45 protein-coding genes (1 of these 45 cut by a window edge) are annotated in these 57,671 nt (G+C 45.8%); 2 read left to right on the top strand and 43 right to left on the bottom strand.

From position 1 onward, the window contains the following. From rlmKL to wecB, 4 genes are all read right to left on the bottom strand, one after another. Positions 1-1,208, bottom strand: the 5' portion of a protein-coding gene (gene rlmKL / locus R2940_11040) for a bifunctional 23S rRNA (guanine(2069)-N(7))-methyltransferase RlmK/23S rRNA (guanine(2445)-N(2))-methyltransferase RlmL (protein ID MEZ4600310.1). The gene continues 979 nt to the left of window position 1, outside the view; the window shows 1,208 of its 2,187 coding nt (coding positions 1-1,208); it begins with the start codon at positions 1,206-1,208; the stop codon falls past the left edge of the window. 231 nt (positions 1,209-1,439) lie between these two features. Beyond that, entirely contained in the window at positions 1,440-2,966 is a 1,527-nt protein-coding gene (locus tag R2940_11035; GenBank protein ID MEZ4600309.1) for a DASS family sodium-coupled anion symporter, read from the bottom strand. Between the two features lie 141 nt (positions 2,967-3,107). Continuing rightward, on the bottom strand, positions 3,108-3,656 hold the full coding sequence (gene mog, locus R2940_11030) for a molybdopterin adenylyltransferase (protein MEZ4600308.1): 549 nt from the start codon (positions 3,654-3,656) through the stop codon (positions 3,108-3,110). A gap of 67 nt (positions 3,657-3,723) precedes the next feature. Then, positions 3,724-4,827 (bottom strand): UDP-N-acetylglucosamine 2-epimerase (non-hydrolyzing), encoded by a 1,104-nt coding sequence (wecB, locus tag R2940_11025; protein MEZ4600307.1) that lies wholly within the window; start codon positions 4,825-4,827, stop codon positions 3,724-3,726. A 399-nt stretch (positions 4,828-5,226) separates the two neighbouring features. On the opposite strand from wecB, the gene R2940_11020 reads away from it, so the two are divergent. Beyond that, on the top strand, positions 5,227-6,105 hold the full coding sequence (locus tag R2940_11020) for a fibronectin type III domain-containing protein (protein ID MEZ4600306.1): 879 nt from the start codon (positions 5,227-5,229) through the stop codon (positions 6,103-6,105). A 161-nt stretch (positions 6,106-6,266) separates the two neighbouring features. Here the strand turns inward: R2940_11020 and prsR are convergent, their stop codons facing one another. The 8 genes from prsR to R2940_10980 all read right to left on the bottom strand — a co-directional run bounded on the left by prsR (position 6,267) and on the right by R2940_10980 (position 19,784). Further along, the gene (prsR, locus tag R2940_11015) at positions 6,267-7,682 is read right to left on the bottom strand and encodes a PEP-CTERM-box response regulator transcription factor (protein ID MEZ4600305.1); all 1,416 of its coding nucleotides are present in this window, start codon (positions 7,680-7,682) and stop codon (positions 6,267-6,269) included. Positions 7,683-7,753: 71 nt separating this feature from the next. Next, positions 7,754-8,143: a four helix bundle protein gene (locus tag R2940_11010; GenBank protein MEZ4600304.1), complete on the bottom strand. Its 390-nt coding sequence runs from the start codon at positions 8,141-8,143 to the stop codon at positions 7,754-7,756. Further along, positions 8,140-10,194: a PEP-CTERM system histidine kinase PrsK gene (gene prsK / locus R2940_11005; protein ID MEZ4600303.1), complete on the bottom strand. Its 2,055-nt coding sequence runs from the start codon at positions 10,192-10,194 to the stop codon at positions 8,140-8,142. Before prsK ends, R2940_11010 begins: the two co-directional genes overlap by 4 nt. A 383-nt stretch (positions 10,195-10,577) precedes the next feature. Further along, positions 10,578-12,110, bottom strand: a complete 1,533-nt coding sequence (locus tag R2940_11000) for an Ig-like domain-containing protein (GenBank protein ID MEZ4600302.1) — start codon at positions 12,108-12,110, stop codon at positions 10,578-10,580. Between the two features lie 625 nt (positions 12,111-12,735). Next, complete coding sequence (locus tag R2940_10995; GenBank protein MEZ4600301.1) at positions 12,736-14,010, bottom strand: sialidase family protein; 1,275 nt, start codon at positions 14,008-14,010, stop codon at positions 12,736-12,738. Between the two features lie 405 nt (positions 14,011-14,415). Then, on the bottom strand, positions 14,416-15,264 hold the full coding sequence (locus tag R2940_10990) for a hypothetical protein (GenBank protein MEZ4600300.1): 849 nt from the start codon (positions 15,262-15,264) through the stop codon (positions 14,416-14,418). A gap of 592 nt (positions 15,265-15,856) precedes the next feature. Next, a complete protein-coding gene (locus R2940_10985; protein ID MEZ4600299.1) occupies positions 15,857-17,701 on the bottom strand; it encodes a hypothetical protein in 1,845 nt (614 codons plus the stop codon). 19 nt (positions 17,702-17,720) lie between these two features. Then, positions 17,721-19,784 carry an NAD-dependent epimerase/dehydratase family protein gene (locus R2940_10980; protein ID MEZ4600298.1) on the bottom strand — a complete coding sequence of 688 codons (2,064 nt, stop codon included), beginning with the start codon at positions 19,782-19,784 and terminating at the stop codon, positions 17,721-17,723. 351 nt (positions 19,785-20,135) lie between these two features. Here R2940_10980 and R2940_10975 point away from each other — a divergent pair, with 351 nt between their 5' ends. Continuing rightward, positions 20,136-20,357, top strand: coding sequence for a hypothetical protein (locus R2940_10975; protein MEZ4600297.1), 222 nt, complete (start codon positions 20,136-20,138; stop codon positions 20,355-20,357). A 273-nt stretch (positions 20,358-20,630) separates the two neighbouring features. On the opposite strand, the gene R2940_10970 is transcribed toward R2940_10975, so the two are convergent. From R2940_10970 to R2940_10820, 31 genes are all read right to left on the bottom strand, one after another. Then, positions 20,631-21,821, bottom strand: a complete 1,191-nt coding sequence (locus R2940_10970) for a glycosyltransferase (protein MEZ4600296.1) — start codon at positions 21,819-21,821, stop codon at positions 20,631-20,633. A 70-nt stretch (positions 21,822-21,891) separates the two neighbouring features. Next, positions 21,892-23,016: a glycosyltransferase gene (locus R2940_10965; GenBank protein MEZ4600295.1), complete on the bottom strand. Its 1,125-nt coding sequence runs from the start codon at positions 23,014-23,016 to the stop codon at positions 21,892-21,894. A 3-nt stretch (positions 23,017-23,019) separates the two neighbouring features. Then, positions 23,020-23,997, bottom strand: coding sequence for a hypothetical protein (locus R2940_10960; protein ID MEZ4600294.1), 978 nt, complete (start codon positions 23,995-23,997; stop codon positions 23,020-23,022). Positions 23,998-24,049: 52 nt separating this feature from the next. Beyond that, positions 24,050-25,195, bottom strand: coding sequence for a CapA family protein (locus R2940_10955; GenBank protein ID MEZ4600293.1), 1,146 nt, complete (start codon positions 25,193-25,195; stop codon positions 24,050-24,052). An 8-nt stretch (positions 25,196-25,203) separates the two neighbouring features. Beyond that, on the bottom strand, positions 25,204-26,568 hold the full coding sequence (locus tag R2940_10950; protein ID MEZ4600292.1) for a hypothetical protein: 1,365 nt from the start codon (positions 26,566-26,568) through the stop codon (positions 25,204-25,206). Positions 26,569-26,599: 31 nt separating this feature from the next. After that, positions 26,600-27,751 carry a glycosyltransferase family 4 protein gene (locus tag R2940_10945; protein MEZ4600291.1) on the bottom strand — a complete coding sequence of 384 codons (1,152 nt, stop codon included), beginning with the start codon at positions 27,749-27,751 and terminating at the stop codon, positions 26,600-26,602. Between the two features lie 11 nt (positions 27,752-27,762). Continuing rightward, positions 27,763-28,932, bottom strand: coding sequence for an O-antigen ligase family protein (locus R2940_10940; GenBank protein ID MEZ4600290.1), 1,170 nt, complete (start codon positions 28,930-28,932; stop codon positions 27,763-27,765). A gap of 125 nt (positions 28,933-29,057) precedes the next feature. Then, positions 29,058-30,353: a glycosyltransferase family 4 protein gene (locus tag R2940_10935; GenBank protein MEZ4600289.1), complete on the bottom strand. Its 1,296-nt coding sequence runs from the start codon at positions 30,351-30,353 to the stop codon at positions 29,058-29,060. Positions 30,354-30,362: 9 nt separating this feature from the next. Continuing rightward, a complete protein-coding gene (locus R2940_10930; protein MEZ4600288.1) occupies positions 30,363-31,847 on the bottom strand; it encodes an oligosaccharide flippase family protein in 1,485 nt (494 codons plus the stop codon). A 79-nt stretch (positions 31,848-31,926) separates the two neighbouring features. Beyond that, positions 31,927-32,688: an amino acid racemase gene (locus tag R2940_10925; protein MEZ4600287.1), complete on the bottom strand. Its 762-nt coding sequence runs from the start codon at positions 32,686-32,688 to the stop codon at positions 31,927-31,929. Between the two features lie 32 nt (positions 32,689-32,720). Beyond that, positions 32,721-34,586 carry an asparagine synthase-related protein gene (locus R2940_10920; protein MEZ4600286.1) on the bottom strand — a complete coding sequence of 622 codons (1,866 nt, stop codon included), beginning with the start codon at positions 34,584-34,586 and terminating at the stop codon, positions 32,721-32,723. Between the two features lie 20 nt (positions 34,587-34,606). Further along, complete coding sequence (locus tag R2940_10915) at positions 34,607-35,716, bottom strand: glycosyltransferase family 4 protein (protein ID MEZ4600285.1); 1,110 nt, start codon at positions 35,714-35,716, stop codon at positions 34,607-34,609. Between the two features lie 35 nt (positions 35,717-35,751). Continuing rightward, positions 35,752-36,294, bottom strand: coding sequence for an acyltransferase (locus R2940_10910; protein ID MEZ4600284.1), 543 nt, complete (start codon positions 36,292-36,294; stop codon positions 35,752-35,754). A 15-nt stretch (positions 36,295-36,309) separates the two neighbouring features. Further along, positions 36,310-37,338 (bottom strand): ATP-grasp domain-containing protein, encoded by a 1,029-nt coding sequence (locus R2940_10905; protein ID MEZ4600283.1) that lies wholly within the window; start codon positions 37,336-37,338, stop codon positions 36,310-36,312. Between the two features lie 10 nt (positions 37,339-37,348). Next, positions 37,349-38,503 (bottom strand): glycosyltransferase family 2 protein, encoded by a 1,155-nt coding sequence (locus R2940_10900; protein MEZ4600282.1) that lies wholly within the window; start codon positions 38,501-38,503, stop codon positions 37,349-37,351. Positions 38,504-38,518: 15 nt separating this feature from the next. Next, positions 38,519-39,244, bottom strand: a complete 726-nt coding sequence (locus R2940_10895; protein ID MEZ4600281.1) for a hypothetical protein — start codon at positions 39,242-39,244, stop codon at positions 38,519-38,521. A 126-nt stretch (positions 39,245-39,370) separates the two neighbouring features. Beyond that, positions 39,371-40,015 (bottom strand): EpsI family protein, encoded by a 645-nt coding sequence (locus R2940_10890; GenBank protein ID MEZ4600280.1) that lies wholly within the window; start codon positions 40,013-40,015, stop codon positions 39,371-39,373. Continuing rightward, the gene (gene xrt / locus R2940_10885) at positions 40,012-40,860 is read right to left on the bottom strand and encodes an exosortase (protein ID MEZ4600279.1); all 849 of its coding nucleotides are present in this window, start codon (positions 40,858-40,860) and stop codon (positions 40,012-40,014) included. The genes R2940_10890 and xrt overlap by 4 nt, the downstream gene beginning before the upstream one ends. Before the next feature lie 14 nt (positions 40,861-40,874). Continuing rightward, entirely contained in the window at positions 40,875-42,449 is a 1,575-nt protein-coding gene (locus R2940_10880) for a class I adenylate-forming enzyme family protein (protein MEZ4600278.1), read from the bottom strand. Between the two features lie 273 nt (positions 42,450-42,722). Next, positions 42,723-42,989: an acyl carrier protein gene (locus R2940_10875; GenBank protein ID MEZ4600277.1), complete on the bottom strand. Its 267-nt coding sequence runs from the start codon at positions 42,987-42,989 to the stop codon at positions 42,723-42,725. 61 nt (positions 42,990-43,050) lie between these two features. Then, positions 43,051-44,043: an NAD(+) synthase gene (nadE, locus tag R2940_10870; GenBank protein ID MEZ4600276.1), complete on the bottom strand. Its 993-nt coding sequence runs from the start codon at positions 44,041-44,043 to the stop codon at positions 43,051-43,053. A 17-nt stretch (positions 44,044-44,060) separates the two neighbouring features. Beyond that, a complete protein-coding gene (gene asnB / locus R2940_10865; GenBank protein ID MEZ4600275.1) occupies positions 44,061-46,043 on the bottom strand; it encodes an asparagine synthase (glutamine-hydrolyzing) in 1,983 nt (660 codons plus the stop codon). An 80-nt stretch (positions 46,044-46,123) separates the two neighbouring features. Then, positions 46,124-47,056, bottom strand: a complete 933-nt coding sequence (locus R2940_10860) for a DUF3473 domain-containing protein (GenBank protein ID MEZ4600274.1) — start codon at positions 47,054-47,056, stop codon at positions 46,124-46,126. Between the two features lie 66 nt (positions 47,057-47,122). Then, positions 47,123-48,196, bottom strand: coding sequence for an XrtA-associated ATPase (locus R2940_10855; protein MEZ4600273.1), 1,074 nt, complete (start codon positions 48,194-48,196; stop codon positions 47,123-47,125). Between the two features lie 81 nt (positions 48,197-48,277). Further along, complete coding sequence (locus R2940_10850; protein MEZ4600272.1) at positions 48,278-49,510, bottom strand: TIGR03016 family PEP-CTERM system-associated outer membrane protein; 1,233 nt, start codon at positions 49,508-49,510, stop codon at positions 48,278-48,280. A gap of 91 nt (positions 49,511-49,601) precedes the next feature. Continuing rightward, positions 49,602-50,438, bottom strand: coding sequence for an XrtA-associated tyrosine autokinase (locus R2940_10845; protein MEZ4600271.1), 837 nt, complete (start codon positions 50,436-50,438; stop codon positions 49,602-49,604). Positions 50,439-50,472: 34 nt separating this feature from the next. After that, on the bottom strand, positions 50,473-51,984 hold the full coding sequence (locus R2940_10840; protein ID MEZ4600270.1) for a GNVR domain-containing protein: 1,512 nt from the start codon (positions 51,982-51,984) through the stop codon (positions 50,473-50,475). Positions 51,985-52,076: 92 nt separating this feature from the next. Next, positions 52,077-52,874, bottom strand: coding sequence for a polysaccharide biosynthesis/export family protein (locus R2940_10835; protein ID MEZ4600269.1), 798 nt, complete (start codon positions 52,872-52,874; stop codon positions 52,077-52,079). A 6-nt stretch (positions 52,875-52,880) separates the two neighbouring features. Further along, a complete protein-coding gene (locus R2940_10830; GenBank protein MEZ4600268.1) occupies positions 52,881-54,242 on the bottom strand; it encodes a TIGR03013 family PEP-CTERM/XrtA system glycosyltransferase in 1,362 nt (453 codons plus the stop codon). Continuing rightward, complete coding sequence (gene prsT / locus R2940_10825; protein MEZ4600267.1) at positions 54,239-56,923, bottom strand: PEP-CTERM system TPR-repeat protein PrsT; 2,685 nt, start codon at positions 56,921-56,923, stop codon at positions 54,239-54,241. The genes R2940_10830 and prsT overlap by 4 nt, the downstream gene beginning before the upstream one ends. Further along, positions 56,920-57,285: a hypothetical protein gene (locus R2940_10820; protein ID MEZ4600266.1), complete on the bottom strand. Its 366-nt coding sequence runs from the start codon at positions 57,283-57,285 to the stop codon at positions 56,920-56,922. Before R2940_10820 ends, prsT begins: the two co-directional genes overlap by 4 nt. Positions 57,286-57,671 lie beyond the last annotated feature (386 nt).

The raw sequence follows: 57,671 nt of genomic DNA, 5'->3' as shown, positions 1-57,671 counted from the left end.
CCGGTGGAGGGCCTTCCCTCAGCCATATCGGCACCGAAAAACCACTGGGGATCGATGTCGAAATGGAACAGGCGGCATTCCAGGGCGCCGTTGTACAGGGTGTGACGTCGCCGGGCACGGATGGCGATCTGTTTGGCCAAATCCGGGTTGCCGGTCAAGACGGCCGCCTTCCAGCCAACGAAACCGGTGCGGAGCGACTCGCCCAGCCCGGCATAGAGAGGGCGCAGTTCGGCCACCTCCCCCAGACGTTCGCCGTAGGGAGGATTGGCGACCAGCAGGCCGGGTCGGCACTCCATCGCGGGCAGAGGCCGCAGCGCCGTCAACTCCTTCTGCTCAAAGCGCACCAGCCCCCCCAGCCCCGCCCGATCGGCATTGATCCTGGCCGCCCTGATCGCCTGGCCGGCGCTATCGTACCCGGCGATGTCCGGCAGCCGGTCCAAACCCGCCTTGCGCCGTTCCAGAGCCTCGGCCACCAGCCGTTTCCACGTACCCGAACGGTGCCCCAGCCAGCGGAAAAACCCGTAGGCCGGCCGATTCAGCCCCGGGGCGATATCGGCTGCCATCAGCGCCGCCTCGATCGGCAGGGTGCCGGAACCGCACAGCGGATCAAGCAGGGAACCGCCGGCGGCGGCGATGTCCGGCCACCCGGCCCGCAACAGAATGGCGGCAGCCAGGTTTTCCTTGAGAGGGGCCATAACCCCCTCGGCCCGGTACCCACGCCGATGCAGACTCTCCCCGCTGAGATCGATACTCAGGGTCGCCTCATCGTTGAACAGGTACAGGTTGATCCTCAGATCGGGCTGCCGAACATCGACAGAGGGCCGGCTCCCGGTTCGTTCCCGAAACCTGTCGACGATGCCGTCCTTGACCTTGAGAGCCGCAAAACGGGAATGACTGATCTGCGACCGGTTCACCTGGGCATTGACGGCCAGGGTGCTTTCGCCCGCGAAATGTTCCTCCCAGGGCAGGGCCCGGACCTGCTCGTAAAGCGCGTCGGGACCGGGCGCCGAAAAGGTGGCCAGAGGCAGCAGCACGCGACTGGCCAGTCGGGACCAGAGACAGACACGATAGGCCATCTCCAGATCCCCCGAAAAGCCCACTCCGGCCCGCGTTTCCGCCACGTCCGCGGCACCAAGAGCGCGCAGTTCATCGGCCAGAAGAGGTTCAAGCCCTTTGGGGGCGGTCGCGAAAAAATTATGTATTATCATTCAAAAATTCCACAAACAGAAGCTAGCACCACGAAGATCACGAAGGACACGAAGAAAAGCAGTTATCGTTGGTAAGTATTTTTCGTTGTCAGTGAAGCGGCAGCGGAACGGTTGTCGTTGTCGTAATCGTTGTCGGTTTTCGAGTGCGATTACGATTACGATTACGACAACGACAAATGCATCTTCGTCCGATTGAACAGTGTACACCGTCTCCCACTGCCGGCACCAGACCTATCCTCCGGCGCCGATCCACTGCGGGAGTTGTCCGTATACCACGTCGAACAGGGGGACGACAAGGAGATGTGTCACAAGGGAGATAAGCAGGATACTGATCAGGTTGAGGCCGAAGCCGCTTTTGGCCATCTGCGGAATGGAGACGTAGCCGGAGCCGAAAACGATCGCATTGGGCGGTGTCGCCACCGGCAGCATGAAAGCGCAGCTGGCCGCCAGGGCAGCCGGCACGACCAGCAGCAACGGGTTCTGATGCAGACCGAGCGCCACGGCGGAGAACACCGGCATGGCCATCGCTGCGGTGGCGGTGTTGGAGGTCAGTTCGGTCAGAAAAATGATCAAAGTGGTAACGGCAACGATCAGCACCGGTATCGGCGCCTCCCGCAGCAGGAAAACCTGCTCTCCGATCCAGGCGGAAAGTCCGGTCGCCTCGAAGGCCGCCGCCAGGGAGAGGCCGCCGCCGAAAAGCAGCAGCACGCCCCAGGGGAGCCGGGCCGCCCACTGCCAATCCATCACGAAAACTCCCCGCTTGAGATCCAGGGGGATCAGAAACAGCACCAGGGCGCCGAGCATGGCGATGGTCGCGTCGGTCACCATGTCCGGTTCCGGCAGCAAGGGAGCCAGTTGACCGCGGAAAATCCAGCCGAGGGCGGTCAGGACAAAAACCAGGGCGGTCCACCATTCTCCGGCGGAGAGGGGACCCAGGCTGTTCAATTCCTGCAGGATGATCTCGCGGCCTCCGGGTACTTTTTCAATTTTCATGGGATTGGCCCACTTGACCAGCCACAGCCAGCAGAGTGGCAGCAGTGTCAGTGCCAGCGGCACCCCCACCAGCATCCAGCGGGCAAACGTGATTTCATAGCCGTAGGCGGTCTGCAGATAACCGGCCAGCACCGTGTTCGGGGGAGTGCCGATGAGGGTGGCGATTCCGCCGATGGACGAGGCGTAGGCGATGCCGAGCATCAGGTTGACGCCGAAAGGGAAACGCCCGGGAGAGAAATCGATCTCCAGCCCCTGCTGCCGTCCGGCAGCGGCCACCTGGTCAATGATGGCAAGCCCGATCGGCATCATCATCATGGCCGTCACGGTGTTGGAGACAAAGGCGGACAGCAAGGCGCTGGCTGCCATGAAGCCGAACACCAGCCGGCCCGGCGAAAACCCGACCAGGCGCACCACCTGCATGGCCACCCGGCGATGCAGATTCCATCGCTGCATGGAAAGGGCGATCAGAAACCCGCCCAGAAACAGGAAGATCAAATGATTGGCATAGGGGGCTGCGGCCTGCTCTGCCGGCAGGATTCCCAGCAGAGGTAGCAGCGCCAGCGGCAGGAGGCTGGTCGCCGGAATCGGAATGGCTTCGGTCATCCACCAGCAGGCCATCAAAACGGCAACGGCGGCGGTCTTTTGCGCGCCCGCGCTCAATCCGGGAAGGGACGGCAGCGCGAACAGCACCAGCCCAAAAAGGACCGGTCCGGCGACCAGCCCGAAGAGCTGCCTTCGGCTGTAATTCTTCTGGGGGTCAGTCATGGCATTATCGGAAAGATTAGGCTCTCTTCGTTGTCAGTGAAGCGGCAGCGGAACGGTTGTCGTTGTCGTAATCGTTGTCGGGTTGAAGGTGAAGATCCGATTACGATCACGATTACGACAGCGACAACGACAACGATTAACTTATTTTACCGCCCCCGAGGGCCGAAAGGCCTTGATGCGATTTTCATCAGTGGTCAGATAAGGGCCGCCGATCAGATCGATACAGTAGGGGATGGCGGGAAAAACCGCGTCAAGACATTCGCCGATCGCCTTTGGCTGCCCGGGCAGGTTGACGATCAGGGAGCGTCCGCGCACACCCGCTGTCTGCCTGGAAAGAATTGCCGTAGGCACTTTCAGCAGCGAGACCTGCCGCATAAGCTCGCCGAACCCGGGCAGCAGCTTTTCGCAGACCGCTTCCGTGGCTTCCGGCGTGAGGTCGCGCGGCGCCGGTCCGGTTCCGCCGGTGGTGACGACAAGGCAGCAATACTCCCGTTCGCAGAGCTCGACCAGAGTCTCTTCCAGCAGCCGGATTTCATCCGGAATGACCCGTATGACAGGCTCCCAGGGGGAGGTCAGCACTTCCTGGAGGTAAAGACGGATGGCCGGTCCCCCCCGGTCTTCATATTCCCCACGGCTGGCCCGGTCGGAAACCGTAACGATACCGATTCTTGCTACATTCTCTTGCGACATGGCACCCCCTTCCAGAGAGATACTATATGACATTCGACGACCGACTGCGCCAGCACCGACTCACACCTCACACCTCACCCCTTAAAACATCCACAATCCTCTCCGCCGCTTTGCCATCCCACTTCTCGGGCACCTGCCCTTTGCGGGCTTCGCCGTTCAGGATCCTGCGGGCCGCCTCGAGAATTTTTTCCGGATTGTTTCCGACCAGATAGTTCGTTCCCACTTCGCAGGTGATCGGGCGTTCCGTGTTGTTGCGCATGGTGATGCAGGGCACACCGAGTACAGTCGTTTCCTCCTGCAAACCGCCGCTGTCAGTGAGAACCAGACGGGCGTTCATGTTTAGATGGAGAAATTCGAGATAACCGAGTGGTTCGGTGATCCAGATCCCTTCGACCTTGTCCCCCTGATTGAAGAAAGGGGTCAGGCCGAACTGCTCGGCCATCTTCCGCGTGCGCGGGTGAATGGGGAAGACGATAGGGAGTTCCCTGGAAATATCCTTCAGCACCTCGAGGATGCCGGATAGAATACCCGGATCATCGACGTTGGAAGGCCGATGCAAAGTCAGCGTGGCATATCCTCCGGGCGTCAACCCAAGTTTATCCGTCAGCCCGAGCCGTCCTGCCATTGCCTGGTGCTTGAGCAGGGTATCGATCATCACGTTCCCGACAAAAAAACACTTTTCCGGGGAAACACCCTCGGCCAGCAGATTGTCATCGGCAAAACGGTCGGTGGTAAACAGGTAATCACACAGGACATCGGTGCAGAGGCGGTTGATCTCCTCGGGCATCGACATATCCCTGGACCGCAGGCCGGCCTCCACGTGTGCCACCCGAATTCCGAGTTTTTTCGCGGTAATGGTGCAGGCCATCGTCGAGTTGACGTCGCCGACCACGATCACCAGGTCCGGCTTCTCCCGCAGGCAGACCTTTTCGAATTCGATCATAATCCTTGCCGTCTGCTCGGCATGGGAACCGGAACCGACCTCCAGGTTGATGTCCGGCCGGGGCATCCCCAGGTCGACAAAAAAGGATTGGCTCATCCTCTCGTCATAGTGCTGTCCCGTATGCACCAGCAGATGCTGAAACTGCGTCGGATGGCGGTTGAGAGCCTCGATGATCGGAGCCATCTTCATGAAGTTGGGACGGGCACCGACAATATTGATGATTTTCAAGAGAACCTCCTGTTGGTGTTTACAGGGAATCATTCGATCCGGACGCCGAAACGGTACGCCCGGTGTCGCCGCCAGACAACAGTACTCCCGGGGAAATGAACCTTATCAGGAATACGGATGATACTAAACCCAAAATATGACTTGTCAAAAATCGAATCTGTTCCTGCCGGACGGGTCAGGCGAAGTTGCCTTTTGTTTTCCACAACCAAAATTGTCACCCGTCTTGGTCAAAAACCATATCCTCTTTGGAAGCGGATCCGGTTATCTGTAACCACCGCACCGCAAAAACCCGGGCCGCCGCAGGGCTTGAGCCGTTTTTATTAATAAGGCAACAGATGGGCACGGCTTTTGCCTATTCATGAGTGCAATTCGGTGAAACGTTCTTCAGGAGAGGATCTCATGAATAAACTTCTTAAAGCTCTCAGCATGGTACTTTTTGCGATGATCATCGGCCTTTGCCTGGCCCCTTCGAAGGGCTTCGCGAAAGATATCACCCTTTCATGGGACCCCAGCCCCAGCTCCGGCGTTGTCGGCTACAAGCTCTATTACCAGGCCGACAGCGCCACCCTGCCAATGACCGGCACTGACGCCGCTGAGGGGTCCTCACCCATCGATGTCGGCAACGCCACCACGTTCACCCTCACAGGTCTTTCGGAATGGAGCATCTACTACTTTCGTACCACCGCCTATGACAGTCAGGGCAACGAAAGCGAATTCTCCAACTTGGTGGCAAGCGAGTGGATTCCCGCCCCGCTGTCGCCTGCAAACAACAGCATTGTCTCCTCCCCGGCTCGATTGACATGGACCTCCCCGCCGGCGGAACTCAACCTGACGTTCACCGTCTATTATGGAACCGATCCCTCCCTGCGGGAGAGCAGCACGGTTGTGGCTGGTGGCCCCAACCCCGGTTCCGGGCTGCCGCCCCAGGGCATTCTGATGGCGATCCTCATCTGCATGATCGGCATGACTCTGCAGCAATTGCTCTCGTCCACGGGACGGAAACGTCTTGCCGGTCTGGCCCTCTGCAGCACTCTGGCAATGACCATGGTCGGCTGCGGCGGTGGTGGCGGTGGCGGCGGTGATGATGGTGCAGTGGATACCACCCCCACAACCTCTGTGTCGCCGACGAACAACACCGTCGTGGTCCCTGAACTTACCGGAAGCTCGCACACAACCGGCAACCTCGAGTCGGGAAGGACCTACTACTGGAAAGTGGTGGCCGTGGACGAATACGGACAGGAATTCGAAAGCCAAACCAGTTCGTTCAGGGTGCAGTGAAAGAGAAGGTGAGTAAGATGTCTTTTTCGTTGTCGTTGTCGTTGTCGTAATCGGCTTTCAATATCTAATTCCGATTACGATTACGACAACGACAACCGTTTCGCTACCGCTTCACTGACAACGATTAAGGTGAAAAATCCTCTCCTATTCTCAGTGTCGATTTAATCCGAATCCCCCTGCAAGCCATGCTTTTTCAACAAGTCGTAAATTGTCGGCCGACTCACCCCGAGCACATCGGCGGCCCGCACGATGTTTCCACCTTCTTTTTCCAGAGCCAGCAACAGGATTTCTTTCTCCACTCTGTTGCGCGCCTCCTTTAGGTTTAGAGTCTCAAGATGGGAAATGCCGACGGGTTCAATGACAATGGCACTGCCCGCCGGTCTTCCTTCTTCCGGAGTGACTTCCGCAAATCCCAGGTCGCCGGGCTCGAGAAAAGCCTGGTCGGTCAGCACCACAGCCCGCTTGATCTTGTTTTCCAACTCCCGCACATTGCCCGGCCAGGCGTAGCCTCGCAGCGCCTCCATGGCCCGCGCAGAAAACCCCCGCACTTTTCGGTTGAACTCACTGCCGAAACGCCGCAGAAAGAGATGGGCCAGCAGAAAAATATCCTCGCCCCGTTCCCGCAGTGGCGGCAGATCGATGCTGATCACGCCGATACGGTAATAGAGATCCTCCCGAAAAGCTCCATCGGCAATGGCCTGCTGGATATCGATGTTGGTGGCAGCCACCACCCGCACATCGAGGGGGAGATCCTGCCGACCGCCAACCCGCTGTATGACCTTCTCCTGCAGGAAACGAAGCAGCTTGACCTGCAGGGTGGGCGGCATTTCACCGATCTCGTCGAGGAACAGAGTTCCACCCTCGGCATACTCGACCTTGCCCCTGACCTGGCTCTGAGCTCCGGTAAAAGCACCCTTTTCGTGGCCGAACAGCTCCGATTCGAGCAGGTTTTCCGGAATCGCCCCGCAGTTGATCGGCACGAAAGGTCCGTTCTTGCGCAGGCTGTTCTCGTGGATCGCCCGAGCCACCAGCTCCTTCCCGGTGCCGCTTTCCCCCAGAATCAACACCGGTACATCGACCGAGGCGACCTTGCGGATGGTGGTAAAAATTTGCTCCATCCGGGGGCACTGGCCGAATATCCCCGATAGACACTGTTCCTCACCGCGAACCGTCTTCACCAGATTGCGGTTTTCCTCCTCCAAGGCCGCCAGGTGAAAGGCTCGCTGCAGGATGATCTTGAGTTCGGGCAATTCGATCGGCTTGCGGTAGAAATCGTAAGCCCCGAGGCCAACCGCCTTAAGGGCATTGGCCCGCTCCTCGTTTCCGGACAGGACGATCACCTTGGTCGCCGGCTTCTGCGACAAAAGCTCCTGCAGGCAGCGCAACCCTTCCGTCGCCCCGTCGGCATCCGGCGGCAATCCGAGATCAAGGGTCACCACATCGGGCAGATGTTCATTGAACAGCCGCAAAGCTTCACCGGCATCCCGCGCAAGGAGCAGACGATAGTCTTTCTTCAGGCCCCATTTAAGCTGCTGGTGAATCTCAGGCGAATCGTCGACGATCAGAAGTTTTTCCATGTGTTCGTACCTTTTGAAAGCGTGAGGGGTGAGGGGTGAGGAGTTAGGGGTTACACCTCACACCCCACACCTCACTCCTCACGGTTATTCCGTTTTTCCAAAGACTTCATCAAGCCACCCAGCAGACTGAACACTCTTTCCATTCTGTCCAAGAGCGATGAGCTGTTCTGAAAGTATTTTAAATCCGAAGCTAGGAGTACTTGTGTTTCCAATTCGCAAAGGGATCCCCGAGCGATGCTCAAAAACAGTAGAAACTCAGTGGTGCTTATCCTTCCCGCACCTTCAGCGATATTGCTGGGGACAGATACGGCAGCCCGTCTCATCTGGCTGGTAAGTCCATAATTTTCATGTGCGGGAAAATCAGCAGTGGCACAATATATTTCACGCACCAAAGCCATTCCCTCCTGCCATACCAGCAAATCATGATGCTTACGTTTGCGGTTTAACTCCTCACTCCTCACCCCTCCCTCCTCACAACCTTATCAAACCAAACCGTAAACGTCGTCCCCTCCCCCACCCGGCTCTCTACTTCAATACGGCCGCCGTGGGCTTCGACGATGTTTCTGCATTGGTAGAGGCCGATGCCGAAGCCTTTGGGTTTAGTGGTTTGGAAAGGCTGGAACAGCCGTTGCCGGATGAATTCCTCGGTCATGCCGGACCCGTGGTCGCTGACCCGCAGCCAGGCCGTCTCGTCCCGCCCGACCTCGACCTTGATCGGGGCCCCACCGGCCTCTATTCCGTTGAGCACCAGGTTGTGCACCACCTTCTCGATCTCCCTGAGGTCCAGAAGAACCGATACGGGCTCGCCTGAAACTGTCACCTGTTCTCCGCCCGCCAGACGAACTCCCTCGATCGCAATTTGCAGGAGGTCCGCTTCCACCAGGTTCAATGCCTTCTGCTCGGTCACGTTTTTTAATCGGGCGATCAGAGCCTTCATCCGGGAGGTGGTTCCCTCAAGGGTTTCAATCATATCCTGCTGGAACTCGGGGTCATCGAGATATTCACGGGCGTTATCGGCAACCATGGACAGATTGGATGCAAGATTTTTCAGGTCATGCACCACAAAAGCCGATACCTTGCCGATGGCCGCCATCTCACGGGCTGTACTGAGCTGGGCCGAAAGCTTCAGACTGAGCAAGGTGGAGGTCGCCTGCCAGGCCAGCATTTTCATGAGATCAAAATCCTCGTAGCTGAGCCGTTCCCACGGATGGAGCGTTCTGCCGAGGAAAATGATCCCTTCCAGACTCTTCTCGAATAGCAGGGGCACAGCCAGGTTGAACTCGTTTTCCCGGCAAAAATCCAGAGCATCGGCAATATCAGGCGGGTTGTTGTCAGCAACATTGAATATCCAGTCCCGGCCGGCCAAAAAGGCGATAAAGGAGCTGTTTTTTTCAAACTGCCGAAAAAGGGGACTGATCTGGTGGCCGGCAACAAATCGGTAGCAGCCCACTTCATCGTCCCGAAGATAAAGGGCAGCTGCCCCATAGGCAAATGTTTCGGAATAGAAGGAGAGAATCCCCTCCTGGAGTTTCTCTACAGTCCGGGCCGATGACAGATGTCTGGTAAATCGGCGCCACTCTTTGCGATAATCGTATTTTTGCCGGTAAAAATGCTTGTGCAGAAAAACCTTGACCTTGCCCCGCAGTTTTTCCGAGAGGATCACCAGGACCACCGCCAGGCCGAGCAGCACGGCGATCGATACGAACAGAGCACGTTGCATGGCTCCATCCATGTAGTTCATACCCTCGCCGACCAGGGCGAGCCCGACCAGATAGATGCTGACTGCAAGCAGAACCAGGGATCGGGACGCCATGTCCCGTGAAACCCGCACTCCGCCCACTATACCGCCCCGCAGCCGTGACCAGCCGATCATGACGACACCAATTGACAGCAGCAGGGAACGCACGGGAAACAGATTCATGTCAATGGTGCGGTATAAGAGAGCCTGGCTGTAATAGACGACCAGCATCGCCAGAATCGTCCCGACGCCGACCACCTCAAGTTTTATTTGTACCCTTTCGGCCCTGGGCAGAGCGACGAGAGTCCGCTCCAGATGAAAAAGCGCCGAGACCAGGTATCCCATCAATGCGATGTAGAAGACAAACCCGAGATTGCCGAGAAACAGTATCTTCTCCTCGGCAAAGTCGGGTGAATAGAAAAACCGCGACGCTGGCGCCACCAGGGCAAAGACCGGGAACGCCAAGCTTAAGGCCAGCAGCAACCGCGACGGCCAGGAGAGCCGTTGAAAAGCACGATCACGGCCAAAGGAAAGAGCAAAAAGCAAAAAGCCGATCGGCTGCCAAGATTCGGCGACTATAGCGCCTCTTTTAAATATAATCAGGTCTTCGGGATGGGTCACGGCCAGCAAATCGAAAAGTTCGCTGCAGGCACAGGCCAGCAGCGCACCGGCCAGGGCCAGAATCGCCAACCCGGACCGCTGTCTGAGCAGAAGATAGATGACCAGGGACAGTGAGAGAAGAATGGCAATTAGGGGAAGGTAGAATTCGAACATGAAGAAATACCGTTTTTACCTTTCTCGAAAGGTTCCCTTTCCTTGTCGTTGCCGTAATCGCAGTCGAGCAAAGATGAACTTCCTATACGATCACGATTCCGACCCCCGCTCCGCTGCCGTTCCCCTGACAACGATTTGAGTAGTGGAGGGTAGTGTTTTCACGGAAAACCGAGTCAAAAAAAGTCTCATGTCACTCAACCTGCTGAGGAAAATCTGAAAACCTCCTGCACAGATTTTACCTCGACCGAATCTAGCAAAACAGCAATTTAAGTCAATAATAAAACAGGGCCACCCGTTTGAGAGGTGGCCCTGTTTTAGTGATGTAACAAAAGGTGTCCTTCCGAAGTTTTCAGAGGGAATTCCAGAAGAATTTCAACATCTTTCTAATTCCCCGTACAGACGATGTTGCTGTACTCACTTTCGAGGCCATCGGAGCTGTAAGCAGTCGCGGCGAAGCAGAAAACTGTTGTTTTGTATGGGAGATTAAGTGTGTAGCTGGTGTTTAAACCGACATCTATGGGTGAATCTCCTTCGGACAGTCCCGTACTATTAAAGGGAGTTTTTTGGTAATTGGGGTCACCGGAGGAGCTCTCCTTGTAATACAAGCGGTAGCCTATGACCCGAGAATCATTGCTCGGATTCCAGTTCAAAGTAATTTGCGGTGGCAGAACAGAATCTTTTGCAGCAACCGAGAGTTGGTTGGAGCGAAGGTATTGGTCGGGCTCAGCCTGCGTCCACCTTGCCTCTACCAGGAAAGTATGGGAAACGTTAGGGTCAAGACCGGTGATGGTCTGGCTGGTACCGGTAGTCCGCCAGGTGGTGTTGGTATCAACACCGTCGATGATAACATCGAAACCGCCGGACGGAGTTTCTGTCATACCGGTCGGCAAGCTCCAGTTCAGCACATAATTATCGTTTTCGAGCTTGGCGCTATTTAGAACCGGTGCAGCATATTCTTGGTCATTGATGTTAACCGTTACCGCTATTGCAGCAGAACTTCCCATGTTTCCGGCTGAATCAAATGCAATGGCGGTAAGGCTGTAAGTTCCATTATCGGCCGCCGAAACGGGCTGAGAAATTGAGAAAGGGCTGGTGCTGTCGGTACCAATGAAAATGCCGTCGGCATAAAAATCGACCTTTCTGACACCGACGTTATCACTGGCTGATGCAACGATGGTCAATGTCTGAGCGGCGGTCAAGGTAGTATTGGCCGACGGGTTGGTAATGGCAACCTTCGGTGCAGTAGTATCTCCGGCGGCCGCTTGTACGACTATCGCATTGGAGTTGGCATATTGGTCTGGATCAGCCTGCATCCACCTAGCCTCGACTAGGAAGGTATGAGTTGTCCTGGTGTCGAGACCGGTAATGGTTCGGCTGGTTCCGGTGGTTCGCCAGGTAGTGTTGGTATTCGTCCCGTCGATGAATATATCGAAACCGCCGGAGGGAGTTTCCGTACCTGCAGGCAGACTCCAACTCAGCACATAACTACCGTTTTGCAGAATGGCGCTATTAAGAACCGGCGCCGGGTAGAGGGATGGTGCTGCAACAGTCAATTCGTTCGACAGGGATGACCTTGCACGTCTTGCCTGAGTCCACCGCGCTTCAATCCGAAAGCGATGAGAGACTTTGGTGTTGAGACCGGTGATGATACGGCCGGTTCCAGTGGTTCGCCAAGTGGTGTTTGTGTCCTTTCCGTCGATAAAAATATCGTAACCGCCTGCAGGGTTCCCGATAGGACTGCTTGGCTGGCTCCAACTCAACACATAATTTCCATTTTCAACCCTTGCGGATTGTAGAACCGGCGCCGGGAACCAAGTGGCTGCAGACGCCTGACACAAAGAAAATGACCAAAGTGCAATTGCCAATAGACAGCAAAGTGCTGCTGATGGTTGTTTTCCTTTTTTCCACTTGATCATCCTTCTACCCCCTCTTTTCAAGCTGATCCGTTTTCATCCGTTAAAAATCCAGAAAATGTCCGATTTGCAAACGTTTTTGACCGGGATACCACCCTTCGGCACCAGATCACGGCAATTTTGAGCAAAAGGCATACCAAGGGATTTTCGACGAAAAATTAAGCACTTCAGGAATTTTTCTTTTTTTTGAGGAATATCGTTTGCTTAGGAAGGTGTCCCAGTTTGAACGATAGATTTTTTTTTGGAAAGATTTTAGAATTTAATCTGCGTCTAACGCATAAACCGCTAAAGCCAAGACTCCTTTTGTCGTAGATTGGTGACAAAATTTAAAATCATTAATTCAAAAAATCGCTTTTTTTAGGGAAAATGACATTTACCGGCTGGGCATCTGGGGAAATGACTATGGCCTTTTGTGCTTGATAATGGTGGAATGGATGTTGATGGGATGGCGGATCTCGTGCAAGTCACCCGCTGGAGTCACCAGCAGGAGCCTGCAACGATTCGTCAAAAGAGAGGAAGCGGTGCATAGCCCGCGACTGAACCGCAAGCCAACTCCCAGCGGCAGGGCAATGCGAAAAAGTTTCTTAAAGATGCGTTTTTCAAATCACTATATAATCCTTGAACCTGACTATAAATTTGTAATATCAAAAATATTCACGCCCGAATTGATGTCGTACATGGTCGGATAGATATTTGTATTCAGGCCATTTTCCTCCAACCAGGTCCATTCCAGCGGTCCCCCATAATTGTACCAGGTCTGGTAACGCAAGTTCGATCTGGTGCCCACGCGCCCTCCCGCAAGGTGTTTATCAGGAAAATCCCAGGACGCGCCACCGTCTACTGACCGAGCCATAAATTCACGCAAGTCGTCGCTGAGAGCAGTAAGTGTTTCCGCACCCCGAAACGCTACGTAAATTGTGCCGTCACTTCCCAAGGCGGCCGAAGGGTCAGCATATCCACCAGTATGGTTAGACTGGATGGAAGTCCAGGTCGCAGGCCAAGTTGCTCCCGAGTCCGAGGACTTCTTAAAAACAAGTCCATTATTCGGATCTGACTGTGCAAACACATAAATCTCATTGTTACCAACGGGCAAAATACAAGGATTGTAGATGGAACCCGACGCGATTTCGGTATGTGACCAGGTATCGCCCCCATCAGAGCTGATCGCAAATTGGGAACTCAGAGACCCCCATTCCGAATAAGCCAGAACAATGTCGCCTTCAGGTGTCACATCGGAGTGCATGTACCCGTAGGAATGGTTACCATTTCCCGTTCTGACGGTTACTGGAGGATTCCACGTGGAGCCGTGGTCCTCCGATTTAAGCAAAAAAATCGTGTCCCCGCCGGTTCCCGTATCAAAATGAATAAACACGTAAAGGTTTCCATCCGCATCAACGGTACCGTTGAGCATGGTGTAGGCGCCGTGATTGCTTAGACCCATATTAGTGAAAATATTGATTGGTGCAGGAATGGTAGTCGCATTGTAAATAAACTTTACCATCCTCACACTGGTACCGAAGCGGGAGAAATGATACACGTAGCTCCCCGGACCGGTAAGGAGACAGCCGGAAAAACCCGCTTCGCTGTCGATCTCGGTCCAACTCGCCCCGTTGTCCTGGGTTCGGTACAGGTGGTCATTGGCCCCATCGACCACAAGTGCTAAGGTCGTGTTGTCGATCCGGACGAGGCGCCGGCCACCGGAATTGTAGTGGGTGTTTCCAGCGTCCATTGCCGTTTCAATATAGGTCGGCTCATGTTCCCAGTCTGAAGAAATGACAATGGGTGGCGGATCCGGGGAGGGGGTGTCCCCGCTACCGGACCCACCTCCTCCCCCGCAGGATAACAAAGGAACCAAGAGTAGTAAAAAAAGCAATAAAACAGTTATTTTAGCTTGAGTCTTCATATGCACCAACAATTTACGACATGTGGGCCTGCTATCGAAAAATACCTTTGCTTTGGCTATCTGCCAACGCCTGCGCCAGTCAGGATTAGATCATTAGAGAAAGATCCAAAACCTGAAAACTGCCGAAACAATATTTATAGTTTTTACCTTTTTAGGGCCCTCCTGCGCAACCCCAATCTTTAAGTCGTCAATCAGCAACATTCTGACCTTCATCTTAACAAGGTTTCCACCGTGGTACAAATCAACCCGGTGGCATCCGATTGAAAAGGACCAAATAGAATGAAAAAATAAGCCCCCTTTGCAAGGTTTGGCAAAGGGGGCGGGGCAATATTTTGGTTTATAAAGGCCTAGATTCGGGGTGCTTCCGCCAACAGTGTTGCTAAACGACTATTTCTGCCCCATGTGTTAATTGCTGTTTGTGATGGGGCTGTGCAAGACAGGAGGAAGAATCGGGTCAGGCGTAGGTTCAGGAGGAGCTGGCGTAGGATCCGGATCAGTCACTCCATCAGCATTTGGCATACCGTCCCAGACCTCAATTTCATCAAATTGTCGATTAAAAATACTATCACCAGAGGCATCAATTGAACCAAACGTGAAATAGTACATTGAGAAAGGCGTCCTCCAGGTTCCAGGTCCCCAATTTTTATCCCATTTCAGGTCGCCATCGTACCAAAACCTGCTGATGCCACGTTCCATGTTCATATAGAACTCAACTCGATGCCAATTTCCATCGTTAATACCAGGAACAGATATCCAGTTGCTATTCGTTACATACTCCCCTGCTGACTTCTCAGAATGATAAAGCGCGCCTCCTCCAGTATCATCAAAAGCAGTGTGACTATCCCCTCCATCCCATCGAGGATAGAAAAGTTTTATGTTTTCATGATTAACAGTTTTTGTAAAAGTTGGGTAACGCACCCAAAAAGAAACATACCACTCATTGGTTGGCCAGGGACTCGGCAAGGGGGTATATCCCGCACGGTTTTCCCATGCCAGAAAACATTCGTTCTTGGGGACCTCTGTGGTGGAAGTAAAACAATACCCTTTTCCGTTGTATCCAACCTGGTTTAAGGTGTATTCATCCCCTTGGTTGACCCCATCTTCCTCACCCCAAAGCCCATAGACTCTGGGAATTAAACGACTATCTAAGACTTGGTCGTCAAAATTCTCATAGAGCAGACGATTGGCTGCATGCGTAACAGATCCGTTGATAATTAGAGCAGATAAAACCATCAGGAAAAACAGATTTTTCATTTTAATCCTCCTCGCCCTCTTTAAAAATCACCCTACTGTGAATATTTCGATAGTTGGCGAAAATTTGAAGAGCAATTCCCGTGCCGGAATTTTGCATTCCCGCTTTCCTGTAAAGATAATTCCTCTACGTTTCGTTCAACCGGGAAACCAGACACTTTGCCAGGGATCACTTTCGATATGGCATACGAAATTCCCATTTTCCCGAGAAGACTTTGAAAAAACATCCTCGATATTAAATGCCACTCATCCATATCCAGAGGATTTCGAATCCCCAGTTAAATAACCACTTAGATTTACCGAAAGCAACGGATATTTTACCTGCGCACCCTTGAAAAATCATTGAACCGTCGCTGAAACCGCAATTTCACACAATTTTTGAAGTCCTTGGGAGGCCCTGAGCGCAATGATTCTGATACTTCGCATTCTAAAACCGAAGAGCATTCATATATATCCTATCAACTTACAACAGTACAATTACAATTTAAATCCGTAGAATAATGATATCTTAAAAATTAAGGTCATCCAGCGTTTAATTCGAATGAGGAGGAGACACATTATCCGATCGGAGAAGTAAAAAGAAATATAAAAATCCTCACAAAAATTTTTTCCCCTCACTTCTTAACTTAAGTTCAAGAGAAATCATTTTTTCTATCTGTGGATAGTATCTAAACCCTGGTCGACTAGCATTATTTAGAAAATTTTTGGCCTTATCAAGTTGATAAAGACTTCCTGAAATCCAACTCTCCATTGAACCAATATCATGAAAAAGTTGACTATCGTAAAAACTTTGAAACACTTCTTCTTTATGCAAAGACAAGGATTTATCAAGGAAAATAGTTTTTTTAATAAATTGTTGAAATAATACTTTTAGAATTTTTTTCGCATAGAAAGGAAGAATCGGATAATACTTATAGAAATTTTTAAAGTTTGCTATTTCACAAGGCAATCCTGAACTCATTTTTTGAGCTGCTAATTCAGGATTGATTTTGGTGGCAACTCTTTTTAATAATAAACCATTTTTTTTAAAATGCGGAGGTATAAGAAAACCAGCAGACAAACTTTTTTTAAAATAAAGGGGTGCAAGAACGTTTATGATTTGGTTGGAGGAGCTTATGGTTCTCCCCCCCCATCGGCGCTCCTTTTGATATAATCTGATTGTATCCAATTGCAAAGTATTATAAGTTTGGTATATGTCTAATTCAGATATTGTCTTATTAAATTTCTCGCTCAATAAATTTGGAAGGTCTTTGATAATATTCTGAAAAACAATTGAATGAACAGAATTGTCGTACTCATACTGCAAATTTTTAAAATTAACAAACCTTTTTATGTTTGCCGGTTTTTTTGAAATAGACAATTCCTGTGCCCAGCTGTGACTTTTGACAAAACAACCGCCCATCCCATTAACAGACAGAGAGTACTTTTCTTTTTTTTGTTTATTTGCATACAAAATTGGAGCGTAATTAAATATATTTTCATCTCCGTCTGTTATAGAAAGAGCGTAATTTATATATTCGCAAAATTGGCGATTCCAATTTGGAGGGAAATCTAACCAAAGATTGTCAACTTGAAGATTTTTACAAATATTTCTTGCTGCCACTACATCGGGAGAAAACAGGGGACCGAAACAAAATGTAGTAAAAGATGTATTTTTACTTTCAACATACGGCAATAAAGAAGCTAGAATTAAACGGGAATCATATCCACCTGTTAAATCACAGATAACTCCATTTGCTCCAATAATTTTTCCAGTTTCAAGAAGAGTTTCTGCCCACAACTCAACAGCTTCTTCGATTGTCATTTTATCTTCAATATTACTTGGAACATTCCAATACTTGTGTTTTTCCTCTTTTATTTCATTTCCAAGTTGATAAGTGAATATAGTTGCTGGCTCCAACAATTCTATTTCATTATAAATTGTATCAAGATCATATATTGTATCGCATCTAAGAAATTGTCCAATAGCTTCATAATTGAATGTTGTTTTGAAATTTTTCCCTAAAATATAAGAAGAGGTTGAAACATAAATTCGCTCTTTCTCCCTATATACGTATGCATGAAACATTCCAGCATGATCTGTAATAATACTAATGCAATTATTTTTTTTATCAATTAAAAAAATCAGGTAATGTCCATCCAAATATCTAGTAATTTCCACAATTGTTTTTTTGTTTAATTCTTCAGCAATTTTTTTTATTGCTGACGTTCCTAAAAAATCTTTATAAATAACTGTTCCGAGACAGATAATATTATAAACATCTGAAATAAAATAATTCTGATCTTTTTCGTTATTTCTCCCAAATTTTGAAATACAAAAATTGCTATTTAATTCAGTGAAGCTGGAATGTAAAAAGTTTTTTCTATAAAGATGATCTTCGTGGAGAATTTTATGAATATCTTTAACATTTTTACCGTATGAAAAAATTATCCCAGCCATATAGACTCCAAAAAATGTCTTAAATAACTCCTTGATGGTCTAACCAGTCATAAATAATTTTCAAGGAAGTGTCCAAAGAGTTCATTTCAAATTTATTATCCAAAGATTGAAATTTTTTATTAATAAAAATAGATTTTCTACTGTACAATGAAAGTTCTTCGGATGCTGGAGTATTTTTTAAGGTTTCTTCCGTTTTGCGTAGTAATTTATCTGCATATCTATTATTAGAAGCCAATATTTTAACAGGAGCCATAAAATGCTTTTTAATAATTTTACCTGCAATCCTTAACGGATACAATGCTGAGGTTTTAAAAGAAACATAAGAAGCTGGTAAATTTTTTAAAGGAGGTAAACCAAGACAACGATTAAGTTTATAAAAATATTCATTCCAGGTTAATAATTCTGGGCCTACAATATTATACGCCTGTCCAAATGTTTGATTTTTATACAAAATGGAAAAAATGGCTCGTGCAAGATCATCAACATATATGAGATTACTGTAACCTTCACCATGTTTATCATAGACCCCAAATTTTCCTTCAAGCATCATTTTTACGAAACGGACTGTCCAGTTGCTACTAAAAATACCATATACTATTGAAGGTCTAAGGATTGTAACTGGCAGACCTTTTTCGAAAAACTCCCAGCAAGCTTTTTCGGCGTCAATTTTAGCCCTGTTATATTCATTACCTGTATATTTCAAAGGAGTATTTTCGTCGATCTCTCCTTCCGAACCACCATATACTTCAGTTGTACTTAAATGAACAAAATGTTTTATTTTATTTTCGAAAGCTATTTCCAATAAATTCCTTGTCCCCAAATCAGTTGCACCATCAGTTCCTTTGGCACAATGTATGATATATTTTACATCGGTAAGAGCTGTATAGATGTCTTCCTTTCGCAACAAATCCATTAAAACAATATCAACTGGGAATCGACCAAGTCGTGCGGCAGTGGACCATTGTCGGATTCCAGCGCGAATATTGGAATATCCGTTCATATGAAGAATTTCAACAATTCGACAACCAATAAAGCCAGTTGCGCCTGTTATTAAAATTTTTTCTTCTTTAGGCATAGGAGGTAAATCAAGTTTTTGATACCAGGGAAGACAAAATTGTTTTCGGAGTCGATAAAATTCCTGAATCATATTAATCGACCCTAAAACATCTTTACCTGATATAAGTGGTTTTTCCTTTCCTTGAATTGTTTCAATAAAATTATTAATAATTGGTTTTACAAAATCAGGATAAATTTTAGCTTTCGTTTTTTTTATATGAATTTCTTTTTTACCATTATACATTTCTATAGAGAATTTAAACCAATCGAAAATTTTTCCTTTAATAACTCCTTTTTTCCCAATAATAGTATATTGATTTTCCAGTTCCATTAAACGGTTAAGTTTTATATCAATGTCACAGTTCTTATTTTTAGCATTTATATGTGTTACAGATTCTGGTCCTCCAAAAGAATCATCGTAACATGAATTAATTTTAGTTTTTCCACCTTCTAACCACCAGCAGATAGTGTCTAAAACGTGTGGGCCAAGATCCATAACAATACCCTTATCAGTTACACTAGGATCTACATAAAATCCGGTATTGCTAGGCCATGCGAAAGAATTACCTTCTATATAATTTATACTTTCTAAATCCCCAATAATATTGCTATCAATTATTTTTTTAATTGCTTGGAAGGCTGGAAACATCCTCCTGGTGTTATTAACACAAAGGTGAACTTTGTTTACCTCTGCCGCAGTACACATCATTTCGGCTTGTTCCAAGGTCTCAGCCAAAGGCTTCTCACAAAGAACATGGATACCAGACTTTAGAAAATGCATACCAACTGGAAAGTGAAACTTGTGTGGTAAAGCAATTATGACCCCATCGACGTTGCCTATCAACGCTTCATAGTTGTCAAAAATTCTTCCTCCTCCTATTTTGTTAGCTAGTTGTTTTGCTTGCTCCAAGTCTTTGTCAACCAAGCACAAATTATTAATCAACTCCGGGTATCGTTTGATAGCAGGTACATAATACCGCAAAGCAGCCGCTCCACATCCGATTATTCCAAGCCTAACCAAATTCATGAATTTTTCCCTGAAATTTAAATGGTGATAATTTTTTGTCAAAATCAATCAAATGTCATAAGAAGCTTTTTTCAAAAATATTACTATTGAAAGTAAATTTTAATTACACGTAATTTTTGGATTTTTACCTAAAAAGGGTTGGTAAAAAGGCCATCACAAACATTTTCGGTCAACACCAGACTTCTTTAGCAACATTTAAAGAAGTACAAATGTACGCTATTGGTCGGCAGTCAGTTCATGCTCGCTTGTCTCCCTGAAAGGCGACCGAGCTGCCTTCTCCCTCCAGGGATTAATTTTTCCCTTTTTCTTGAGCCAACAGCCCTCGCCTTTGATAAGCAAGGTGGACCTGAGATGAAGCAACCGATCGACTATAGTTTGCCAAGACCTGCCATTAAGGATTTCCCCCTAATCCACATATCTCTTATTCAAGATGCAGCAGACGGCTTGGGGGAACGCAGAGATCGTTCCTCAAGAACTGGAATTGCCCTGAAAACCCATATTGAAGGGAAAGAAAACTTTTTTCAGTTCGCCTCCAACACCGTAGCCACCTATACGCAGCCTTTCTGCATCTAGTGGACGAAAGCCGGCTACAAAACTTTAAGGGTTGCGGACTCTTTCCCAAATTTTGGATCGGATGTTGTCCAGAACCCGGGTACCCAGGTAACCCTTAGGCTTCTAAATAACGTCGTGCTCCCTGGATCCTCAACACGAAGTAATATCTCAAGCCGACTCAAGAAAAACATTTCCTCCAGGTTTAAGCCCAAACCCCGCGAGGTCCGACCAAGATAAACAGACTTAGCTGGCAATAGCTCCTAACCTACTGCATCATGTCCACAACTACTTCAATTATTCGCTTCCTGATAATCCTGTATGTTCGTCTATGCAATAATCTCCAACTAATCTTTGGTAATATTTTTCATATTCTTTTATCTTTATATTCCAATCATATTTTTCATTCACAAGACGCGCTCCTGCACATCCCATTTTATCCGCTAAATTCTCATCATTTAATAGCTTTAAAATTGCCTCAGCCAAAGCATGATGATCATCGGGTGGAACCAAAAAACCGTTCTTCCCTTCCTCGATCAATTCTGGGTTCCCGCCAACATTCGTAGCTACTATTGGGATTCCAGCAGCCATATACTCTAATAAGGCATTGCAAAACCCTTCGGAGTCAGAGCAAATAACACCTACGTTAAAACTTTTGATGTATGAAATAGGATTATCCTTGCGACCGACCCAAACCAAATGGTCTGCAACCCCTAAAGTTTCTGAGAGGGTAACAAGTTCTTTTTTTAACTTTCCATCTCCAATAATCACAAATTTACAATCGTATCCTGTTTTTAGAACTTCAGATAGTGCCTTTATGAAAAGATCTACACGTTTTACCTTTCTATTGAAGTTCGCCACAATGCCAACAATTTTGTTCCCTACATCAATCTGTGAAAATTCACGGACAAAATCACTAGCTTCAACCAAGGTGAATTTTTCTATATCAATTCCATTTTTAATAACATCAATCTTACAGGGAGTAATTTTTTCTGCTCCTTTTGTAATTTCTTTTATACTTTCTGAATTAACTAAAATCCTATCGGTAATTCGATTGAGAATTTTAAGAAAAAAAAGCAATTTTTTATCATACCAAAATCCCATATCCCTTCTGCAGGAGATAACGTAAGGAACTTTAGCGAGCCTAGCTGTAATTACTCCTAAAAAAATTGAATCAAAAAAGGTTGTTTCAACAATGTCAATCTTGTTTTTTACGATTAATTTCCAAAGTAAAAATATTTTATAAGGTAGCTTTAAAGACTTAAAAGAATAAAAATGGATTATCTCGTTTTTACATAAAATCTTATCAAAAATTTCATTATGAAATCTCTTTTGTAAACAACATAAAACCGGATTAAATCGGCTTTTATCAATGTACCGAATTCTATCTATCAATTGTCTTTCAGCCCCACCTACCATTCCATATTTGGAAGCTATGAAATCAATTATGAACAGAATATTTATTTTTTTCCCCTTTTCATTTTTCATAAAATGACGAAACCACCCAAAAAAATTTTTGATTTATGCAAAACAAGGTCTGAAAGTATTTTGAGCTCAGTTATAAAGAAGAGTGTCTATAAATACTTTCGATATTCCGAGTCATACTTTCTGCTGAAAATTCCCTAAGAATCTTTTCTTTCCCCAAGGCCTTCCAATTGGAATGAAATTCATTCTTTTCAAGGTAGCTCTCAATGGACTTTGCAAGTCCCGTCGCATCCCCAGGAGAAACAAGCAGGCCATTAACCCCATCTTCAATTATCGATGGGATTTCCCCGACTTTGGTTGCAATGACATTTACCTCCATAGCCATGGCTTCCAACAAAACATAGGGCAGACCTTCACGTAGAGACGGTATGACGAGGCAATCAATATCCTTATACAGCCTTCCCATATCGGAACGGACACCTAACATGTGAATCACCTGGTTCAACCCCAAACGGTTTACATGAGCCTCAATATGGGTGCGAAAAGGACCATCCCCGACCACTAGGGCGCAAATATCCTTTCCAGTCCCTATGACTTTCGCAAATGCATCAAGAAAAATAATATGCCCCTTGTCTGGATAAAGGCGACCTATAACTGCAAATACCTTTCGCCCCTTGCATTGGGGGGGAATAGGCGAGCCCATAATGCGGTCTAACCTACACTCCAATGTAGAAAAATCAAGACCGTTTCGTACAGTAACAACCTGTTTTTTGGATAACCCTGCATCCAAAAGGTCTGCTTCCAACTCTTTCGATACAGTTATTATCTTATGAAATTGTCTCCAAATAACCTTCTCATTAAAGAGCAAATAAAATTTTTTCCTCAGGGAATCCCTGGTTGAACCATGGGCCGTTGCAATACGTTGGACTTTCAATCCTTGTGAAGCCAACCATCCATAAAAATCCGACTTAAAGTCATGGGAATGAAAAATGGATACCTTCTCACTTTGGAACAATCGTCGAATTTTCAGTATACCCGAAAGGTCCAGCTTTCCTTTAATATCGACTGTAAAAACCGATACTCCTAGATTTCTGGCCTCTTCAATCAAGGAATTACTGGCACCGTCGCCTCGTTTCATACACAAGAGCGAGATTTTAAATTCCTTTCTGTCATAATTTTTAAGTAGAGCAAGTATTACCCTTTCAGCGCCAAAAATTCCGCGGCCGTCCCTGATATGCATCACATGAACAGGTTGCATTTCTCAACCCCCAGCCGACCATGACTTAATAGTCGTTTCAAGAACCGCACGTTTATTATCCCAATCAGCATTCAAAAAGGATTTTAACTCCACTACCTCCTTCTGCAGAATCTTCCTTTTGCTGTTCACAATTTCGATGCCTCTCCGAATGCCACTGGCTGTATTATCAACATATACGGCTCCCCTCTGAAAATACTCACGAAGCGCAGCAGTATCAGAAATAATCAATATTTTTTCCACAGCAACTGTTTCATATGCACCGCAAACAAGGCAGTTCTCTCTGGTAGTCAGATCGATTGTAGCATCGACTGAATTCAAAAGATCCAGAAACTCTTTTTCTGGAACGAAGCCTGTCAAAATTACGTTAGGAGGAAGATTTTTAGGCTCTATATGCTTCTTCCTATAGTTTCCCGTCACATAAATTATAAAATCCTCTGGAAGCTCCGCAGCAGCATCAAATACAGCCTGATAAGGCTCATCAGAAGAAAAGGTACAAATAAACAGCAAATTTAGGCGACCTTTCAATTGAAGGGTTCTGGTATTAAAGAAAGTTGGGATTCGGTCAGGTAGAACAACGCCTCTCCCCCCGTTTTTCTCAACAAAAACCTGAAGATTTTTATTTGTTACAATGGTAATATCAGCGCATTTTTGCACGATGCGGGCTAGAAGCAAAAGAAATCGCGATTTTCCTTCTGCTGGAAATAATCCTGCATTATGCGCATCGACACAAACCCTTGTTTTGAAAATTTTTTTTGTCATGGTCATAAAAAAAGCCAGTACAAGGGAGGGGTTTTGACAAAAAACAATCTGTGGCTTTTCTTTTAATAAAATTTTTATTGTTTTATAAATTCCAGTGTAATACTTTAAAAAGTAGTTTTTGATATTATCAATTTCATACAATTCAAATAATTCAACATTTAATGCTTTACTCAGCTCGCGGTTTCGACGTTGCCTTTCCCATGTGATCCATATTTTTTTCATAATCTTTGCCTTTTTTACCAACCTTATCGATTTTTTTTATAAATCTTTAAACTCATTCATATGGGTTTGTTGTTTTCCCCATCGCAACCTCAATAGATTTTTTAATTTTATAAAGAAGATGACGAACATGATGAAACCGCAATTTTTTTAATTTTAAATGAAAATTTTTAAAATCAATAATAGTTTTAATACGCAAGTCCCACTCACGTTTAAAAGAATAAATTTTCCAAAAAAATTTGTAGTTGGGATAACCCAATCGCTTAGACAAGTCTAAATAGCTCATTTCTCTGCTATAGGAACTATCATGAACAATTCGATTTTTTTCTTTTATTGAGCAAAATTTCCGTTTACTTTTTATTTCTTTATTCTTTGAAATGTAAATCTCTAAAATCATTCCTTTTCGATTTTCTTCGGTCAATAATAGTTTTGCTGTTCTTTTCTGCCCATCTTCTCCAAAATAACTCCAAGGAACATCATCGAATAAAAAGTTTCCTGAACTATATGAAACAATTGCAGAATCCAACTTTTCTTCACCCTGTAATACGTGTGGATGGTGACCAAGAACAATGTCCACACCGGCTGAAACCAATTTTTTGGCTAAAACGCGTTGCTGAGGTGATGGATAAGAATAATGTTCAATTCCCCAATGTAATGAAAGAATTACAATATCGCACGTTTTTGAACATTCCAGTACACGTGGAATGATTTCATCCTCTCGAAAATAGGCTACCCCAGGTTTATTGAATTCTGCGTAAGATGGCGAGGAAACTTCAACAACAGTGCGTGCGAGAAAAGCGATTTTTTTCCCTTGTAGATTAATTATCAAAGGAGAATTTGCAGTCTCAATATCTTCCCCAGCTCCTGCGTAATAAATCCCCGCCCTATCCAAAGCCTCCATAGTGGAAAAAAGACCTTCCACCCCATAGTCCATCATATGATTATTAGCTAGAGAAACAACCCCGAAGCCACATTTTTTCAAAACATCAGCCCAACCAGGATGCCCCCTAAGTGTACATTTCCCTTCAACTTTCTGCCCAAGCTCCTCACTTAAGAGGGGGCATTCTAGATTTCCGACAACCAGATCAGCATTAGCCCAAAGGGAAATAATGTCCCTAAATGGGACAGTAGATGGCCGGTCTGCCAATTCCCCCATGAATGAAATATCCCCAACAGAAGATATAAATATTTTTTCATTCATTTTTTCATTTAACTTCTTTTAGGAAGGTTGCATATGCAAAAACGAGTTTTCCCCGATTTTTCTTTGGGAATTTCTTCAACGAAATTTTTTTCAATCTTTAACTGATCTCCGAAATAGCTAAATAATTTTTTATCCAATTCAAGGATATCTTCTTCAGAGAAATTTTCTCCTTTTACAATTTTCACAGAGATTCTATCAATTTCATTCTGGATAAATTGTAATGCTTGAATTCCCTGGCAATCTTCAATGACGCGATCGCAGAGAGAAACACCTGGAATATATTTGCCGTCTGGCGTCAGAAAAACATCTGTTTCTCTTCCAGCAAAAAACTTCATTTTTGGAAGTGGGGACCCACAAGAGCAAGCATTTTCTTCAGGAATTCCGATATCACCAATTTGGTATCGGATAAATGGCATTTCTTTATTCAATAAATCTGTAAAAATAATATTTCCCATCTCTCCAGAATTAACATCTTGGTTATCTCGAACGATTTCAGTGTATAGGCTGGAACAATTTAGATGATATCCATCATGATGGCTACATTCTATTCCAGCATACCCAGCTTCGCGACAACCATAAAATGTATATACGGGAGCTCCGAAAGCTTTTTCGATAGTCTTTCTTTGATAATCATGGCAAGCCTCAGCTGTTAGTACAACAGATTTGGCCCGATGAACTTTTATATTAGTTTTGAGGATGAACTGAGCAAGGACATAAGCAGGATTGGTATATGCTTGTAGAATTCCTGGTTTGAATTGATTAATTTTTGTAACATATTCAGACATGATTTTTTCATCCATAAGTGATGAAAATAAAAACAATTTCCGTCCAAAAAACAGATTTATTATTTTCCACTTTGTACTACTTATATTAGGTATATCTTGAGGCGCGCCCCAAAGGTAAGCGACCTTATCACCAAAGTCCCATCCCCACCATTTCCGGAAAAAATCCATTTCGGCATTTTTAAATAAAAGACGTTCTCTATCATATATTAACTTAATGGGTGAATCAGTCGTTCCTCCAGTGCCGCTGACTATTAAATCCTGTAGTTTTGCTTTTTCAGATACAAAGTCTGAAGTTTGCGCGCGCAATTTTGCCTTGGATAGAATGGGTATATTTTTAATATCTTCAAGTGTTTGAATATCTTCAGGTTTAAGCCCAATTTGGTCCCATTCCTTTCGATAAAAAGGAACATGATGATAAGCTTCATAAACAATTTCTTTAACTTTTTTTAATTGGTAGCTTCGTATTTCGCCGTAGCTTTTGGAATGTAAAGTTTTTAGAACCTTTAGATAAGGAAGATAATTTTCCCCTTTGTATTTTAACAAAGAGGGCTTGAATAATTTTTCAAAAATTGGTTTATATAAATCCATACAATTTCCTTCTGAAAGCACGCAATTTGGTTTACAACAATTGCTTATAAAGTTGTTCTAGTCTAATGGCAGTGTTGGTTACGTCAAATCTTGCTTTTGCAACCGGGATAAAATCTATAAATTCTGTTTTCATTTGCTGAAAGTTTGATTTGATATTAAGTATTTCTTTAACCATTCCATCAACATCCTTAACAGGAACCAAAATTCCGGGTGTACCAGCAAGAACCTCACGCAGGCCAATACATGAAAAACCAATCACAGGCGTGCCAGCTATTAAAGCTTCCATGGGCACCAAGGGACAAGCCTCACCAAGTGACGGAATAAGTAAGATATGAATTTTTGATAATGCATTGTAAGTATTTTTTACAAATCCTGGAAAAATAAAATACTGTGTTAATTCTCGTTGTTCGATTATTTTTTTGTACTCTCTAAAAAATCCACCAAAGGTACCTATAGAGACTACTCGAAATTCTGTAAATTGATGCTTTTTTATTAATTCCTCTACGATATCAATAATATATGGAAAGCCTTTTTCGGGCATAAATCGACCAAGGAATCCCAACAAAAAGATATTACCAGGAAGCTGAATCTTTTCTTTAATTTCGGTGGATTTAATAAATCCATCAATATCTATACCATTTGAGTTGGCAACAATTCTTGCACCTAGCTTACTTAATCCTGGGAAATTCTGAAGAAGGTTTATCCTCGCATCTTCGCTAACAGCTTGAATTAAGGATGCTCTTTTTAAAATAAGTTCTATTAATTTTCTCTTCAATCTAGGGAATGTCTCCCAAAAAGAATCAGATAATTGACCTGCTCTAAAAACATGATGCAAGGTTATGATATGTGGTTTCTGAAAAAAAAGATTAATAATGCAAGTTATTAATCCTGCCGTATATCCTTGACTGTGTATTAAATCTATTTTTTGGAAAATCAAAGCCTTTAGAACAGTTTTTGCGAGAGCAAAAAAATCATTTTTTGAACTTGAACTTATTACTTTAAAATTGATATCACCAAACTCTTCCTTCAAATCTTCAGCTCTTTTACAATCTTGCGAAGCCAGAATAAATTCATATTTATATTTATCGAATTTTATAAAAGTGTACTTAATATAAGTTCTAATACCGCCAACGGGGTATTTAACAGGAACAAGAATTGTATATTTTGAACTTTCTGCCTTCACAAATATTAGCCTCATCTTTTCATTATAATTTGTTTTTCTGCCATGTTTTGCCTGGAAATATGGAGAGCAAGCATTCCAAAAACATACCAATTGAAAAAATACAAACTATGCGCACCTAAACCAATCAACATTCGAACAAGAAGCGACAGCATAAGACCAAGTGCGAGATAATGATAGCAATATTTCGAATCATTTAAATCATATTTTATATTTTTTCTTGATTCATTGAGACTGCGCAATACGTTATACATAAATATAAACCAAGTAATTGCCCCAGGTACACCGAGATCTCCCACCAATTGTCCATACATGTTGTGCGACATCATTCTATGACCAAAATATTTCCCAGAAGCAAGGATATAACACCCAGGTCCAACACCGAAAAAATTTCCTTTGCGAACCATTTCGATTCCGTGTACCAAACGAATTAAACGACCCTCGGCGCTATCTGGGTTAATTCTACTAAAAGTATCCATTAAAAGACCACCAAACACTAAAAACACCCCTCCTATTACAACAAAAATCCACTTCGAACTTGTTATTTTGGAAGAAAAGAATATTAAACATAAAAATAGAAAAAGAAGCCCAACAACACCTCCGCGTGAGTTACTACCAATTAGTGTAATTAGAAATACTAATAGAGGAATTATTGAAACAATTTTGAAAATCTTATTGTCAATAAGAAACGGAAGAAATATTGCTATCGGTATCATTTGATTCATATTGTTAGCAAGAGAAACATGACCAGAAAGAATACCAAGATCAGCGACAAAAACATCTCCGTATAAATGTACGTTCCCCGAAGTCTTGAATAAAAACCTGTACATGGGCTCATAAGCCAAATATAAATACATAAAAACTATACTGAATATAACAATTTTGATATCTGCTTCATCTTTTACCGAAACAAGAACTCCCATTGCGATAATGAGTACAATTAAAAAGTGGTATACGGAATTTTCCCATGAAAAAAGATAATCCCAGGCAAAAAGAAAAGAAAGAGAATATGCTATTAAAAAGTATAAAAAAGTTCGAAAAATTGGATGTGTTTTTATATCCTGGTCGAGAGAAGTTAATTTTAAAATTATGATAATCAGGAGTATGCAACCATAGATTAATTGTGCTTTTATACTTATGAAAATTGGAAAATGGTAAGACACTTTCCAATAATAAAAAATCATGAACCCCATAAAAAGAAAAGCTGACCTTTTCATTCCTAGAAGGATATAGATAAAACAAACTATTGGTCCTAGAATGCGTAATGAATCTGGATGAGGTAACACTTTTTTACCTTTTTCTTAATTTTTTAATAACTTATTTTTATGATATTTGAAAGTATATTTTGAAACCGTTCAAGAACTTTTTCGACATCAAGCTCACCCACAGCTTCTTCATTTCTTCTATAAAATTCAGGAAATGCTTTCCCCTCTTTTTTACTTTGGATTGCTTCAAATAGAACAGATATCACTAATTCACAATCATCTTTTTCAAATACAAAACCAGTACCGGTATTTTTTAAGATACTTGATGCTTCCCCAGGGGGGAAAAAACCATAAATTGGGCGTTGGGCAGCAATATATTCAAATAGTTTGGAAGGTACGTACGACGCCGCTTCTTTCCCGGTTCCCAAAGTTACCCAGAGAGCATCAGCACAACACATTATTCTCCTGGCCTCCTCCAGTGGAACCCATGGTTCAAAAGAGACATCATCGACCAAGTCAAGATCGGATACAATTTTTTTGGTTACCATATCGGAACATCCAATTAATTTTAATTTAATTCCATGGAACTCGGGAATTCCTGGAGGTTGACAACCTTGTTTCCACCTTGCCAATGCCTCGAGTAGTCCATAAGGTTTGAAATTAGGGTAAAAAGTCCCGGTATGAACTATAGTAAAATAATCGTTTGATATTACTGTATTGTTAGGTAATTCAAACTTTTGCATTCCGTTTGGGAGATAATATACTTTATTATCAGTAATACTTGGAAAGGCTGAACAAAGTTGGTTCTGATTAGCCCTAGTGTTCGCAAAAAGGACAGAAGCATTTTTTATAATTAATTTTTCGAATGCTCTTTCCAGAAAAAATAAAAATCTTCTATTCAAGTCATCTTTGCAATAAACATTCAAGGTCCATGGATCTCGGAAGTCAGCCACCAATGGTTTCCCTGAAAACTTTGATAATATAACCCCTGCCAAATGAGTTGAATGTGGCGGCGAGGTTGTGTAAATTGCATTAAATCCTCTTTTTTTTTGAATTTTCAAACCTTCTAAAACAACAAAAGGAATCCAAAAGACCATATGATCAGGAAAACTAAAAACACGGAGCCCTAGACTTCTGAGTACCTTAAGCATCCAGTTTTTGGGTTTCCACTGTTGCAATCTTAGCCAAGGATCAATTGTTTTTGTTCTGGTAATTCGCAATGAAGACAATTTTTCTTTTTTTTCGCATTCAGAAATTGGCTCCCCAAGAGGACGAATTGTCACAACATCAACTTCCCATCCTTCCGAGGCTAGATGGGTTGCTAGACGTTCCGACCGGACCGCTCCGGCAGATGAATTTGGCTTATAAGGATAACTGATAAAAAGTATTTTCTTTGTCAACTAGAGACCTCATGCAACTTTAATTTTTTTAGAAACATTTTTTATGATTCCCAAAAACCTTATTTTTTCTTCTGAGGTAAAAAAGCTTATGGTGAAAAGTCCAAATAAGTACAGAAAAGGAATACTTATTATTTTTACTATTATAGAAACCCAGGCCATTTGAATTTCAATATTTTGCATTATTAAAAATATTGCCGTTACCACAATGATAATTTTAAAAATTCTCCCTAATTCGAATTTCACTTTATAAAAGTTACTACTAAAATAATAAGTAAATGCTGTTTTATAAATAAAAGCAAACAATGTTATCCAGGCTGCACCAAAAATGCCGTATTTTGGTATAAATAAAAAATTTAATGCGAGAACAAGAATGCCATTTGATAAATTTATATAAGCAAGATACTTTGTTTTTTTGTGAACAATTATTCCTATATTCAAATGGTAATGAAATGAAAATACTATATTCGCCAAAACAATTATTGGAACAATTTTATAAGCTGACCAAAACTTTTCCTCAGCCATCAACATAAGTACATCTTTTGTCATGACCGATATGCATAAACCCACAAAAAGTATCAATAAAAGAAAGTATGTAAAAATTCTACCAAATACATTTTCCGAATCTTTCTGCTTGTATACTTCAAGTCGTCTTGGTTGGTAAACTTGATTGAATGGATCAGAGATAAAAGTACCTGGAAGAGTTCCGAACCTATATCCAAGTGCATATAACCCTGCATCCGCAATCGAAACATATTCTTTAATAAAAAATCGGTCTGAAAGATGAACTATGAAAGCACCAAATTGGGAAGGGATCAGAGGAAGTCCAAAACGAAGCATTTCTACAAGCTTGAACCTGGAAAACCGAAATCCCACGCGAATTAAAAGTGGTAGGGTGAAAAAAATAGCCACTATGAAAGAGGTCAACAGGTTACTCAGTAAAATCCCCATAACACCAATTTTGAGAAAACATACAAAATATATGTTTAAACCAATGGTTATAAACATTCCAGAAAAAGAAATTCCTATGAAAGAAAGGGATTTTTTCCTCGCTTTTAGAAAACTGTATGACAGATTATTAATCGTTTGAAACCATAGAGTAGAGAAAGAAATATAAAAAAAATGCTTTAGATCTGGATTATCGAGAATCGTACTAGCAATAGTTGATGACGCTAAAGAAAGAAGGCATACAGAAATCAAACAGATCGTGCCAATACTGATAACAGCTGTACTGAATACCTCATTACGATTTTTTTCATCTTCATAATTAAAATAAAATCGATAAAAAGCCCCTGAAATTGCTGTCGCAAGAAGTATTGCAATAACATCAGAAGAAAGACCAACCAGCTCCTTAATCCCATAATCATAAGGAGTCAAAAAACGGGTATAGACCGGCAGCAATAGTAAGGACACGATTCGCTGCATGAACGTTCCCAGGCTGTAAACTGCAGAATGCCTTGCAAGGAGTTTTATTTCTTGTTTTATTCCCAGGGTCATAAATATATTCGCCCTCTCCGGGCAACCTAATAAATAAAAATTTTTAAAATGCTCTAGAAGACCTGAATGCCCGAGCTAGTCAACGGTAATGCCCACAGATCATATTCTGTCCAGCAAAATCAAAAAAATCCTCTTTTGTCTTACGACCGCAAAAGCGAATCGCTTCAGAAGCGAGGATTTTTACCGGATCGATCAACGGAACATCAAAATCACCCTGCTTCATAACGAGTGGGATTTCCGTACACCCAGCAATAAGGCATTCCGCCCCCATGGCAATCAAATTGTTTGCAGCTATTATTAGTTTTTCCCTGGGAGCTCCATCAGTAAATCCAGCTTTTATACCATCAGGCCCATATATGGACCGCATAACGAGGTTTTGCTGATCGGATGGATTGGGCACTACAGGCAAAATTTTCGATTTACTCAATTCATCTTGAAAAAGGCCAGTTTGGACTGTCCCACTGGTAGCCAAAATACCTATTTTTTTTATCCCAGGAAAAGAATTGTTTATGAATTTGCATGTTTCAAAAATGGCATTCAGAATTGGGACTTTTATACATTTGCTAAACTCAGCGAAAAAATAATGCGAAGTAACACAAGGAATGACAATCAAGTCAACACCACAATTGGAGAGAAAAATCGCTGATCTTTGCAGTTCAGGAACAGGAGAGGATCCATTGAATAAAATTGCTGCTGTTCGGTCTGGAACATGGCTATTATTGTGAATAATTATTTCAAGGTGATCTTGATCACAGGTGACATGGGTATGGGAAACAATAGCATGAAACATGTTTACAGTTGCTTCAGATCCCAAGCCTCCAATAATCCCCAATTTCTTCATTTACTTTAAACTCCGATTTTATGAAAGAATTATTAATAACAAGGATTTTCATCGATGAAATATTGAAACCACATTTCCAACATGACAAGTTTCCCGATTTCATCCATCGAAATTTGACTCCGCAAACAATTATTCAATAATGAGCTCATCATCGTACAGTTAAAAATTTTTCTTTCTTTGGCTTGATCACTTGTTAATATTTTGTAAAGAAACCTTCTATTTTCAACGTCACGCCTGAAATTCCGGTCTTCAAACTTAACTACCCAGGGGTGAGGAAGACATAATCGACCTCTCGATAATTTGCCCACATACCATTCCAAATTCTGACATAAACTTTTTAATTGCCTCTTCAATCCATCTGTTCGACCATGTAGGTCAGAGCAGGTTGACCACCAAGGAATTTTAGCAAGATCCGGGTAATGTTTTTTATATAACTCTTTGTAAAGACGATGATTGAGGAGCAATTCTGGTTTAAGCTTAAGGTAAAGTCCAAACAATTCATAACTGGCAAACGGATACTGATCATCAAAATAAAGGTGATTTTGATCGATTGAAATCATCCCGCGACGAATTCTGTTGTATAAAAACAAAGCATCTTGCTGAAAATATGGTAAATTACTTTGATTTTTGACTCTATCCATTTCTTGTTTAATTGTATTACAACCATAATCATTTACAATTTTTTTAATATTTTCATTTAAGAATGGTATTAAATAAGAGTAGCGATGTCCATTCAGACCTTTATCTATACGCGTAATTTGTTGTTCGTAACTATAATTCGCTTCCGTATCCTGTTCTGAAAAATATGGTGATCCGAAACTCAAATGTCCGCCGAAAATTCCATTCAACATACGATCAAAATTGTTACCAAGACAATTATCTAAACCGTGTTGCCAGGCCAATCCGCAGGACCCGTACTGAGCCTCTGATTGCCAAGCCATGTTTTTAAAATATTCCCGAAGCCAACCATCCGAAGCGGTGAATCGCTTAGGAGGTGGAATTTCTAATGTTTTGCAGACTTTTTTAGCTAATTCGTACTCATAAGAGAAAAAAGATCCTTGGGTCGAAGTAGTAATATCAACTTCAGTTTGAGATGAAACTGCTGTTATAAGACGAGAATCAAGACCTCCAGTCAGAAAGATAAGAATTTTTTGGGAGTTACCAATTCGCCTGTGCAGTGACTGCTGGAAAAATGAGAGACCCTGATCCACTGCGTAATCAAGATCAGAAAGCCCTAGTGAATTCTCATATCGGGGGGTCCAGTAACTGCAAAGAGACAAAGAATTGCTACTAACCTCTAAACAGCTGGCCGGCGGAAGAACCGAGACTTCTTGAAAAAGGGTGCGATCACCCAAAACATATGAGTACCGTAAAAAATCCGAGACGCTTTGCCAATTTATCTGTTTATTGAATCCATAAAAAGTTATAAAAAATTTCAATTCATGAGAGAAAAGAAATACATTTTTGTCTTTATAGTAGTAAAGTCTTCTGAACCCAAACCTGTCATTGAAGATAAAAAGTTTTTTTAGATTCAGGTCATAAATAGCACAATTAAAGTCTCCATTTAATTTGGACGCCAAATCAGAGGTACTTATACTATTCTGATACAACCTTCCGATAATTATTTCTGGGTTTTGGGCCGGTTCCCCAGACTCATTTCTATCATCTACCTGGAACAAGTCTCCCCAAAACGTTATTATGAGTTTTCTTTCATGGTCAAAAAAAACAGATCTTGATTTCCTATTATTAATATCAATCCTTGCAATTGAAAAATCACTTTCCGTTTTCTTCTCACACGAATAGGTTGGAAAATGGAGTGTATTTTCAACACCATTTCTAAAAGAAAGGGCATTTTCTTGACGTTTATGAAACTCCAACATTCCGCAAATGCCTGGCATAAAAATTCCTTATGGAGCCGCTATTTGCAAATCGATGAATAGATATGAAACAAATCTCTTCTGTAGTTTTCCCAATTAAAATTTGAAATAACTCTTTTCCGAGCAGCAACTCCCATGTCGTCCAACATATTTCTGTTTCTAATGCAGAAAGAAAGAGTTTTAACTAATCTAATAACATTTATAATATTTTTATCGCTAAATGGCATAAGAACACCTGTTTCTTTATGTTTCACAACCTCAGGTATCGCACCGACAGAATAAGCACAGGTTGGAACACATGCAACAGCAGCTTCGGCCGCTATCAATCCGAAAGGCTCTGGATAAATAGATGGAAATAATAATAAATCAACTTCGGAATAAAGCTTCATAAGTTCATCATGAGGAACAAATCCGAGCACCTTAACGTTTTTGAAAGACCGTAAAGTTTCTTTTATTTTTTCTTCCCTTGCACTTCCTTTGGCATCAGCAGAAGATGTCTTTTGCATGCCTCCGGCGACAATTAATTCATAGTTATTATGAATGCGTTGCAAAAATTTTAAGGATTTTATGAGTAAATCAATACCTTTTTCATAACTCCATCTACTACAAAACAGTATTCGAAAGTTATTAATTTTTTTCCTTGTTTGAATTGGAAAAGAATCTACAGCATTGTACAAAACATGACATTTTTCTGGGTTTAAAAATGGATAATTTTTGAGATAATAATTTTTTATTGATTTTGACACAAAAATATAACTGGCTTTTGCATATTGGTCTTTAACTCCTTTTATATCAACCAATGGCAAAGGAACAACGCCATCGAATCTAATTATGGTTTTTTCTGGTTTGAACAACGCCAGCAAGGGTGTCGCATTGCCCTGATAAATATCTGCATTTGTATTTGAATCTAAAAATCTCTGGTAAAAAGGAATATCAAGAAGTAATTTGTCCGTTTCAAGATATGGGATCGCTTTTAATTGTGGATGATTTCCTATTACTTCTTTTGCATACAAGGTTGCAATGACACCTGCCTCTCGTAGCACCTTTAATTCACCTAGCTCCATTCTCTGCATGCCGAACGGCTTATTCAAATCAATAATACTGTTCGAATAATGCAAGATTGCGACTTTATACCCATTAAATGAATACATTTTTCCAACCACCTGTTAATCTACTGCAATTCAAATCAAATTCTTTGTCCAATTTTTCGTGCAGGATTTCCTGCAAGGACAATACCTTCTGGGTAATTTTTCGCACCAACAACAGATCCGGCAGAAACAACCGATTTGCTTGCCAGAACGGTTCCGGGCATGATAAAACTGTTCGCACCAATCCAGACGTCCTCGTTTATTACAACCGGATGGTGACTATACCCCTGAAGTCTAACTGGAATTTCAGGGTCGGAAAACACATGATTTTGTGTCCAGATTTTAACGTATGGACCTAGCATTGTATCATTTCCCAAAACCAGCCCTCCTCCAGCCTGGATGTAGTTGTTATATCCAATTGATACATTGTCTCCACACTCAATTCTTTCAGGATGAATAATTATTGAGCCGGGAAGAACGTGTAAATTTTTACCAACTTTTTTAAATCTTTTTGCATACCACCATGCTCTTACATGTATGCCGAAAAATCCTGGAAAATCACGAATTATATACTCCACAATCGCAAATCTAATTGATTTATCTACTATGTCCCAATACAATCTTTTAAAAGCTTTGATCATCAACCCACTCCAACCTTATTTCAAAAATTCCTCTATAATTATTTTTTCCAGATCTAGTGCATCTTCTAGGGGATCAAGATTGTAATCGTCTTTGTAGATAAAAGATGGTTTTTCTTTAAAATGATAATGATGCCAGACCGGAGAAAATTCGGTAATCAAAAAGTGATTTCTGGAATAAATCAAATCGATATTCAACCAAGTCGAGTTCAACTCTTCAGCTAACCGCATTGACAGCTCCAGGGCCTTTTGGGGTATTTCACTCCAAACCCCTGTGCCTCCGCCATCGATATTCATTTTCCACATATCCTGGCTGGCCTGCAGCCGCCAGTGCCCTTCTACGACACGCCCCTTGCCGACAACAGTCTTCAGATCCCGATCGATTTTTTCGAACCGTTGCGCCAGCAAAGGGGGGGACAGAAAGGGGTAAGGCATCCTTCTTTCTTTAATAGTGAAATACCAGAAAAGACGCTTGGATATCTGCTTGCCGAAATAATGAAAGGCGGAAGTATTAAACAGGTCCAGCTGTGAAAGTCGAAAATATTTCCACAGTTCCTTACGGTCCTCGACCTTGAATACGGTCCCCCCTCCAGCGCCGAAGCGGTTTTTCAAAATCATTGGATAACCAAATTCGGTCTCCGCGGCTTCGATATCCTGCTTGCTGTATAGCGGAATTGTGTCCGGTATCGGAAAATCATGCTTTTTCAGGAACAGGAACTGCCGATATTTATCGTTGTAATACTTGACGATTCCAGGATCAGGATAGATATCCAATTCAGGATATTCGCTGTGAAGAAATGCAATGTTGTCATGCACCTTGTACAGGGCCATGGGTGAACTGGAAGCATTTTCAAAGGAGGGGTAATAAATTGCGAAATCGACCTTCGAATAATCAAATTCCATCCACTCATGGCTGTCGAAATCCAGAATTGTGTACTCGATGCCGTAATACTCAAGTTTCTGCCTGAAGGCTTCGAATCGCTCCTTTGATTTATAAAGAACGGCTCTTTTACCCTTGCCTGAACCTCTAGAAAAACTCTCCCCCATCGAATTCCCCCTAATTGCGAACTGGCTTCCAGGTGGTTGCCTGTTTTTTCCTGATGAAATCGATAATTCCCATAGTAGCCGCAAGGTTGACCAGGCTGAAATAGTAAGGAACCGTCAAAAGGCGGTTCTTGCCGCCTGACGCTTCGAGACACCAGCCAGCCATTGCTAACAGGAAAAAAACAAGATAAAGGGTCAAGGCAGTCGCGAAAAAGGCCTTCCCGCTCAATGCGGCACAGGCCGAAATGTGCAGAATGACCAGTGGTCCGACAAACCAGCGCAATACCTTGTGAAAGAAAATTTGCGCAGCTAGGAATGGATTTTTAACCGGATTCAGCAATCGCCTATATGTGGCAAGTCCCGTAAGGCCTCGCAGGGTAATGCGCCGCCGGGTTCTGAACTCCTGACCTGACTGGCGGGTTGGATCTTCATCGACAACGGCGTCCGGTTCAAGAACCACTTTCTTTCCCTGCTCCAGAACAAGCAGAGGTGTCAGCAGATCGCTGATTGATTGGGGGGCCAGAGGGACGTAACATGACCTTCTAACAGCATACAGTGGACCATCGACGCCAATTAAACTGCCTAACCTCGATTCCAGTTCGCGAATCTTGAACTCATATCGCCAGTAAAGACCCTGACTGTGGGTGTTAATGTTTTCATCTGTATTGACAAAACGCATGCGACCTCCCACGGCCCCAATACGGGAGTCAGCAAAATTGCGAACCATACTGCGAATGGCATCTCGATTGAGGAACGAAGCCGCATCGGTAAAGATAATAATTTCTCCCTCCGAAGCAACCACCAGGTCATTCTGCACAGCTGTTTTGCCACGGTTTTCCGTATAATCAAATACCTTTATCCGGTTGGAAGCTGTCTCCTTTGCAAGGAGAACAGTGTTATCGCTCGAGCCATCCGAGCCGACCAAAATTTCAAGCTTTTCTGCTGGATAATCAAGCTCTAAACAATTTTTTAATTTTCGAACGATGTCCCTCTCTTCATTGTATGCAGCAATAAGAATGCTGACTTTTGGTTCCCATTCGGAACGCTTTACTGCAGTGGCAAAAACCCTGCCAAAAAGGGCGATAAACAGCGGATAGAATAGATAACTGGACAGACACAACAAAAAAGTCAGCCAGAAAATGAGCATCCAAAGTGAGCTAAAACTCATCCCCCACACCATCCTTCAGATTTCCGCAAGAAATTTGAGCAAAGACGCTGCAACTCTTCTGCTGCCCAACTCATTGAGATGACCACCGTCATAGGTGTATTCTTTCACCAGAGCAAAATATGTTTTCCCCTTGAAGGCAAAAACTTCCCGCTTGCCGTCCGGGTGAGTCGACTGGACAGCCGCCAGATCAAATACCGGCTCTTTTCCCTGGTACTCTTCGAATATCATCTCATTGAACCGGTTTCTCTGAATATTATCGGAGTACTCCCACAGGTCGTTTTTCCCAATAATTTTCTTAACTGTAGTTTTCCAACTATCATTGTTTTTAGTTAAAGGAACAGTTAAATGAACAAAAATAGTATTTGGAAATTCTTTTCTTAATTTGGAAAAGTTTAATTTATAGTAATTGAATATTTCTTCTATATTACTGTTTTTTGTAATATCAACATAACAAAACTTCAAAAATGCAATATCTATATTTATAAAAGAATTTGATTTTATAACTTTAGAAAAAGAATCTACCTTACTTTTTGGATCGTTATTGCTGCCAATTCTTAGATGATAGAAAGCAGGACCAAGGGCGCTTTCAGGCTGAATGTCCTTTAGATCAATAATTTTTACTTTATGATCTTTGACAATTGATGAAACCCCCCCTAGTATATTTTTTCCAACTGACTGGTGACCAAAAAAAATTTTTCTGTTAATTATTCTATCTATACTTGTTTTATTTATATCAGGCATTGGCACTATCTCCGATTCGTTCCCAGATATTTTCAAAAAAAAGATCAAAAGACAAATAGTCAGAAAAATTGAAAAAAACCAGACAAAATTCCTTCTAATCATAAATGTCTCCTAGGACTAAGGCATCTATATCGATTCTAAATGTTTTACAAAAACCGGATAAAAGTCCTGTATGAATGAGGTCAGACTCTTTTGTCCTTCCGTTAACGTTTCATCACCTAATGATGTGCTTACTCGGACAAACGCGTTTCTTTCTGCTCTGTGCATGATTTTACTGTGCAAAAGCATCAATTTCTGCGCCAGAGGCCCGGATGTCGAACCCCTCCCGGCTTGATACCAGTAGTAAACCAATTCTCTTTCCGTGTTTTTCTTAGCCTGTAGTTGGGAAAATCTCACCTCGAATTCAGGGTCTCCCGAAATCAGAAAATGCCCCTTTTTAACTTCACTTACCTGCCAACCCTGGCCGGGGAAACAGACTAATGGGTCATGAGACGCCCCCACTTTTGCCGAGGAGTAATATAAGCCAATATACAAAAAGACTTTTCGCTTCCCCTGTGAATAGCTTTGAAAAACATAATCATCCAACTGCAACTCTTGGATCAGTATCGGATCCAAAGCGGATACAGAGGTTCTTTGCCAGTTAGGGATAACTGCCAAAGACTGAATCAATGAGGTTTTTGGCACACCTGCCTGGAATTCGGGGCGCAGGTAGACCAGGACTCCGGTAAGACAAAGACAGGCGATCAAAATTTTAATTTGTAGAACGTTCATTCTTCGCACAACGCCAATACTTTTCGGGCTAATAGGAACAGAACCATGGCCAGGCCAAAAATGGCTGCGCCAAAAATCGTGTGCACGATTCCTTCAGCAAGATCAAAGCTAAAGTAATAAAAAGCAAACACCATCAGCAGTACGCGAACTATATTCACCAGGATGGCGACCGGGATCGCTGAAATAAATAAAACTCCACGCAGAAAATTCTTTTGCAGGCCGAAATACCCGATGACAGCACCAAGAGTCAGGAGTGACATAATTGAGCGCAAGCCGCTGCATGCCTGAACAACCTGCAGGGTGTGCTCCGGAAGATAGAGCACATTGCCTTCCCGCAGGATCGGAATACCGAACAAAGAAGCAAGGAAAGCCGTTACTTCCGTTACGAAAAGCTGCAGAGGAATGGTCAAGGCGGCATAGATCTGGGACGGCACCGGCACCATGAACACAAGAAGAAACCAGGGAAAGACAAGATGTCTGAACAACTTGCCACCAAAAAGGAAAAACAGACTCGCCCCTATGAAAAGAATCATTGAAAGCGGTGCTAGGGTCAAAATTTCGGCATACTTGGCAACCAGGTAAATTAAGAGCGAAAACACAACCAGCGGGAAGATTAGCCAATTTGGTCTGTTGGTAGCAGTCCGCAACTCCCCGCGTTTTTTCCAGACGATGTAGAGACTTAAAGGGACAATCAAAAACCCATGTGAGTAATCGTCCGAGGAGGACCAGGCATAGATCAGACTTCTCCAAGTCGGCAAAAATGCAAAGAGAAAAGCAAAACCCAGCAGGCTTGATAGAACCCAGAGATATCGATTATGTTCTGCTCTTTCAAGGCCTGGATTCATGCCAACCCTTTTCCCTATGCGCGGACGTAAGCCGACGATCCGACAAGATCTTCACACTTCTTCCTGTCCAACTTGCCGCTGGCGCTTTTCGGTAAATTTTTCACGAGTAGAACTCCCTGAGGTCTTTTATAAACCGGAAGGTTTTGAGCACAGAGAGAAAGAAGGGCCTCGCCATTCAATTCCGAATTCACTGGAACCACCACAGCCATCAGCCTGTTTTCAAGCAGCACATCAGGCAATCCGATTACGGCAACTTCCACTACAAGGCCGGTCGCCATGATCACATCCTCGATTTCCTGGGTGTTGATCCGGTGACCACCCACCTTCAACTGGTTGTCCTTTCGCCCGACGACATAGAAATATCCATCCTGATCGCAATAACCCAGGTCACCCGTGTGATACCCGTGCTCACTCAGGGCGCAGGCCGTGGCATCGGGGTCCCTCCAATAGCCCTGCATTATGTTTTCGCCGGTAGCGACGATCTCCCCAACATCTCCCAGAGGCAATTCAAATCCGGAGGCGTCTATAACCTTGAGAGTCACGCCCGGTATCGCCTGGCCGATGGAATCGATTTTCCGCTCGAGCATTTCCGGAGCGACATAGGACAGTCTTGCTGATGCCTCTGTAGCGCCATACATGACATAGAGCCGGGTCTGTGCCGGAAGAACCTGCAACAGGCGCTGCTTGATCGCACTGGCCATATGCCCGCCAGCCTGGGAGCAGTAGCGCAGCGAGTTCAGCTTTTCCCTTGAGGCGGCCAGGGGGGACTGATGCAGCAGGTGGGCATAAGTCGAGGGGACACCAGAAAAACCAGTCACCTGTTCTTCGATCATCTGACTGATCACCGTCGCCGGATAGGCAAATTTGTTGTTGATGACGATGCGTCCGCCGACGGCGAAATGGGTGTTGAGCAGGGATTTCCCCATTACGTAAAAGAACGGCTGGACAACCATCTGCACGTCGGCATCGGTCAATTCCAGGTATTGGCAGATCGATTTCACATTGGCGACGATGTTTCTGTGGGTGAGCATGACCCCCTTTGGCCGGCCGGTCGACCCGGAGGTGAAGATGATGCTTCCCAGGGCTGTCTCGGCCAGATCGAGGTCGGGATTATCCAGAGGCTTGCCGCAAGCAATGGCGTCCCAAACCATAACTTCTACCGCCTGATTCAGGCCAAGCTTCGGATCCTTGAGAAGGATCGACTCAATACCCGCCCCGGGCAAATCGACCGCCCGCAGCAATCTTTCAAACTTGCGTGACGAGAAGAGGCATTTTGCCTCTAACCGCTCCAGTAGCGATTGAAGCGCTGCCGGCTTCAGCTCTGTGTTCATCGGGACCGAAACCGCACCGGCCTTCAGGGCGCCGTAATATCCCACCACATATTCCAGGCTGTTTTCGAGCAGCAGCACCACCCTGTCCCCGGGGACCACACCCTGTTCGGCCAGAAACCGCGCCAGTCGGTTGGCCCCGTCATTGATTTCACCATATGTTGCCCGCACTTCTTCATGCACCAACGCGATCTTATCCGGCCAACGTCGTGCGCTGTTTTCAAGAAAGTGATGAATCAATGTGGGGTTGTCTAATACCATTGGGCCCTCAAATTCTTCAACGCCAAGTCGAAGAAAAACTTAACCACGAATTTGAAATTGGACGCGGATCAATCAAAAACAACTTTGCACCAGGAGAACGCGAAGGACACACATCAAGCCCCAAAGCATTACCATAGAGCACATAGAGGGCACAGAGAAAGTCAACTCATGCATGTCCGACAGAGCCATTCGGGCATGACGAATTGAATTTCCGAATGACTTAAGCATATGAAATATAACTTTTTTCTCTGTGACCTCTATGGTGAGAGGCTTTTACACGGCCGCCCTTTCCGACTCCCCGAGTTTCCTGCCGATATAAGCAGTCACGTTATTGAGGGAGTCCAGATTTTCCGGTACCAGCTCTTCATCCTCCACATGAATTTCGAACTCATCGGAGATGTAGCCGATCAACTCCAGGATGCCGGTGGAGTCAACAATTCCTTCCTCCAGAAAAGAAGTGTTGTCTTCGAGCCCTTCGTCATCTCCGAAAAGGTAGTTTTCAACGATGTAAGTTCTTATTTTCTGTTTGATATCAGACATAGTGGCGGTCTCCTTTTTTCCAATAATTCATGAGCGGTGAGGGATACCTCACCCTATCTTTTCACTTAAGAATCTCCGGTACCTCATCGATAAGCAGGGCCGATAGATGCAGATATCGGGTGGTATTGCGTTTGTTGTCGATATCGTCATAGACCCGCTGCACCTGTTCGGAGGTCAGCCCAAGCACCTCGGCAACCTCGGCGGTCGAATAGCCATTGTTCTTGCCGTACAAACAGAGATCCATTTCCCTGTGCGGCAGGGAAAAATAGAACTCGTCCTGCCCCTGTTGAAGCGAATAGGTATCCGTCGTCGGAGGACGATTACGGATCTCAGCGGGCACTCCGAGATATTCGGCGAGCTGATAGACCTGGGTCTTGTACAGATGGGCGATCGGCTTGACATCGGCCGCTCCATCGCCCAGTTTGACGAAGAATCCCTGGTCATACTCAAGGCGGTTCGGAGTTCCGGCCACGGCGTAATTCAGACGATCGGCATGATAGTATTCCAGCATCTTGCGCGTCCGCTGCTTCATGTTGGTGGCGGCGAGAATTTCCAGGTAGGCCTTCAAAGGCAGGCGGACCTTGTGAATTTCTCCAGCCGTCGACTGGGCGATAACGGAAAACAGGGAAAATTCCTGACTTTCGATAACGTTCGGAATGACGATTTTGGACTTCCAGCCCTCGCCATACTCGGGGATGACGCTCTTGACCGCGGCATCATACCGTCGATAGAAACCCAGGGCCTCCAGAATGCCGGAGATGTTTTCATGGGCGGACTCGATGCCGAAGCAGTCGGAAACACTAGTGCTGAGCGTCAGGGTCTCGTCTGACGAGTGACGTTCGGGCATGTGCAGGCCGAAAACCTTGCCGGCGCCGAAGGCCCTAACTGACAATCCGCAGGTCACGCTGCTGTCGATCCCTCCCGACAGGCCCAATACAACGCCTCGTCTGCGGATTTCCGTCTTCATCAGATGTCGAAGCTTTTTGGAAATCTTTTCGACTTCCTGTTCCGCATCCAATTTGAGAATGTCTTTGCGAAAGGCTTTTTTCAGCATTTACTGTCTCCGTAGTGTCAGAGCGTCCGAACTGCCTTGTCGAGAGCTCTTGGCTTGATCTGTTCCGGTGAAAATTCTTCAATAAACCGGTTATGCATGATCTGGGTGGACAAAATCCCTATGAGCGCCATGTTTTGTACTTCATTGGCTGGCTGTTTCGCATCCTTCGCAAACCTCTTTGCCAGCAGACCGACCTTCTTCGCATCAAAATAGCCGGCTTTACTGACCGACTCTTCCGACAGCAATTCATGTACATAGGACCCGGGCTCGTCCGTCCAGAAAGCCTCCTTGATCGGAGCCCGATACGGCTGTTTGGCCCGGGTGCGAATACCCTCCGGAACAATATTTCGAAAGGTTTCCTTCAGGATGTATTTTTCGTTCAGACCCTTGATTTTCCAGTGGGGCGGCAGTTTCGCCGCGAATTCAATGACGCGAAAATCGAGGAAAGGCAGACGCAGCTCGATGGAGTTTCCCATCCCGACCCTGTCCCCCTGGGAGGAGAGCAGATAATTGGAAAGGAAGATGTCCATCTCCAGAAACTGGGCCCTGGAGAAAGGATCTCTCTTGTCGAAATCGTCCGGCAGACGGGAGGCCAGAGCTCCAAGCGGATTGTATCCCGACAATTCGGCGCGGACGGATTCGGAAAAAAGGGCGGTGTTCTTCCCGCTGTTTCTCCAGCGCACCTGATGGCTAAAATACGGATCGTCCAGATCTCCGGGCTTTACGGAGAAAAATTGCTGCAGAAACAGCTTCGCACGGGAGGCATCGTTGAAGATGTAGGGATAGAGGCGTTGAACAAGCAGCGGCCGCCATTTGGAATCGGGCTGCCGTGCCCAGAATTGACGCAACTTGGCCTCTTTATAGATATTGTAACCGCCGAAGACCTCGTCGGCCCCCTCCCCCGTCAGCACCACCTTGAACCGGCTATCCCTGACGAGTTTCGACAGAGAATAGAGTGGGACGGGGCCGGTGCGCACCAGCGGTTTCTCGCATTGCCAGATTACCTGAGGGAAGTCCTCCCTGATGTGCCGGTTTGTGACGCATATTTCGCTGTGCTCGGTGCCCAGGAAAGCGACCATCTGCTTCTGATAGGAGGATTCGTCGAAGGGATTTTCCTGAAAGCCGAGAGAAAAAGTTTTGAGATGATTGTTGAAATTGTTGGCCACCAGGGCCGTGGTTATTGAGGAATCCAGGCCACCACTCAGATAGGCGCCTACGGGAACATCCGCCCGCAGGCGCAGTCTGACAGAGTCTTTCAGTAGACTGTGAAGCTCTTCGCAGGCTTCACCGAAAGAGCCGGTCCAGTGTTCTTCAGGACGACCGAAAGGAACTCTCCAGAAAGCTTCGGGCCGAGAAGGCCCAGCGGCCGAAACGAACATAAAATGCCCGGGGGGCAATTCCTGAATGTTTTCGAAGGCCGTTTTGGGGGTGATGGTGGTCCAGAAGGTAAAAATCTGGCTCAGTGCCTGAAGGTCGATGGCACGCGGGATATCCGGGTCGACGAAAAGCGCCTTTATTTCCGAGGCGAAAGAAAACTTGCCATTCCAATTGGTATAAAAAAGAGGGCGAATGCCGACGCGATCACGAGCGAGAAACAGTTTTTTGCTTCTGGTGTCCCAAATGGCGATAGCAAACTGGCCATTTATTTTTTCCAGACAGCGGGGACCATACTCTTCGTAAAGGGCAAGAACAACTTCCGTATCTGTTTCCGTTTTAAAGCAATACCCTTTTTTCAGCAGATCTTCTTTGAGTTCGATATAGTTGAAAGCTTCGCCGTTATAGATGATCCATAAAGTATCATCTCGGTTGCTGATCGGCTGTGTCCCGCAGCCAAGTCCGACAATGCTGAGACGCACGTGACCAAGGCAGACATCAGCATCCAGATAAATTCCCGCTTCATCAGGTCCTCTATGGTCCAACAGGGTCATCATACGAGCAACGAGTTCTTCCGTATCCCGACTTGACTTGCCAAAATTCAATATTCCGGAAATTCCACACATTTAGATGAAATCCTTACCTTTGATCGGAAGATTCGTTTGGACGCTATGCGATGCCCGACAGTACTCGGTAACTCCGCCTACTATGGAATGCCGGTAAAATTAATTGGAGGATGGCATTTCGCATTTGTGAGGGAATCCTTTGCTGCAGTCATACATTTCGACACCGGCACGAAATCAAAATCCCGGAGCAACTGTTTGAAGCGATTTTCAGTCCTGGTCAAATTCAGGTAATGCCTTACTCGGCTTTTCGCGCTGATCCCGCTCATGCGCGGCTGTTGTGGATCGAACTCCCAGGGATGTACATAGAAAAGAAATGGCTGCCGGTCTGCGCGATTGATCCTTCTCAGTCCCCAGCGAGTGAACGCGTAAGGGAACAGCCGAAAATAGCCCCCCCCGGCAATAGGCAAGCTTTTGGCTCCTATTTTTAGAGTGGTAATCGGAATCTCGAACAGTGCCGGGCTCTCTTCCCGTTTATCCCCGGCAGGAATCCAGTCCCCCTTATCCGTCCTTACCACCCAACCGGAAAACCGGGGCCAGTCGGGAATACCATAGAAGTCGTGTCTGATGGGAAATATACTTGAGTCGTAGCGATAACCGGCCAGATACAGTTCGTCGAAAGCCCAGAAAGTATCCCGCGAAATCGAATAACTCGGGGCCCGGTAACCAAGGACCGGCTCCCCGGTTAAATCCTCGAGAAGACCCTTGCTTCTCCGGATATCCTGACGAAACATGGTACGCCCCTGGCAATCCACCCGCTGGTGAGCATACCCGTGACTCGCCACTTCATGTCCCTCGGAAGCTATACTTCTGATCAGGTTCGGACAACGCTCGGCTACCCAACCAAGGATGAAGAAAGTGGCCTTGACCTTGCGTTCCCCCAGCAAGCCAAGAACCTTCTCGGTGTTCCTTTCGACCCTCATCTCCCGGTCGTTCCATGAGGAGGGCGATGACACCTTTTCGAAAGCCGAAACCTGAAAGTAGTCTTCTACGTCTATGGATAAGTAATTGATCATTTATAACCAGTTGCTGGTTGCTGGCTCATGGCTCGTGGACTGACGACTTTGGGCTTGGGCCAGGGATTATTTAACTATCGACAATCCCCGCCCCTTTTGAAGTTCCTCGAGTTTCGCCTCGATCTGGCTCAGGCGTTCCTCGAGGGTGTTGGACTGTTCCTGCTGTTTTCTGTGCATTCTTTTCAAAGCTTTTTCTATCAGGGACAATCGTTCGAAAATGCGTTCTTTTTCCATGGCCCCAGACAGATAGAGGAAAAAATCGTTTTCCAGCTTCTTCAATCGCTCTTCGAGGGAAGCTGACTCCAGCTGAAATTGAATACTGCCGGCAGCCTCTGCATTATCCCCAGCCTCGATAGCCACTTCCTGGACCAAATCCAAACTCAGGTTGCGGGTTTCGTCACTAAAGGCGGCCAGCAGCAGAAAATCACAGATGCGATTGACTAATCGAGGGATACCGCTGCTGTAGCGAAAAATGATTTCGAAGGAGCCCGGTTCGAAGGTGACAGCATCCCGGTTGCCGGCTTTATCAAGACGATAAAAAATGTAATCCTCGATTTCATCCGGCGCGAGCGCACTTAGATGACAGCTGATACCGATTCGCTGCCTAAGTTGGCGCATGCTGTGCTGATCGAGGGTTGTCTGCAGTTCCGGTTGACCAATGAGAATGATCTGCAGCAGTTTGCTGTCCGCCGCTTCCAGGTTGGACAGCATACGGACATCCTCCAAGGCCTCCGGGGAAAGGTTCTGCGCTTCATCGATCATGAGAATCGGCCGAATACCTGCAGAGTACTGGGCAATGAGAAAGTCGTTCAGGTCCCGCTGCAACCCCACTCGGTCCCGACCATGGACATCGAGTCCAAATTCCTCGTTGATCGAGGCCAGCAGCTGATCGCCGCCGATACTGGTATTGAAGATCATGGCCAGAACCGTAGACCGATCCAGCCGTCCGATAAAGTCCTTGACCAGGGTCGTCTTGCCTGACCCGACTTCACCGGTCAACAGGATGAAACCCGCCCCTTCCCTTAATCCGTAATCCAGATAACGAATCGCCTTCCGATGCGTTTTACTCAAAAAGAGGAAACGCGGATCGGGCACCAGGCTAAAAGGTTTGGTGGTCAAGTTAAAGAATAGTTCGTACATGGGTTTTAACCCTCGTAATTGACTTTACGTTTTAATACTTGCGACTTACCTCTCACTTTCACGCCTTACATTTTTACGAACCTAAAACGTCAACAAGAACTGAACATAGGCAAGGTTGCTCTGATAGTCGTTCTGGTCGAAATCTGAATTCTCTTCCCGATAGCGATAACCAACGGAAATAACGCCGTACTTTATTGTGTAGCTGAGGGCCAGGCCTGCACTATAGCGGAAAACATCCTCATCCTCAGGCAAAAAACGCCATACGGAGCTCTCGCCGGTCAAATCGAGGGACAGCCGCCCACGAAAAGGCACAGTGACTCTGCCATTGATACCGGCGCCACGGTCTTCCCGATCTTCGGTACGAAAATCCTGCTTTTCGGCAAAAATCCCTACCTCCCAGGGAATCCTTTCCAAATAGTTGAATGACGCTTCGGCACGCCTGTTCTTGCTCAAGCCATCATTAACCGATACGGCGAAATCCTCACTGTAGGCAACTGCGGTCCGCCAGCGGGACCCGCGCTGCCAGTCAAGGCCCACCTGCCAGACCAAGGCCCTTTCGCTGCCTCGCTCTTCATAGTCGAGCCATGCCGAGCCAGCACTGCCGTGTAAGGTAACTGAGCTGCCGATTTGATAGGAAAGCCGGGTTGTCAGGTCCTGGCGGTCATAATCATCTTCTTCGGCCTCCTCATCAGTTCGGTAGATGTTGTATCGATAGCCGAGAGCAGTGGTCAGTCTGGGGCTGAATCTTTTTTCCAGTTCAACATAAAATTCATGCCGATCCGAATCGTCTCCTTCAGGATCGTCGTAATCGACCATTTCAAAGCGGTAACCGGCAACAGGCGTGAAGGTATTGAAATAGCCGCTGCGATATTCGGGGTTGACTACCAAAAGGTTGCGATTGCTTCGGTTTACGATCAGGTTGTCTTCGTCCACCTGACGCCGGGTGTCGATAATGACTCGATCATACTCGTCGATCAAAGTAAGCGAAAAATCCTGATCTGGGAAAAGTTCCCCGAGAAACCTGACTCGCTGAACGTCACTCAGACTGGTTTCGTCTTCTTCATCATTGTGAAGATATTTGAGAAAACGAAGGCTGTAGTCGAGTTCAAGATTGAGCTTTCGGGCATCGTAATTTAACAGAATCCCCGGTGCTATAGTCGTAATGAAGTCGCTCTCCTCGTCCTCTGTATCGAGGAACAGATTATCGGTGAACTCTTCCCGAATCAGCAGCCTCGGCTCTAGTTCGAAGGCCGCCCGAACCGGAAGGGGCAACAGAGCTCCCAACAGAACGATAATGGCTAAAATACGCTTCAAGGTTCACCCCTCCAAAGTTTTCAAATGTAGTCAAGTCATAGAATCAGTGATTTAATGAATCCAATCAGAGCCCATCACTCCTCACCTCAACCTAATACTGATACCCGTAATAGCCTATCTTCTGGGAAGTGTCGGTATCATTGTAGACCAGGCCCAGAAGATTGTCGGACTTGATCAACTCCAGTGCTTGTTTCAGTTCTGATGGACGGGTTTTGCGCTCTCGTACTATCATCAGGATCCCGTCCATCAGGTGGCCGAGAGTTGAAGCTTCAGCAAAGGGCAACACCGGCGTGGTATCGAAAATGACGTAGCGATCGGGATAGCGGGACTTCAGTTCAGCCACCAAATTGCGCATGCGGTTGGAACCAAGCAATTCCGCCGGGTCATCGACGGTTCCGCCGGCAGGAAGCAGAACAAGTTTGCCTATGCCGGTACGTATCAGCGCCGTCTCCAGGGGACAGCCTTCTGTAAGACATTGCACCAGTCCCTTTTCCGGGGAAATTCCGAAATATTTATGAACCGAAGGTTTGCGCAGGTCGGCGTCGACCAGAAGCACCGTATGGTCGTACTCCCGGGCCATGGTCAGGGCCAGATTCAGGGAAGTGATTGTTTTCCCTGCTGCTGGCAGAGGGCTGGTAATCAACAGGGTGTTTTTGAAAGTGTTCTGCCGGGTTAACTCGATAATGATGGATTTTAGCTTGCGGTATTCCTCCGCCGTCCCGCTGCCCGATTCATGATTGATAACAAGCAAAGGGTTTTTGGGGGCCAAAGGCTTCACTTCCGGAGGTTCGCCGTGGGCCCGGAGCGCCATGGCCGGTGAAACGGGCATCTCCAGGACCGGCGACGGAGCCGTATGCTCTTTTTCCGCCTCCGAACCATTTTTCCTCAGCAACGTTGCCTTTTCAATCGCCTTTTCTATTCGACTCATTTATTACCATCCTGTCGGCGGTCTCGCAGGACCGTCATCCTTTCCAGCGAAAAATGCTTTCGTATACGAGCAGCGAAAATACCATCATGCCGTAGCTGGCACTGACAAGATACAGGGCCAAATCCTGTTTTTTCCGCCGGGTAACTAACTGCTGATCGACAATTGTCGGGATCTGGGCCAACACCGGCACGCTCAATTCCTGAATTTCCTCCGGATCTTTGATGGTGCCGTCCATCTTCTCCAGCAGAACAACCAAACCGAGGCCGCATCCCAGACCAACCGCAACAGACATCAGAATGAGCTTGATCATGTTCGGGGCAACCGGAACCTTGGGCAGGATGGCCGGATCGACTATACGGAAGGTGGTGGTCTTGTCACCAATTTCCATCTGCTTTGAAACCTCGGATTGACCGAGACGCTGCAGCAGCTGTTCATAGATACTGCGGGCGGAATCACGTTCCTGGATCAGCCGGTCGAGCTCCTTGTTCTTTTCCGGGAATTCCCTCAGCTCGCTTTCCCGACCTGCAACCATTTGCTGCAGCTTGGTCCTTCTGGCCTGCAGCGAGCTGATTTCAGCCTCCAGCGCCAGTTTTGCCTGCATCGTTTCCTGATAGACGGGATTGGCGCCTTCCATGGCAGTCGACTCATCCGCTGCTTCTTCCGTGGTTTCCTGCCGATTACGCAATGTTTCAATTTCCGCTTTGAGCCGCAGTACTTCCGGATAATTCTCGGTATAAGTCAAGAGGAGGGTCTGCAATTGTCTTTCCAAAACAGCCAACCGGTCACTGCGACGTGTTTCACTCAAAACAGCGATCATCGGATCCAGTCCAAGCAACTGGTTTTCCAAAAGTTTTTTCCGGGCTGTCATGGTCGTAATTTCTAAATCGATATCATCAATCTGCCGGACATAGGCTCGAATATCGTCCACCTTGGACTGTTCTTCATTACCGAGAGAGACCCCCTGACTGCGACGGTACTGGATGATGGCGTCCTCAGATTGATCCAGCTTTTTTTTGAACAGGTCGATCTGCTCGTTAAGGAACCTGTTGGCCCCGTAGCTTTCCTCCCTTTTGGCAGAGATGTTTGATTCCACATAAGATCTTACAAGAGTGTTGACAAAATCCATGGCGAAGCGGGGGTTCCGGTCTACCAAGGAAACGATAAACAAGTCTCCCCTATTTTGAACTTCTATCCGAGTGCGTCGTTGCAGATCGACGATTTTGGACTGCTTTTCAGCAGGACTGCCATAAACCGGCCCTGAATCAATTTTATCCAGAACGCTGGAAACAAGTTCCCTGCTGAGCATGGCATGACTCAGTACCCGGATGCGGTCTTCCATTTCGGGTGTAACCGCGAGTCCACGGACCAGGTTATCGATTACGTTTCTTTCGATGAAGACCTTGCTGTCTGCCCGGTACTGCTTGGGTGTCAGGTAACTTCGAACCAAAAGGGCGGACATGACCAGCATGGTGGCTAGAGCAAATACCCTTTTTCGAGAATAGACCACCCGAAGTATCTTTAAAATCTCGTTTTTATTATGATCCATTTTTTAAATCCACTTGCTGGTTGCTGATTGGTAATGCTGGTTGAAAATTTATACCAACCATAGCACTAGCAACTAATTAATGCTTTTACCAATTAAAACATTCCCTCTTTCACCACCACCTGATCACCCGGTTGCAGTGCGACGTTGTGGTCGGTATTCTTGCCGGACATCAAGTCTTTGATCCGCAGCTCAATCTTTTCGCCGCCGTGCCGCAGCACGAGGACATCGTTCTGCTTAGCATACTCGCTGAAGCCTCCTGCTTCCAGAATAGCGTCGAGAACCGTCATTCCCTCACGATAGAAGATGTATCTGGGCTCCTGAATGGCGCCCGTGACATAAACCTTGTTGAGCTCCTGGGTCGGAAGGAAAATGATATCTTCCGGCTGCAGCGTCACATCCCGGGAAACGTCCCCCTTGACGAAAAGTTGATAAAAATCAGTATCGATTCGATTCCCTTCCCTGATAATGTAGGCCCGGCGAAGGTCTGCGTTTTGAAGTCCCTCGAGCCGGCAGAGAAGCTTTAGAAGTGTCGTTCGGCCGGTTAGATCAACTACCGTCGGACCAGCTCCGCCCCCGGAAACGTAGACCCTGTTATTGACGATTTGCCGCACGGTCACGGTAACAACCGGCTTTTTGACGAACTCCGAGAGTTTGATATTCAGTTTTTCACTCAACTGCGCGGGAGAAAGCCCGGAAGCGACGATGTCGCCACCGGCAGGCAGTGTAATTTTGCCGTCCGGACGGACAATGACCTCCACAGTCAGTTCGGGAACTCCCCATACAGAGATCAGCAGCACATCTCCATCACCGATGATGTAATCTTCGCACCAGGCGATGGGCGATAGAAAATTGAGCAGCACCAGCACCAGCACCGGAAAAAGTTTTCTCATGGACATTTATCTTCCTCCGCGGTTGTAAAGGACCACTTTTATGGTTTCAAGGACAATGAAAAGGTCGAGGATAAGCGAATAGTTCTTAATGTAATAAAGGTCATAGCGCAATTTCTCAAGGGCATCCTGTTCTGAGGATCCATAGGGGTAGCAGACCTGAGCCCAGCCGGTGAGACCCGGCTTGACAAAATGCCGCTTTTCGTAATACGGAATTTTTTCGGAAAGCTGTCCGACGAATTCTGGTCTCTCGGGACGCGGCCCGACAAAGCTCATCTCCCCTCGCAGGACATTGAACAGCTGGGGAAGCTCGTCCAATCGGCTTTTCCGCAAAAATCCCCCAATTCGAGTGATGCGAGGGTCGTTCTTGGATGCCCAGACCGCCCCTGTTTCTTTTTCGGCATCCTGACGCATCGTCCGGAATTTCAGAATGGAAAATTCTTTGCCCCGCTCGCCAACCCGCACCTGGCGAAACAATATCGGCCCCGAGGAATCGAGCTTGATCAGCATGGCTACCAGGGGGAACAGGGGCAGAGCCAGAAAGACGCCAAACATAGAGAATAAAACATCCCCAGCCCGTTTGTAGAATTTCTTGAAACTGTTGATGCGAAATCCGTTGGAATAGATGAACCAACTCGGCTGAATATTTTCTATCAAAAGCTTTCCGGTCAACATTTCATAGAAAGAAGGGGAATCGAGGACATCGATGCCGGACAGCTTGCAGAACAGTAGATCCTTGACCGGCAGCACGCCGCGACGTTCCGTTATAGCCACAACGACCTTGCTGGCGCGCTGCTCCCGCACCAGATCTCTGATCCGGTCTACTTGGCCGATCACCTGATCACAGGGTACGGTCATTATATCGGCTGCAGGCTGAACAAACCCGGCAAGGAGATATCTTCCCTGCGACAGCAGAATGGTTTTCTGCATCACCTCTGCCAAGGGACCGACGCCGAGCACCAGCACCCTTTGGGCAAACCCGGAAAGCCCCCCGAGGGCGACCAGCCCCCGACGCAGCAGAAACTGCATCGCCCCGCAGGAGATCAGGGACAGCGAAAGAATACCGCGACCGATCATGGCTTCAGGCACAAGATAATAAAAAGCAGAGAGAATCAGCATGGAGAGCAGCATCGTCACGGCGATGCGGGCGAGCAGGTCGGTGCCGCGATAAGCCTGATCCAAGCGATAGAGTTCACAGAAAAACCCTGTGATGATGACGATTCCGGCCACTACCAGGACCCTCGCTCCTCCATGGCTGAAAAGATCATCGAACCCGGGTGCAACACCGAAACGAACGAAGTAGGCTGTCACCAAAGCCAGAACAGTTAGGGCAGCATCGGCCGCGACCAGCAATAACGATATCTTTCTCATAGTGCTACCCCCTTGCCATGATTGTGCAGATCCTTCAACATTTTCTTAGCTTGCTCTGCCTGGACGGGATAAGGCATTGAAACGACTTGTTGCAGGGCTTCCTCCGCTTGGTCTGTTTTGCCGGCTCCACTGTACGCCTGGGCCAGATGGAGCAGAACATCGGGTTGTTCCGGCAGCTTGGCCACGGCATTTTTCAGATAAGGCAATGCTTCCGCATGCCGGCCCAGCCTCAACAGAACATAACCCAGAGTATCCATGATGCCCGGGTCCCCCGGATTCAGTTGAAACGCCTGGGCAGCCAGCCGGAGAGCTTCATCAAGGTTGCCGTAGTTGTCCGCAAAGAGGTAGGCCAGGTTGTTGAGAGCGGGGATATGATCGGCTTTTTTTCCGATAACCTCCTGATAGAGTTCCTTGGCCTTTCGCTTGTCTCCGATTTGATCATGCAGAGAAGCCAGCAGAAAAATGGCTGATACATTATCGGGATGCCGCCTGAGCAGCCCTTCCAGAATCGTCACCGCTTGCCCAAACTTTTGCTGACCGGCGTAGAGCTCTGCCAGTCTTATATTGAGCGGTATTTCATTTTTGACTCGTTCCAGGCCATTTTTCAGAACTTTCTCCTGGCGGATGGAATCACCCCCCTGCTGATAAATTTTCCCAAGCAAGAGATAACCGGCAGGCTCCTCCGGCTTGTAATCCACTTCTCGTTGGGCGATTTTTTCGGCTTCGGCTTGCTTCCCGGTTTCGATCAATCCCTGGATCAGCAAAGGGATACCGATCTCCGGCCTCTCTTCCGCCAGCGTGCGGAAAACCTTCAAGCCCTCTTCGTTTCGGCCCTGCTTGAGCAGTTCCGCGCCCTGCAGTTCAAGCAAGGCAGGATGTCCGGGATGCCGTTGAAGTCCCTCCTGCAAATACTCCAGCGTTTTGTCCTTTTGCCCTTTGTTTCTGAAGTAGGCGGCCGAGGCCAGAAACCCCTCGACCGCTCCGGTAGCCCGGGCCCTGTCCAGGAGATTTTCCGCGCTTTTTCGGTCCCCCCGCACCTCTTCTATAGAGGCGAGAGAAAGGAGAGCTCGAAGATTGTCGGGAGCTGTTTTCAGAATTTCCCGGTACTCGGCCGCCGCTCCACCCGAATCCCCTTTAGAGAGATAAAATCCGGCCATGTTGAAATAGGGGGCAAAATAATCCGGTTTGAGCTCTTTGGCCATTTTCAACTCGGCGATCGCCGCCTCACTTTTCCCCTGCCCCCAGTAGGCCGCCGCCATATAGTTGTGAAGTACCGCATCCTCGGGCTTGCCCTGCAATCCCTCCCGGAGTCGTTGAATCGCTTGAGCGAAATTCTGCTGTTTCATATAAGAAACCACCAGCAGGAGCCGGGAATTCATAAAATCGGGTGCAATCCGCAGCGCTTCCTCCAATGGAGCCTCAGCCTGTCCGAAGTGTCCCTGAGACAGATTGAACAAGCCTTTTTTCAGACGGGGCTGAACCAGATCCGGGGCCAACTCGATGGCCTTGTCCAACTCCGACATACCTTGATCAAAATCACCCTGAGCAATCAGAACACTGCCAAGGACCTCATGGGCATGTGCATTGTCAGGATCGATTTTCAGTAATTTTTCGATCACATGGCGGCTATCTTCGAATCGGCCTTGTCGGTGCAGGGTCATTCCAGCCATCAGGCGAGACTGGGTATGAGTGGGAATTGTGTCAAGTACGGCCTGAAACTGGTTGAGGGCCAACTCGAACTGTTCGAGATGATAATAGGCCAACCCTAAGAAATAGCGACCCGCAGGATCAGCACTCCGCTGTAATGCCTGCTGCAGCTGCTCAACCGCCTCCTGGTATTTTTCCTGGGCAAAAAGAACCAGGCCATACAGGCGAATAACCGAAGGATCCTGAGGCTGGCGCTTCAACAGATCGTCCGCCACCTGGCGGGCTGCCTCTACATCACCGCGGCTAAGTTCCAGAATCCCCATCAGATAGGGCGCACGGATTTCTCTGGGAGCTATCTGGAGAATGCGCTGCCCTTCGGCCAGGGCCTCATCCACATTTCCAGCCCGGGCTTCGATCTGCATCAGAAGATAATAAGCCTCAACATCCTTGGGGTACCTCGTCATGGTCTCCCTTAGAAGAGACCGCGCTTCATCCAAAAGTCCGCGGTTTGCTTTAATGCTTGCCAGGCTGTTACGAACCCTAAGTTGGTCCGGATCGAGCTCAAAGGCTTTTTTGAGGTAATCTTCTGCCTTTTTCAAGTCACCCTTTTTAAAATGCGTTTTGCCCAGCAAAGCCAGATTTTCAGCAGTCTCCCCTTGTTCTTTGGCAAGACGTTCGGCAATTGAAATCGCTTCCTCCACCCGATCCATTGCCAGATACAGGTCAGCCAGATGCTGCAGCACTTTCGAATTGCCGGGAGCCTGCAGCAGCACTTTTTCCAGCTCCTTTTCAGCTTGAGCATAGTTACCGCTTGCAAAATAAACTAAGCCGAGCTGGTGCCGGGCCTCGAAAAAGTTGGGGTCTTTTTCCAGAGCACTTTTGAACAGGACGACCGCCCCTTTGAGGTTCTGGTTGTCTTTCTGTTCTATGCCCTCCTGAAAAAGCTGCTCCTTGGTTTTCCTCTCGCAGCCGAACAGGCAGAATGCCAGGAGTGTCATAATGGTCAACTTTGCGAGGAAAGAAGACTTTTTCATTTGGCTACCTTTTCGGTTCTTGTCTGCAGAATGTTGTTCACAACATCATTGAATCGGGAAAAATCGACCGGCTTCACCAGACAGTAAAAATTGGAATTGCTTTCCACTGCTTTCAGCAGATTGCCGCAGGAATAATCGGACAACACAAGAAGGGCGACCTGTTTCCCTTCAAGTTGCTGGAGCAGGGTCTTACCATAGGGATAACTGGTAATGACCATGCGATAACGATCAAAATCCCAGGCATGAAAATCAGCCTCGCTTCCAGACGCCCACTGAGTCGAAAAACCATTAAGTTTGACCAAGGCGGTACATATTTTCCCGAAGCTCTGTTCATCAACAATAAGGATATTGTCTGGATTCATGACATGCCTCACCTGTCCAACCAGTCTGAAAGCGACTACAATTTATAAGCCAGTACACACCTCGGCACTGGGGGATGTTCCTTGAATCATATCCAAAGCAACCTTGTAAAATGATAAAGACCCAAGACAGATCAGGATATGTTTCAAACAGTTATCTCTGCCGGCAGTAATCCGAATGCAACAGGTCTTCTGTTTTGAAAACCTGAAGCGGGTTACAACAGCAGTTCTATAGACTGGGAATTTTAGGCAGGAGAAGTGGAATATGAATTTTATCTAAATTACAATCCCCTGACCATCCATCAAACAAAAAAGACCAAATAATTGAATTATGAAATCTACGACATTTGAGACTACTATGAAATTCCTTACTGTCAACCTGTCCCAAA

The sequence above is a fragment of the Syntrophotaleaceae bacterium genome (assembly GCA_041390365.1).
In the GTDB taxonomy this organism is placed as follows: Bacteria; Desulfobacterota; Desulfuromonadia; order Desulfuromonadales; family Syntrophotaleaceae; genus JAWKQB01.
Note: the sequence above shows the minus strand (reverse complement) of the source record. Positions and strands in the feature narration are given on the sequence as shown.

Excerpts from the sequence above, each read along its gene's own strand:
- R2940_10880 (MEZ4600278.1), bottom strand. The coding sequence starts at position 42,449 with ATGGTATTAGACAACCCCACATTGATTCATCACTTTCTTGAAAACAGC.
- prsT (MEZ4600267.1), bottom strand. The coding sequence starts at position 56,923 with ATGAAAAAGTCTTCTTTCCTCGCAAAGTTGACCATTATGACACTCCTG.
- R2940_10890 (MEZ4600280.1), bottom strand. The coding sequence starts at position 40,015 with ATGAACGTTCTACAAATTAAAATTTTGATCGCCTGTCTTTGTCTTACC.
- R2940_10860 (MEZ4600274.1), bottom strand. The coding sequence starts at position 47,056 with ATGATCAATTACTTATCCATAGACGTAGAAGACTACTTTCAGGTTTCG.
- R2940_11000 (MEZ4600302.1), bottom strand. The coding sequence starts at position 12,110 with ATGATCAAGTGGAAAAAAGGAAAACAACCATCAGCAGCACTTTGCTGT.
- R2940_10910 (MEZ4600284.1), bottom strand. The coding sequence starts at position 36,294 with ATGATCAAAGCTTTTAAAAGATTGTATTGGGACATAGTAGATAAATCA.
- R2940_10840 (MEZ4600270.1), bottom strand. The coding sequence starts at position 51,984 with ATGGATCATAATAAAAACGAGATTTTAAAGATACTTCGGGTGGTCTAT.
- R2940_10905 (MEZ4600283.1), bottom strand. The coding sequence starts at position 37,338 with ATGGGGGAGAGTTTTTCTAGAGGTTCAGGCAAGGGTAAAAGAGCCGTT.
- R2940_10830 (MEZ4600268.1), bottom strand. The coding sequence starts at position 54,242 with ATGAGAAAGATATCGTTATTGCTGGTCGCGGCCGATGCTGCCCTAACT.
- asnB (MEZ4600275.1), bottom strand. The coding sequence starts at position 46,043 with ATGTGTGGAATTTCCGGAATATTGAATTTTGGCAAGTCAAGTCGGGAT.
- xrt (MEZ4600279.1), bottom strand. The coding sequence starts at position 40,860 with ATGAATCCAGGCCTTGAAAGAGCAGAACATAATCGATATCTCTGGGTT.
- prsK (MEZ4600303.1), bottom strand. The coding sequence starts at position 10,194 with ATGTTCGAATTCTACCTTCCCCTAATTGCCATTCTTCTCTCACTGTCC.
- R2940_10955 (MEZ4600293.1), bottom strand. The coding sequence starts at position 25,195 with ATGAATGAAAAAATATTTATATCTTCTGTTGGGGATATTTCATTCATG.
- R2940_10995 (MEZ4600301.1), bottom strand. The coding sequence starts at position 14,010 with ATGAAGACTCAAGCTAAAATAACTGTTTTATTGCTTTTTTTACTACTC.
- R2940_10875 (MEZ4600277.1), bottom strand. The coding sequence starts at position 42,989 with ATGTCTGATATCAAACAGAAAATAAGAACTTACATCGTTGAAAACTAC.
- R2940_10835 (MEZ4600269.1), bottom strand. The coding sequence starts at position 52,874 with ATGAGAAAACTTTTTCCGGTGCTGGTGCTGGTGCTGCTCAATTTTCTA.
- R2940_10920 (MEZ4600286.1), bottom strand. The coding sequence starts at position 34,586 with ATGCCAGGCATTTGCGGAATGTTGGAGTTTCATAAACGTCAAGAAAAT.
- R2940_10900 (MEZ4600282.1), bottom strand. The coding sequence starts at position 38,503 with ATGAGTTTTAGCTCACTTTGGATGCTCATTTTCTGGCTGACTTTTTTG.
- R2940_10845 (MEZ4600271.1), bottom strand. The coding sequence starts at position 50,438 with ATGAGTCGAATAGAAAAGGCGATTGAAAAGGCAACGTTGCTGAGGAAA.
- R2940_10985 (MEZ4600299.1), bottom strand. The coding sequence starts at position 17,701 with ATGGCTGGGATAATTTTTTCATACGGTAAAAATGTTAAAGATATTCAT.
- R2940_10950 (MEZ4600292.1), bottom strand. The coding sequence starts at position 26,568 with ATGGATTTATATAAACCAATTTTTGAAAAATTATTCAAGCCCTCTTTG.
- R2940_10970 (MEZ4600296.1), bottom strand. The coding sequence starts at position 21,821 with ATGAAAAATGAAAAGGGGAAAAAAATAAATATTCTGTTCATAATTGAT.
- R2940_10980 (MEZ4600298.1), bottom strand. The coding sequence starts at position 19,784 with ATGAATTTGGTTAGGCTTGGAATAATCGGATGTGGAGCGGCTGCTTTG.
- R2940_10990 (MEZ4600300.1), bottom strand. The coding sequence starts at position 15,264 with ATGAAAAATCTGTTTTTCCTGATGGTTTTATCTGCTCTAATTATCAAC.
- R2940_10855 (MEZ4600273.1), bottom strand. The coding sequence starts at position 48,196 with ATGTACGAACTATTCTTTAACTTGACCACCAAACCTTTTAGCCTGGTG.
- R2940_10960 (MEZ4600294.1), bottom strand. The coding sequence starts at position 23,997 with ATGAAAAAAATATGGATCACATGGGAAAGGCAACGTCGAAACCGCGAG.
- R2940_10915 (MEZ4600285.1), bottom strand. The coding sequence starts at position 35,716 with ATGTATTCATTTAATGGGTATAAAGTCGCAATCTTGCATTATTCGAAC.
- prsR (MEZ4600305.1), bottom strand. The coding sequence starts at position 7,682 with ATGGAAAAACTTCTGATCGTCGACGATTCGCCTGAGATTCACCAGCAG.
- R2940_10820 (MEZ4600266.1), bottom strand. The coding sequence starts at position 57,285 with ATGAATCCAGACAATATCCTTATTGTTGATGAACAGAGCTTCGGGAAA.
- R2940_10895 (MEZ4600281.1), bottom strand. The coding sequence starts at position 39,244 with ATGCCTGATATAAATAAAACAAGTATAGATAGAATAATTAACAGAAAA.
- R2940_10940 (MEZ4600290.1), bottom strand. The coding sequence starts at position 28,932 with ATGATTTTTTATTATTGGAAAGTGTCTTACCATTTTCCAATTTTCATA.
- R2940_10930 (MEZ4600288.1), bottom strand. The coding sequence starts at position 31,847 with ATGACCCTGGGAATAAAACAAGAAATAAAACTCCTTGCAAGGCATTCT.
- nadE (MEZ4600276.1), bottom strand. The coding sequence starts at position 44,043 with ATGCTGAAAAAAGCCTTTCGCAAAGACATTCTCAAATTGGATGCGGAA.
- R2940_10965 (MEZ4600295.1), bottom strand. The coding sequence starts at position 23,016 with ATGCAACCTGTTCATGTGATGCATATCAGGGACGGCCGCGGAATTTTT.
- R2940_11020 (MEZ4600306.1), top strand. The coding sequence starts at position 5,227 with ATGAATAAACTTCTTAAAGCTCTCAGCATGGTACTTTTTGCGATGATC.
- R2940_11035 (MEZ4600309.1), bottom strand. The coding sequence starts at position 2,966 with ATGACTGACCCCCAGAAGAATTACAGCCGAAGGCAGCTCTTCGGGCTG.
- R2940_10975 (MEZ4600297.1), top strand. The coding sequence starts at position 20,136 with ATGAAGCAACCGATCGACTATAGTTTGCCAAGACCTGCCATTAAGGAT.
- R2940_10925 (MEZ4600287.1), bottom strand. The coding sequence starts at position 32,688 with ATGAAGAAATTGGGGATTATTGGAGGCTTGGGATCTGAAGCAACTGTA.
- mog (MEZ4600308.1), bottom strand. The coding sequence starts at position 3,656 with ATGTCGCAAGAGAATGTAGCAAGAATCGGTATCGTTACGGTTTCCGAC.